Source organism: Burkholderia sp. PAMC 26561 (assembly GCF_001557535.2).
Lineage (GTDB): Bacteria > Pseudomonadota > Gammaproteobacteria > Burkholderiales > Burkholderiaceae > Caballeronia.
In genome coordinates this window covers 403699-461369 of the sequence record NZ_CP014308.1, presented here as the reverse complement: position 1 = coordinate 461369, position 57671 = coordinate 403699, and the positions used below count along the sequence as shown (strand labels likewise).

Below are 57671 nucleotides of genomic sequence, written 5' to 3'. Positions count from 1 at the left end.
TAGGTTTAGGAGACGAAATGAAAAAGGACATCTGCCTCGCGCTAGCGCTTCTCTGCGCTGCATCAGGGACATATGCGCAACCGAGTGTCGTGTTATATGGAATTATCGACGAGTCGTTAGCGTACTCTTCTAGCGAAGCGGCTTCCGCAACAGCACGTGGACAAAGAAACTTCAAGGCACTAACTGGTGAACTTAGTGGGAATCGTTGGGGCCTACGCGGAGCCGAAGATCTGGGCGGCGGCCTTACTGCGATTTTCACGCTCGAAAACGGCTTCCAGGGAACCACTGGAAAACTCGCGCAAGGCGGCCTTTTGTTCGGACGGCAGGCTTTTGTCGGTCTTTCAAGCGCCCGTCTGGGTACCTTCACAATGGGTCGGCTGTACGACTTCGGTTACGAATTTCTCGGCTCGTTCCTGGCATGGACCCAGTTCATGGGGACTTTCGGCGCCCACGTTGGCGACAACGATAACCTGTATCAGACGATACGGAGCAACAACTCGGTCAAATATCAGTCACCGACGCTTCACGGGATTACACTCGGCATACTTTATGGGTTTAGCAACCAAGCGTCTGGAAACAACGGCGCCGGCTTCGCAAATAATCGGGACTACAATGTCGCCGTCTCTTACGATGGCGGCTCGTTCAAGGCAGGCGTGAGCTACATGCGGTTAGACGATCCGTCGTCCACAAATAACACAAATCCCAACGGCACGATCGCTGCGAATCAGTACACCCTCGGCGCTTCCAGCATTTTCTACAATACCTCGCCCGTTACGCGACAAAGCATCATTGCAGTGGGCGGCACTTATGCGTTCTCGTTCTTGACCCTATCGGCCGTCTTCAGCGATTCGACTCTTGACTATCGCGACGGTACCCGGCTCCGACTGGACAACTATGAAATCAACGCGAAAAAGCTGATCACGCCCGCGTGGCTTGTTGGCGCGGGTTATACGTACACTGCTGGCTTAGCGCAAGGCGGGATGAGCATTAAGCCATTTGCGACAGGCAATCATCCTGCCTGGCAGCAGATCAATCTCGGGACCGAATATTTTCTGTCAAAGCGAACGACTCTGCATCTCGCTACCGTACTCCAGTTTGCAACACGTGACGCATCTCTTGCGGCGATTAGTTTTAACGGGGCAGTAAGTGGTAACGACTCTTATAAGCAGATTGCGGTTGTTGCTGGCATCAAGCATACATTTTAGCGTTTTGGACCTGCTGTGCTTGGTACACCATATTATTCGGCGCCTAGCGGTAGCATGTTGTCCAGCATGCAGGTGGGGACATGTATGCCGGTGGTCGTCGTGGCGCGCCGGATTGGGCCTGGTTAGTGATGTTGCGCATCTGTCGTACACTGCTAACCGGATCGATGCTGATTCGCGGCTTGCGAGCGGCGACTCACTAACCGGCATAGGCAAATTTTAGCGCAGCCTCGATGGGAATGCGGAAGTTCTGCTGTTGAATTGAGCACGTTGTAATTTGGGTGCAGGCGTTTCGGTGGGGCTTGGATGGGGCGCAGCCACCGTTTCTCCCTAATACCTTCAGGAGTATTCAAGATCCACTCAAGAGACGTTCGAAACGATGAGCCGACATCGCCTACGACATCGAAGGTCAGGGCCTGCTATTAAAGCTTGTCGCAGGCGGAAACTGCGACAGTAGAATGTTCAGGAGACTGCCCGCACAAGTTGCCGAACTATGCCATTGTTGAATATGGCAGACGGTCAAACGCACGCAGCACGGGCGATATCAACGGCGAGCTTGACATGGAGCAGATCGGGGGCGACGCCGCTTCTGTCATCAGAGACTTGAAACACGGTGTCGCTGATGTGTTCGGCCCCGCATATGTAATAGCCGGTAATCCTCGTGCCGGTGTGGACTGCGGGGCATCCGCTCTACCTCATGCTAAGAAAATCCAGAGCACTTTGATGTCGTACTAAAGGGATTGACCCAGGCTTATATTGCCCAGGACCGGGTTACCGACTTACCCCGTGCTAAGGATTGGAAATCATCTAGCGGACCACCTCCCGCGCCCTGCCGGGCGACGGGGTTAAAGTCATCTCGTTATACACAAGTGTCATAGCCGTCGCGCAAGATCTGGATAGTGATCACAGCATCCATGACTCGCTGCATGCCAATCCATAGCGTCTTCGCGCCTGGTTCGCCGTCGCTCTTGCGCCCAAGAAATCCGCCCAGTGGGCCGACCATCCGTATCATCTGGTTGAGCGTCGGCGGTTTTTTGGGACGCGCTTTCTTGCAGAGCACATGGGCGCCGTGTATCTCGTCAGCCGCAAAGAACAGCGACGCGTTCAACTCCGGACAGGTTCTGCCCACACGCATGAGCCGCGCGATACGCCACGATACGACCATGTACAGCACGAGCGCCTTTTCCACCCGCTCCATCTGTGAGAGTTGCAGTGCCTCGACACCGCAGGCGTTCTTCAGGACGTTGAAGAACATTTCTATTTCCCACCTCGCGCGGTACCAGTCAACGAGTTCGATGAGGGCATGCGCATCACCTGCTTCCCGGTTGGTCACAAGACGCCAGATAACAGGCTTCACACCCGCTGGCACATCCACTTCATACGCCTCGACGCAGGTTAGCTTGACACCGGCACGCCCGGGCAGCGTGACGCGCTGGCTACGCAGTTCCTGCCTCACTTCACGCGCCTTCTGGCCGTTACGCCCGGGCAGCACGAAGCTGATGTGGCCGAGTACCTTGCTGGCGTGCACCGTCTCCCACAAACTTGCTTCGCCCTTGAGCGCGCGATTGTGTTGCGAGCGCATCAGCCAGTCCGCCGGTTCACCCAGTTCCTGCGCACGCTGCATGAGCGCGGCGATGTCGCCTTCACGATCGGCCACATACACCAGCCGCGTGTCAGGCAGGGCCCGTGCCTGTTCGGCCACGATCTCATAGCTTTCGATCCACCGCGCACTTTCCTTAACGCCCCCACGCTTGCCGTTTGCATCGCGTGGTTCGCGCGCCTATATCCATGCGTTCATCACACCCAGCGGCTCCCGATCTGGTGTCACCGCATAGGTCGCGGGAAGATACATGCCCACCTGTGCTTCATAGCAGAGCGGGCCAGCCCCTTCGATATCCTGACCGTTAAAGTTCAGCTCTGTCGTATCGGCAATGCACAGCACCACCGGCAACTGCCCCATGCGTGCCGTGGTACGGTCCCAATGCGGCTGCATCATGTCGCGCCAGTCGATGTGCTCATTGCCCAAAAAGCGATATGCAGCGATCGTCTCTGACCAGCCTTCGCACGCGCCCGGAATGCTAGCCGTGGGCCGGCTGGCGAACCGTTTGACCAGCTCCTTCGCGCGCCGGTCTCGCCGTGGATCACCCAGATCCAGCGTCTCAAATTCCTCGTCCACCCATGCTCCTGCGTCGTCTCGGATCTTCATGCTGAAAATCCGAGAGTAAACGCGAAATCCGCACAGTTAACAACCCCCTTGCGGCTACTTTTTTACTCCCCCATCGTTGCCACAAGTGTCGGGTTGTGTATAAAGAGATGGGTTAAAGTGAGTTTGCCAAAACGGCTTTAACCGGTAGGAGGTCATCATGAACTATAGCGGCATTGACCTGCATTTGAATAACAGCGTGGTGAGCGTGATTGACGAATCGGACCGCGTGGGCGCCGAAAAGCGATTGCCGAAAGACCTGGCAAAGATTCTGGCGTTCCTAGCCCCGTGGCGAGCCGAGCTGGCAGGCGTCGTGGTCGAATCCACGTACAACTGGTACTGGCTTGTCGACGGCCTGCAGGCGGGCGGCTTCACGGTTCATCTGGCCAACACCACCGCGATCAAGAAATACGACGGGCTCAAGCACAGCGGTGACGAGACCGACGCGCGCTACCTGGCCCATCTGCTGCGCCTGGGCATCCTTCCTACCGGCACCATCCTGCCGGCGAAGCACCGTGAGCTGTGCGACATGGCTCGCAAGCGCATGCAACTAGTGCGCAGCCGCACCACCCATATCCTCGCCGTCGAGAACACAACGGCACGTCAGTTCGGCACGCGAATCACGAGCAATCAGGTCAAACAATTGGACGAGGACGCTGTCGACCAACTGCATCTGCCTAAGGACGTAGCGCTTGCGGTTCGCGCGAACGTCGCGGTCATCACAACGCTTTCCGCGCAGATCGCGATTGTGGAAAAGCGGCTTCAGGAAAAGGTAGCGCCACATGCGGACTTCGCACTCTGACCACAGTGCCCGGCATTGGCCAAACCCTTGCCACCGTGATCGTGCTGGAAACTGGGTCCATCCAACGTTTCGCCAGCGCCGGCAACTTCGCCTCCTACGCGCGGTGCGTGGACAGTCAGCGCATGAGCAACGGCAAGAAGAAGGGCGAAGGCAATACCAGGAACGGAAATTCATACCTAAGCTGGGCATTCATCGAGGCAGCCAACTTCTCGATGCACTTTAGCACGGAAGCCCGGCAGTCCACGAGCGTAAGAAAAGCAAGACCAATCCGGTAGCCATGGAGTGGATGAAGCCGGCAAAGCCGTATTGATCAAACCGCGCGTCTAACGCGATCAACTGCTCGCGCTGATCGCCCAGTTGCCGCCCTGTCTCATCGGCATGGAAGCATGCTCGGGTGCACATCACTGGGCGCGGATGTTTCAGCAGTACGGTCACACGGTGAAGCTGATGGCGCCGAAACTCGTGGCGCCGTACCGGATGTCGGGCAAGCGTGGCAAGAACGACGCAGCCGATGCCGCGGCAATCTGTAAGGCAGTGACGCGCCCCAACATGCGTTTCGTGCCACTTAAGGATGAACCAGCAGGCTACGCTCTGCCTGCATCGAACGCGTCAGGGTTTCGTCGAGGAACGGACCGCGATCTACAACCGGATACGTGGCCTGCTCTCAGAATTCGGCGTGGTGTTGTCACAGAGCCCGGAACGCCTCCGAAGAGAGCTCCCGACCTATCTGGACGCTTTGCCCGGCTGGGTCCGGCGCTGTATCAGTGATCTGCTCGAGCACGCCAGCAACATCAAAGCCCGGCTCGCCGAATACGATGGTGCAATCAGCGGAATCGCCCGAGACGATGAGCGCAGCCGACACCTTGTGCATCTCCGCGGCATTGGCCCGACCACCGCAAGCGCTTTGCTTGCGAGTCTCGGCGCCGGACACGATTTCAGAAATGGCCGCCTGGTGGCCGCCTGGTGGCCGCATGGATAGGTCTCACGCCAAGCCAGTACAGCAGCGGAGGGAAGGAACGGCTGGGCGGCATCACGAAGACGGGATGCGTACCTACGAAATCTGCTGATACTCGGAGCTCGCTCGGTGATGGCGAGTCTGGGCGACAAGCAGGACCGTTTCAGCCGCTAGGTGAGAAGTCTCGTCGAGCGTCGCGGCTACTGGCGGGCGGCTGTCGCCATCGCCGCGAAGAATGCGCGCATGGCGTGGGCGACTCTCAATTAGAGTTACTGTCAAATCTGGTGTTTGCGAGGCTCGGCATGATCAGGCGGCAAGCGGTTGCTGAGCCGGTGTGCTGTCGGTCACCGGTAGTCCGTCTTTGAAAGGAACGCCTTGGAGCAGTGAGGCGACTTTTTCGGGCGCACGAATGCGCCGCCACGATTTTTCCGCCGACTCGATCAGCTTGAATGCGAGGCCCAGGAAGGTCGCCCGCGAGACGCAATTGCGCGTGCGGGTTGTTCGATGCCGAACTGTGGCGAAGGTCGACTCAATGGGATTAGTCGTTCGCAAGTGCTGCCAGTGTTCGGCAGGAAAGTCATAGAAGGCAAGCAACTCATCACTGTCTTTTGTGAGTTTCTCCGTCGCCTTCGGATACTTGGCCGAATAAGCGTCAATGAAGCGGTTGAAGGCCGCGCGCGCTTCTTCGCGTGTGGCGGCTTGCCAGATCTCCTGCAGGCCAGCTTTGGCCCGACCATGCTGCGATTTGGGCAAAGCGTTGAGAATGTTTCCAGTCTTGTGAAACCAGCAACGCTGGTGCCGCGTTTTCGGAAACACTTCGGCCAATGCTGCCCACAGCCCCATTGCCCCATCGCCGGCCGCGAGCAGCGGACCGCTTTGTAGGCCTCGCGCTTTCAGATCCAGCAAGAGCTCGCACCAGGCGTCCTTCGACTCGCGGAACCCGTCGCCGATCGCGACGCGTTCTTTCGTTCCGTCCGGCTTCACGCCGATGATGACCAACAAGCACTGGCCATCCGAATCGTCGCTGCGCAACCCCGTGTGGATGCCATCGGCCCACCAATAGACCCAGCGGGCGTCTGACAGATCACGCTGATTCCACAGGATGTGCTCGTCGGCCCACTGAGCCTTTAGACGGCTGACCACGTTGGGCGAAAGACCGTTGGCCTCTTCGCCCAGCAGCACGCTCAGCGCTTCTCCCATGTCGCCGGTCGAGACGCCACGTAGATACAGCCAGGGCAACGCCGCTGACACGCGGGGTGACTTCCGAATGTAGGGCGGCACGATGTTCGAATTGAACTTCACGCCCGAGCCCGAGCGATCGCGAACTTTCGGCACCTTCACGGTGACCGGGCCGATTGCTGTGACGACCTCGCGCTCAGGCAGGTAGCCATTGCGAATCACAGTCCGTCTTCCATCAAGGGTCTTCACGTTGTCGTATCTTTCTAGCAATGCCGCCAATTCTGCCTCGATCGCTTGCTGGACAATCTGCCGCGCGCCCTGTTGAATCAAATCGTCAAGCCCACTGGGCCGTGCTTCCGATTTACCCGCGCTTGTTTCTTCTGTAAGCTTCTTCATTGGTGGTGGATCTCGGTTTGGCTGGTTGTTACTCTAGACAAGCAACATTCTCAGCTAAACCGCCACCGCCTTCAAATCCCTGCCTCACCCCGAACACCACTTTCGACCATAACTCTCTCAATTACGGCGAAGCCTTCAAATACGTATTGGCGACCACATGAACGAACACTACGCCCGATAGGCAAGCAGCCCGATGCATCAGAGCAACCACGAGGGAGTTGACGATTACTTTGCACTGCCAGCGGTGATGTGAAGCGGGTTGGACCCGCGCAAGGTGTGCCTGTCAGAAGAACGGGGATTACTATCCCGTCCAAAGAATGAGGTCCTTGCGCGCGTCTTTCATCAGGGTCCGGGCCAGCAGCCCAATATGACCGCTTGTAGTACAGCAGTCCTTCACCTCATGCAAGCCGAATGGCTTTGCAACATGTATGCACGCCGAGCTTCGATTTAGCTTGTGCTCAACGGGGATGCCCTTGTAGTTCTTCTGGGGGTGGCAAAGCCACCAGGGCGATAGGCAACCGACGTACGCCATTCGCTTGAGCCTGATGGGTGTCTGGCGCGATCCGTCGCAGCCATGAATCGAAGAAACGGGTGTGCTCGGCTACTGCATTCGGTCGTTTAATAAGAATCGGCTGCTCGCGCAGTCGAGGATTTTGTTTGCTCACTTGACACCAGGACCGCTGATGGGTGTCGACGATATCGCTTGTAGCAGAATGATCGTTCTGATAGTCTGACGGTATGCCTCGTTCACGCACACTCGCCAAAGACGCAATAGTCGCCGCCGCCATGGAGCATTTTTGGCACTATGGATTCGCTGGCGCTTCCATGGCGGATCTTGTGGACGCAACTGGCGCAAGTCGAGCAGCGATCTACAGCGAATTTGGCGGGAAAGATCAACTGTTTATCGCTTGCTTAGACGCGTACAGGGAGAAGATCGTTAATCCCGCCTTTGCGAGGGTTGAAGCTGAGGGAGCAATGCTAAACGCAGTTCGTACGTATTTCGAGGCGCAGATTTCACGCGGGGTAGCGAAAGGTTTGCCTGGGTCGGGATGTTTATTTGCAAACACGATGATTGAACTTGCGCCGCACGATCACCTAGCAATGGCGAAGGTTCGCGAACACAACGCCCGGCTTACCGCTGGCTTTTATCAGGTTCTGGCAAACGAAAACGCTGCTGAGGCACGACTTAGCAGCAGTGAAATCCACGCGCTCGCCGTGACCATGACGACTTCGACCCAAGGACTCTGGTCTCTCTCGCGAACGGTAGACGATGCAGCGGTATTGCATCGAATCGTTCATACACTTATCAGTTTGGTAACTGACAGGGTTAGTAAATGATGGATCAATTTCCGAAAGAAAAACGTTTCGCGACCATTCACGGAAAGCGAATGGCCTACATCGAGCATGGCGAGGGCGACCCCATCGTTTTCCTCCATGGTAATCCGACGTCGTCTTATTTGTGGCGCAATATCATGCCCTATCTTCAAGGGCGGGGAAAGTTGATCGCTCCCGATCTCATTGGCATGGGTGATTCGGATAAGCTAGAAGAGAGTGGCCCGGATCGTTACTCCTATGTCGAACACCGTCATTTTCTGTTCGCCTTACTTGAGTCGCTTAATGTAAGGGAGAAAGTAACGCTCATCTTGCACGACTGGGGTTCGGCGCTCGGATTTCATTGGGCGCACCAACACGCGTCGGCAATGAAAGGCATCGCATTTATGGAGGCTATTGTCGGACCATTTCCAACCTGGGACGACTTTCCAGAAAACGGAAGAACTCTTTTTCAACGTTTCAGATCTGACGCCGGCGACGACATGATTCTCAACGAGAACACGTTCATCGACGTGGTTCTCCGCAATTCGGTCCTGCGGGGGCTTACTGATGCAGAAATGACCGAGTATCGGCGGCCTTATCTGATGCCAGGCGAAGACCGTCGCACGATGTTGAGTTGGCCGCGGCAGCTACCGATTGAGGGGTCGCCTGCGGACGTTGTCTCTATTGTGAAAGAATACGGAACTTGGCTCGCGAGTTCAAAAGTGCCAAAGTTGTTCGTTAACGCCGAGCCGGGTGCCATGCTAACCGGTGCGTTGCGAGACTTCGTTCGAACGTGGCCATGTCTTTCCGAATTCACAGTCGCAGGTGTGCACTATGTTCAGGAAGACTCGCCGGACGAAATCGGAAATGGCATCGCGCATTGGCTTGATAAGATTGACACTAGCATTTCGTAGTCCATTCGCTTCCCACAGCGGTCATTGATAATTGGTGCGACATCGTAAATTATTTATCGGACCGCGATACTCTCAACCAGACGGTCGATTTTCTTGAAGAATTTACCGTGGGACGGTGGTCAGTTTCTCGTGGTTTGTCTGTCGAAGAACCATGCCCTCGTTAGTAATAAGCAATCTCGGACTGCCGATCGCTCAAAGAGAGTTGCGACCCTCGTGGCGCTGAACCTTTCAGTTTCAATGATTTTGAATGATCAAGGTTGAGTATTCCGCAGCGTGCTTATCCGAGGAAGGGGAGATCAATGCCTGCAGTGTTAATACATGGAGTACCCGACACGTTTCGGGTTTGGGGATCGGTACGAGCTTGCCTTTCGCGTAAAGACGTGTTTGCACTGTCACTCCCCGGTTTTGGTAGTCCACTTCCAAGAAACTTCTCAGCAACAAAAGAGGAGTACATTTCATGGATCGTTGGCCAACTGGAACGGTTCGTAGAACCTGTCGATCTCGTCGGACATGATTGGGGCTGTATGTTCGCAATGCGGATTGCATCGTTGCGACCTGATCTTATTCGATCGTGGGCAGCTGGCGGTGGACCTTTAAGCATCGGTTATGAATGGCATCCGCTTGCAAAAATTTGGCAAACGCCAGAAGAAGGTGAAGAGTGGATGAGGGCACAATGCGTTTCTGTTCTTCCCGATATCTTGGCGAAATCAGGGCTTTCAAGGGATAACGCTAAAGCAACGGTGAGCCACATCGATCACACGATGCAATCCTGCATTCTAAATCTTTACCGTTCCGCGAGACGTGTCGGCGAGGAGTGGCAGCCTGGTCTTGCAAATGTTACCGCGCCTGGCTTAGTGTTCTGGGGTGAGAGCGACTCCGCTTGTCCTGTCCGCTTTTCCGACGAGCTTGTAGCCAATACCGGGGCGCGTAGGATGCTAAAAGTGGATTCCGAGCACTGGACAATTTTAGAGAGAAGCGAGGAAGTGGCGCATGCGTTGGAAGATCACTGGGCTGCGGCTGCATCTACAGCAATTGATAATGGAGAGAAATGACTATGAATGGAATTGAACTTGATCCGAAAAGAGTGTTGGTTGCGGAGTCGCAAGTCCCAAGCGGCAAGCCCGTGACGATGATTAATCTCGTCCAGTTCAACGATCATGCGCAGTACGGCGACACTTTCGAAAAGCCGTGCTCTGGGATGGAAGCATACCTGCAACGATACGCGCCCATTTTTAATGAAGTAGCAGCATTGGAACAGATTGAAGGTATAGAGATAGTGTACCTAGGCAATGTTGCTTCGACGATCCTCGGAACCATTGATCCAATATGGGATGCCGTGGCGTTGGTACGCTATCCTACATTCAAAGCGTTCCGCAAGATAATCGAGAGTCCTCTATATCGGGAGAGAGCGGAAAAACATCGGAAAGCTGCGCTCAAAGCATGGGAATTCATCGCTACTTACCAGCCTTAAGCGAGACTCTTGATTGCTAATGCGTTTATACGCATCGCAACCCGTCGTCGACTCAACAAAGATTGCTTATAGCGACGCTCGCCCTCGATCGGCCTTGATGAGACAGGAGTATCTGCTATCAAACCCAATCTATTCTCCTAAGTAGACTGTTTAAATCATACGCTCTCCGGGCGACCAGCTTCCGCTAGCCAGGAAAGTTCAATAAGCTTAGCCCGTAAGCTCATAATTTCCTGATCATCTTGCTGTGCGTCTGAAGCCAGTGCCATCTCGGCGCTGAGAAAGAAAGAGGACCATGACCTCGGTGCGCTCGCCGCCAGTTCTAATAGCAAGCATTGAATGATCGTTGTTGCGTTATGGGGCAATGCATCGCCAAGTAATGAGTCTCGCACTTTAAAGAACTAATTCGGGTGACCGCCGGGGGGCGTTCGCGCGCTGCGGTGATCGCTCGCTCTATCAGTCAGCAACGGAAGCTTCGTTGATTTCATGCCTGCGCATAGCGGCGGTAACGAATCCATTTCGCTTCATCCGGCCAATGAAGCCGCCAAGCAACAACGCTGCTTGGGGGCCGCGTGACTTTGCAATCCCCATTGCTTGCCGAATGGTCATGAACTTTTCGTCGAGAAGACGCAATCCGCCCAGACGGTCGGCATCAGCTTTCAGTTGCTGCTTCACTCCTGCTGCAACGTCGAGCCCTTCACGAAGGAAAGTGTTCACGACTTCCGGGGACGTTGAACCACGAACGATTTCAGCCCGCTTGAGTTCTCGCGTCAGGAAAAGGTCATACGCGCTACCGGCGCCAACAGCCACGCGAATGCCGGGTTTATCGACGTCGGTCGTAGTCCGGATTAGTGAATCCGTACGGACGAGATAATTCCCTTCGATAAGAATGTAAGGTGCGGTGAATGAGATTTCTTCGCCCCGCTTCGTGTCGATGGCGAAGAATCCGACGTCGGCGTCACCAGCGGCGACGGCGGTGACGGCATCCCCCGCAGCATCGAAGCTCACGAGTTCCAAAGGAAGCGCCAGTGCGCTCGCCAGTTCGTTTGCCAAGTCGACAGAGATGCCTTTTGGCTTCCCCCAGCGTCCTTTGTCGCGAGAATTGGATTTCCAAAGTTGATGGATATGCGCAGCACACCCGACGGCGCGAACGCTTCCCTTATTGCCAGTTCTGCAGCCATAACAGCCTTCGTCCGTCGTTAGTTACTGTTCGAGAACCGACGAAGGAACGAGCACTGAACCCTCCATCAGACGGCGTGCGCTTCGGCTCATGACGGCCTTTGTCACCGTCCAGATGCCACCCTTCTGTTCAGCCTCGGCACCGACGGCAAGGCTACCCGATGGGTGGCCGAATCGCACTGCGCCAGTCGATTCGGGAACCAAGCGATTGACAAGCGTACCTGGAATTGCGGCGGCAACAGCGATAGCTACTGCGCCCGTTCCCGTCATCGCATGGTGGAGCTTGCCCATTGAGAAGATCCGAGCATTGATATCGAGGGTTGCCGGGTCAATTTGCTTACCGCTCGAGGCTAAGTAGCCGGCCGGTTTCGCGACGAAAGCCAATTTCGGCGTATGCGGGCGCAACTGTGTTGCTTCGTCGGCGGACTTTGACAGCCCCATTTGGACGGCCGCATGCGCACGAATCGCTTCTACCCGTTTTAGCAGTTCGGTATTGCTATTGATGTCGCGCTGTAATTCGTTCCCTTTCAAGCCGAGCGTCGCAGCGTCAACGAAAACGGCTGGATTACCTGCATTAATCATCGTCAATTCAACTGGGCCAACCCCGGGACGTCGAGCACGTCTACGGCATTCCCAGTAGGGAACATGCGGCTGCCGTCTTTTTCACCGTCACCGCTAGGGTCGAAAAACTCTATCTTGATTTCAGCCGCCGGGAAGGTCACACCATCAAGTTCGAAGTCGCCGTCTTCAACGACTTCGCCATTCTTCATTGGCACGTGAGCAATGATTTTTGCGCTGATGTTGGCCTGCCAGATTCGGACCGTCGCTATACCGTCGCGAGGGGCATCAACAAGCCCTTGCGAGATGGCGAATGGGCCAACAGCCGAGGTAAGGTTACCGCAGTTGCCGGACCAATCAATCATCGTCTTTTCAATGGCGACCTGTCCGAAGCGGTAATCGACATCGCAATCCGCGCGAGAAGACGGCTCGACGAGTACTACTTTACTCGTACTGGATGTTGCGCCACCCATGCCGTCAATTTGCTGACCATACGGGTCGGGACTACCGATTACGCGCATCAGTATTCGGTCTCGCACAGCTGCGTCTCTCGGTAGCCAGTCGTTGTGGAAAAAAACGCCTTTGCTCGTGCCGCCGCGCATGTACACGGCTTGAATCTTCGACTGCGCCAAGATTTTCTCCCTGGAAGTGAAGTCCCGAGACAAGTGGGATAGTGCGTTTATTTAACAACAAACGCAAGACGAGTGCAACGGTTTTGTTTTTCTAAGCCCAGCGCATTGGGCTTCCCGCCTGCATACGGGTATATTTGCAGGTATCGCTCAGTGCGTTCTACCCTTCAAGATCATGACAACTGATTTGACCAATAGTCAGCAGAAGGCGCTTCGCGAAATCGTCGCGCACGTGAGACGTGAGAGGTTGCCCGCCGGCACGCACCTACCCGAGTGGACGTTGGCCAAGCTTATTGGAACGTCCCGGTCGCCCATTCGGGTCGCGCTAAACCGCTTGGTCCAATCCGGCGTAATGCGCTACGACAAGAATCGCGGCTACTCAGTGCAAGCATCGTTTAGTGAACTTCCGACCGACGTCCTAGAACAGGTCAACTCAGTGGAGGATCCGCTATATCTCCGTCTGGCCGATGCGCACTTTCGGGGGGCTGTACCTAAGTCAGTGACGGAGGCGGACCTGACTCGTTTGCTCGAGGCGTCCCGGAGCGATATCCGTAAGGTACTGGTGCGAGCGCACAGCGAGGGCTGGGCTGAGAAGGAGGCGGGCTATGGCTGGCGCTTCTTGCCGATGATTGATTCGCTAGAAGCGTATGACGACATGTATGCTCTACGCCTGGCAATCGAGCCCGCGGGTATTCTTAATCCAAAATTCCGCCCCAATCTTGACATGCTGCATGAGCTCCGTCGCGAGCAGTTGGCCATCCTTGAAGGGGGGCACGAAGCGATGACCCCTACGGAGCGATTCGAATCCAATGCGCGTTTTCACGAGGCGATAGCCGCTTGGTCGGGCAACCGGTTTGCATTACAGACACTTCGTCGGCTCGACCAAATGCGCCGACTCGCTGAATATCGTCAGGCCCGACAGCAACTGCCGAGGCGCGCGCTCGCTCAAGAGCACATCGACATCCTTGATGCAATTGAAAGCGGCGACATGCTGGCAGCGGCCAGTTTAATGCGACAGCATGTGGACGCCGCGCGCCGCAAAAAGGCGGTCATGGAGGTTTTTGATCGTGCGGATACGCTGCAGCCGCTCGAGGTCGATGCCTAGCGGGTAAACGATAGTCGTTGACGCAGACGCCCATCCAGCCGCCTTAGGGCGGTTTTTTTTCGTCGATGCCAAATTCGATTTGCGTTTTTGCATTGACAAAGACACTTCAAAAAAATAATCTGATTGTGTTTGTGGGAGCAAATGAACAATTTCCAATTCAAATCTGAAATGCTGGGCGACTCACAGACTAAACATGTCATTGACCAAATCCATTGTTGACACCCACGCTCACGTGTTCCATAGGGGACTGATGTTTGTCCCGTCGCGCCGCTTCACGCCAAACTACGATGCCCGGCTCGATTCTTATCTGGCTCAACTCGACGCCAACGGAGTTGCGCTCGGCGTGCTAATCGCCGTCAGCGTTTTGGGCAACAATAACAACTACCTGCTGGATTGCCTGCGGTCGCATCCCGAACGCCTGCGCGGCGTGGTCTCAATTGACCCGAGCACCGACATTCGCAAGTTTGATGCGTTCGCTTCCGCTGGCGTTGTAGGAGTCCGCGTGAATCTAACCGGTGACTTCCCAGCACCGGATTTCAGGTCAGGAGCGTGGGCAGAGGCCGTCGCAGAGTGCATGAAACATGACTGGCATATCGAAATCAATGACCGGGCGGCCCGTTTGCATCAGTCGCTAACGCCGCTAATCAACGCGGGAGCGAAGGTCGTCGTCGACCATTTCGGCATGCCGGACCGACAGAAAGGCATCGATGACCCAGGGTTCGACCATTTGCTTCAGGTCGCCGACACCCGCCAGGTTTGGGTGAAGCTCTCGGGCGCCTATCGGACAAGCTTCGACATCGCACGAGATGCCGCGCCGCGGCTACTTGAAGCGTTTGGGCCAGAACGTCTGCTCTGGGCGAGCGACTGGCCTTTCACGCAGCATGAATCAACGCAGGACTATAGAACCCAGCGCGTGGCAATCAACGACTGGATTGCCGATTCGAGGGAACGTGAGGTGGTGCTTTCTGATACGCCGCGAAGCCTCTTCAAGTTCTGACCATATAGATCGCTACCCCTTACACTATAGAGAACATCATGGCCGACCAGCCCGCCGACACATTCAAGACCATTCGTTTCCTTAACACCCCGACGGAAAACGGCACAGGTATTTTTCGCTCGCGGCGTTGGCTGAGTCGGGCTTCGACAATGTCGGCCGCCTGCCGGTCGTCATCCGGATTCTGCTTGAGTCCGTGCTGCGCAACTGCGACGGGACAAAGGTTCTCGAGTCGCATATAACGGACCTCGCTAGCTGGAAGCCGGACGCGCAGCGCGTGAACGAAATTCCTTTCGTTGTTGGCCGAGTGCTGTTGCAGGACTTTACCGGTATTCCCCTCTTGACTGACCTCGCGGCAATGAGAAGTCAGGCGAAGAAGCGTAACGCGGACCCAAAGGCGGTGGAACCGCTCGTTCCCGTCCATCTGGTCGTCGACCATTCGGTGCAAACCGAGTTCTCAAATGTTCCGAACGCAATACGCCAGAACATGGAAGTCGAGTTCGCACGCAACCGCGAGCGCTACGAACTGATGAAGTGGGGAATGCAGGCGTTTGACACGTTCAAGGTCGTGCCGCCGGGAATTGGGATTTGCCACCAAATCAATCTCGAATATCTCGCTCAAGGCGTCATTGAAAAGGATGGCGTAGTCTTCCCTGATACGCTGGTCGGCACTGACTCGCACACCACCATGATAAATGGCATTGGCGTGCTGGGCTGGGGCGTGGGCGGTATCGAAGCCGAAGCTGGGATGCTTGGCCAACCGGTCTACATGCTCATGCCGGACGTGGTCGGCGTAGAACTGAGTGGCTCGCTTTCGGCTGGCGTTACGGCGACCGATGCGGTCTTGCAGGTCACCGAGACGCTGCGCGCTGCGAAGGTGGTGGGCAAACTCGTCGAGTTCTTTGGCGAAGGAGCTGCCTCCCTGAGTGCAACGGACCGCGCAACGATTGCGAACATGGCGCCGGAATACGGCGCAACGAGTGGCTTCTTTCCCGTCGATGAAAACACATTGACGTACTACCGTCAAACTGGCCGCAGCGACGAGCAGATCACGCTGATTCGAGAATACTTCGACGCACAAGGTCTTTTCGGCGCACCGAAGGCCGGAGAGGTCAACTACTCGGCCGTCGTCAAAATCAGCCTGGGCGCTATCAAGCCAAGTGTCTCCGGGCCAAAGCGTCCACAGGACCGTGTCGACCTGTCGGCGTTGGGCCAACGATTCGATGAAGTCATGGTTCAAGACAGCAAGATTGGTGGCTACGGCAAGACTGCAGCCCAGTTAAATGAGCGTTATCCGGTATCCGCCAAGCCGGCGGGAGCGCCTGGGCCTGTTGAGCGATATGAGGTTGGGCATGGCGACGTGCTGGTCGCCGCGATCACGTCCTGCACGAACACATCTAACCCAGAGTTGCTGGTCGCAGCAGGCCTGGTCGCGAAGAAGGCCCTTGAGCGCGGTCTGAAGGCAAAGCCTTGGGTGAAGACGCTCTTCACTCCCGGTTCGCGGGTCGTGACTGCATACCTTCAGGACGCTGGCCTTACGCAACCGCTGGAGCAACTGGGGTTTGGCATCGCCGCTTACGGATGCGGCGCATGTGTTGGGAACATTGGACCACTCGACCCGGCGCTTGAAGAGGTGGTCGTGTCGAAGGACCTGGTCTGTAGCGCAGTGCTGTCGGGCAACCGGAATTTCGAAGCTCGCATTCACGGGAATCTTCGCGCCAATTTCCTTGCGAGCCCGCCGCTTGTCGTCGCATTCGCGTTGGCTGGAACGACGCGTATCGACGTTACATCTGAGGCACTGGGCATCGACGGTGATGGCAAGCCTGTCATGCTCGCCGATATCTGGCCGACGAACGAGGAAATCAAGGCGCTCAGCGTTTATGCAGCGAACCCCAAACACTACAAGGAGTTGTATTCGGACTTCACCGCTGGTCACGACCTCTGGAACAACATCGCGAGCGGTGACGGAGCAGTGTATAGCTGGCCCGAGTCGACCTACGCCGCTGAGCCTGACTTCTTCAGCGATGCCGACTCGAGCCCGAAGCCGATTGCTGGCGCACGGGCGCTCGCCATTTTAGGTAATTCCATCACCACGGACCATATCAGCCCGGCTGGTTCAATCTCCAAAAAGTCGCCAGCAGGCGAATGGTTGACGGCGCGCGGCGTCGCGCAGAAGGACTTCAACACATACGGCGCCCGACGCGGACACTTTGAGGTCATGGTGCGCGGCACATTCGCAAATGTGCGCTTGAAAAACTTGATGCTGCCGGCTAAGGAGGATGGCGCTGCCGACGAAGGCCCGTTCACCGTGCACCAACCTAGCGGGCAACGCACGACGATTTTCGATGCGTCTCGGCGATATCTCGAAGCAGGCACGCCCTCCATCGTCGTCGCGGGTGAAGAATACGGAACTGGCTCCAGCCGCGACTGGGCCGCCAAGGGCACTCGTTTGCTGGGTGTCAAGGCCGTAATCGCACGGAGTTTTGAACGTATCCACCGCAGCAACCTCGCTGGGCTGGGAGTGCTCCCGCTGCAGTTCATTGGTGACGACAGCGCACAATCGCTCGGACTGGACGGCACCGAGACTTTCGACATCATCGGTCTCGAAAGCGGCGTGCGACCGCTTCAGGAGGTCACCCTGGTTATCAGGCGCGCCGATGGTTCGCAACGGAACGCGACGTTGCTCGCACGAATTGATACGCAGATTGAGGCGACCTATTTCAGCAACGGAGGCATCTTGCCCTACGTCTTGTCGAGTCTGCTTAAAAAGCCTGCAACGGAAGTCGTAGAGACTGTCTGATGCAGAGGGCGGCGTCCGTCGCCCTTGTCCTGATAAACATAAAATATATTAGGAGACTTAAATATGCTGAAGAACATAATTCCCGGAATTTTTATTCTTCCGTGCCTGACCGCGCAGGCGCAGAGCAGTGTCACCCTGTACGGTATTGTCGACGTGGGCGTGAACTATCTGAGCAATGCGCAGACCGCGCGAACAAAAACCGGCTTGAACGGGGGCAGCCAGTGGTCGGTCATGGACGGTGGGACGGGCGGCCTGCAAGGTAGTCGCTGGGGCTCAAAGGTTCGGAGGACCTGGGCGGCGGATTCAAGACCATTTTTGTTCTTGAGAATGGCTTCAACATGAACAATGGCACGTTTGGGCAGGGCGGTGCTGAGTTCGGACGTCAGGCGTGGGTGGGTTTGACCAGCAACTATGGCAGGGTCACGCTGGGGCGCCAATATGACGAGGTGGTCGACTTCTATGCACCGCTTCTGGCAGCTCCACAGTGGGGCGGTTATATGGCTGAGCATCCAAGTGACCTCGACAACGCTTCCAATACGCGCCGGATCAACAATTCAATAAAGTACACGTCGCCCACGATGTCCAGCCTTACGTTCGCAGGTCTTTATAGCCTGGGGGGCGTAGCAGGTTCCTTCGGGACGAATCGAATCTGGTCGGTGGGCGGGGGTTACGCATCGGGCCCATTCACGGTCGGCGCAGGCTACCTTAACGCACATAACCCGAACACTTCGTTCTATGGGTCGAATCCGAATGGCGGTCCTGCGACCACGAACAACCTCGGGGGTCTTGGGTCTGCTACATCGGCAGAAAGCAATCCGGTTTATGCAGGCTTTGCTTCAGCAAAAACGCTTCAGATTGCGGCCGTCGCAGCTGCCTACACGTTCGGCCCGGCAACCTTAGGGCTGGGCTACTCCAATACCCGTTTCCAAGACTTGGGCTCACCCTCCGGTCCCAATCCGCTGGGCTATAGCGGAAAAGCCGTTTTCCACAATGCCGAGGTGAACGCCAAGTGGCAGGTGAGTCCGGCGTTCCTGCTCGGGGCCGCGTTCGACTACACCAAAGGTAGTGGGGCGAATGGTCAGAGCGGGCAAAAATACGAGCTAACCAGCATCGGCGCGGACTACTTCCTCTCGAAGCGAACTGATGTGTACACCGTCGCGGTCTACGAACACGCGAGCGGCACTGATTCTCTGAACCAGCCGGCGGTCGCAACTATAACCGGCATGACCCCGTCCGCAACCAGCAAACAGGTCGCGGTTCGGGTCGGCATTCGCCATAAGTTTTGATGTGTAGTCGCATCCTCGCGGGATGCGTTTCAGTATCCAATATGTATTGGGCAAGAGACAACTCATGATTTCAGCATCGCAGGCAGACACGATTCCGACGCCGTCAGCGAACGAGGAAATGCTTCAGCAGCGTGCGGTATCGAAGACCGCCTGGCGGTTGCTTCCTGTCCTGACGCTCGCCTTCATTTTTAATTACATCGATCGGACCAGCGTGGGCTTCGCCGCGCTGACGATGAATGCAGACCTGGGCCTTTCCGCGACTGAATTTGGCTGGGGCGCCGGTATTCTGTTCGCAGGCTATTGTGTGCTCGAAGTGCCGAGCAACCTTATGCTCTATCGCTTCGGCGCCAGACGGTGGCTGGCGCGCATTATGATTACTTGGGGGCTTGCAGCCGCAGCGACTGCCTTGGCGGTAGGTCCGAAGAGTTTCTATTTCGCCCGGTTCGTATTGGGTGTCGCTGAAGCCGGCTTCTTTCCCGGCGTCACTTTCTATCTCGCCTGCTGGTTCCCAGCGAAATATCGCACCCGCATGCTTGCATGGTTCATGGTGGGCGTTCCTATTTCGTCTGTCATCAGCGGTCCGTTGTCCGGCCTGCTCTTGAACATGAACGGTACGCTCGGTCTCGCGGGTTGGCAGTGGATGTTCATTATGCAGGGATTGCCCGCGACTGTCATCGGCGTCGTGGTCTTGTTGATGCTCCGCGATAACCCGACCCAGGCAACCTGGCTGTCAAATGACGAGCGCTACGCGCTCATCGGTATGCTGGCTTCCGAGCGTCGTGAGAAAGAGCACAAGCATTTTGGCGCTGCATTGAAAGACCCACGTGTGCTGATTCTTACCGCCATTCAGTTCGGTTTCGTGATGGGCTCGTATGGCATCGGCATCTGGTTGCCGACCATTCTGAAGTCACACGGACTCACCGTATCCGCAATCAGTCTCGTCTCGTCAGTTCCCTACATCTTCGCAACACTGGCGATGTTGACATGGGCAAGACGCGTCGACCGAAGCGGGAAAAAGATTCTAAACCTCTTGCTGACATGCGTGCTCGGGGCAGCAGGGATGATCTGTGCAGCGTTGCTCCATACATTCTGGCCCGCGCTTGTCGGGATCACGGTGGCCGTGATTGGCGTGACGACAGCGCGCGCAGTGTTCTGGAGCATTCCTACCCGCTTCCTCACAGGCGCGGCAGCTGCGGGCGGTTTCGCGTTCATCAATTCCGTCGGCACGTTCGGTGGCTTCGCGGGACCGTTCATGATGGGATGGTTGAAGGACCTGACCGGCTCTTTCTCGGCGGGCATCCTTGGCATGGCCGCGATGCTGCTTATCTCGACCCTTCTCACTGGCTCGCTGATGTACTTCGTCAAGGACGAATGAATCTAGGCGGGTTGTCATCCAGCCCAGCCTTCTCACCAAACCGATAACGATGTAAAGGACACGCCGTGCCCACGAATGCTGAGATTGCGCCCGAGGCTGACGCCAAACAACTGTCGTCGAGCTCTGAGATGCCTGTGCTGAAGGAACGGGTTCCATTCTGGCCCAATGGATGGTGGACCATTCTAGAAATACGTGTCGGCATTATCCCGTTGCCGGTTTATGTGTTGCTGGTTGGTCTCATTGCGGGCTTCGCCCTGACCGGGAAAGTGCCGGGCGAGATTTCCATGGCGCTGGCCATCCTCGTGGTGGCCGGCTTCACCTGTGCGGAAATCGGCAAGCGCTTGCCCGTAATCCGGAAGATAGGGGGCGCGGCTATTTTGGCAACCTTCCTGCCATCATATTTGGCCTATCATCATTTCCTGCCCGCGCGCGTTCTTGACGTCGTTGTCAGCTTCACTAAGGTCAGCAATTTTTTGTATTTGTTCATCGCGTCCATCATAGTAGGCAGCATATTTAGCATGGACCGTACCGTGCTTGTTCGTGGGTTCACAAAGATTTTTATCCCGCTTGCAGCTGGGACAGTGGTGGCGGGGATCGTCGGTACGACAACGGGTTGGTTGCTCGGACTTGGCTTTGAGCACACGTTGCTCTTCGTCGTTATTCCAATCATGGCCGGGGGTGTCGGGGAAGGCGCAATTCCACTATCAGTGGGCTATTCCGAAATTATGCATTTGCCCCAAGGGCCGCTTTTTGCCCAAGTGCTTCCGACCGTCATGATTGGCAGCCTGACGGCCATCCTGTTTGCGGGGGCACTTAGCTTTATCGGAGAAAAGTTGCCTCATCTCACGGGTAAAGGCGTTTTACAGCGAGTGCCGGACGACCTGCCCGCCAGCGCGCCTGAAGAAACCCCTGTTATACCTGATGTTGCGACGGTCGCCGCTGGTGCGATTACGGCAATTTCGCTTTACCTCGTTGGGCTCTTGTGTCACCGTTTCTTCGGTCTCCCGGCGCCGGTGTCCATGCTTTTCGTCGCGGTTCTTATCAAACTATCTCATGCCGTGTCGCCGCAGCTTCAAAGTGGGGCGCGCATTGTCTACCAGTTCTTCTCGGTTGCGGTTACGTACCCGTTGCTGTTCGCCATCGGGACGGCTTTGACGCCCTGGAACGACCTCGTCGGCGCGATAAGCATGGCCAACGTCGCGACAATCGTCATTACGGTGTTTTCGCTAATGGCGACAGGCTTCGTTGTCGCGCGTTGGGTAAACATCTATCCAATTGAAGCTGCTATCGTAAATGCGTGTCACAGCGGACAAGGTGGTACAGGCGACGTGGCGATTCTGTCTGCATGCGACCGTATGAGTCTGATGCCTTTTGCCCAGATTGCAACCCGTATCGGGGGCGCAATAACTGTCACCATAACCCTCTTGATTCTGTCTCGACTCTTCTAAGTTGGCCAGGTTGAGGTCGGCTGAAAAAGATGGACGCCAACATCCCGTAGAATTGTGGAATGGAGGCGTCGATGAACCGAATCCCGAAGGCTGTGTACACGAAGGAATTTCGTGAAGAAGCAGTGAAGCTGGCAATGACTGACGGCGTCGGCGTGTCTGAAGCCGCGCGTCGACTGTCAATATCGATGAAGACGTTGGTGAACTGGGTACGTGCTGCGAAGGCGGCAAGCTGGAGAAGGTTGGACAGTACCAGAAGCCCCTGACGGAGATCGAGGCGGAGCTGAGTCCGGTCAAGCGGGAATTGGCCGAAGTGAGGACGGAGCGCGATTTATTGCAAAAATTCGCGACGTACTTTACGAGGGAGTCGCGGTGAAGTACGGCGTGATTGAACAGATGCAACAGCAGTATCCAGTGCCGCCGATGTGCCGGTTTATGGGCGTTTCCACCAGTGGCTACTACGCCTGGCGCAAACGGCCGCTGTCGTTGCACGCTCGGCAAGAGCCTCGGCTCGAAGCGCAGGTGCGTGCAGCTCACGAGCGTAGGCGAGAAACTTTTGGCCCGGAACGGCTACAGCGAACCTGCTGAATCAGGACTTCAAGGTGAGCGGGCCGAATCAGGCCTGGCGTGGCGACATCACATATATAGCGACCGATGAGGGATGGCTGTATCTGGCCGGCCTCAAAGATCTGTTTAGCGGAGAGGTAGTCGGCTACTCGATGAGCGAGCGCATGACAAAACAGCCGGTAATGCAGGCACTGTTTCGTGCTGTCGCGTCGCACCGACCACCGGCCGGTCTGATACAACACACGGACTGCGGCAGTCAGGGCGGATTCAACCGGTCGTCGCAACAACTAGAATATTGAACGGATTTTAGGTATGCGTCTAGGGTTTCCGCAGGCGTCTTCCAGCCGAGCGTTTTCCGGGGCCTGGCGTTCAACGTGTTAGCAACTGCTTGGAGCTCTTGAACACCTCATCGAGACAGGTCCGTGCCCTTTGGAAAGTATTATCGCAGAAGGCCATTGGTGTTTTCGTTGGTACCACGCTGCCATGGGCTGAGCGGGTCAGCGAAGAACACTTTCACGCCGGACTCTATCGTGAAGCGGGCATGATCGGACAGATCCTTGCCACGATCCCAAGTCAATGATCGCCACAACTGACCAGGCAAGTCAGCCACGGTCTTCTTGAGCGTGTTAGCCATCGTGACAGATCCATAGCCGGCAAGCGCAGGCCCATTCTTCGTACGTGGAAGTGCCCATAACCTTTCTCGCGAGGTAAGTGCACGAGCATCGTAAAGCGGCTTGATCTTTCGACCAAAGTCCCGATGGCTGATCGGTTTAAGCCGATAATTAGATCGCCTTCCCAATGACCCGGCACAGCACGATCTTGCACCTCTGCAGGCCGGCTGGAAATCATCACCCCCTCGCTGACGTGCGCCCACGCCTTAGCGCGCGCTCTCGCTCGAGGAACGCGCAACGCACGCCCGGTGCGAAGACACCCAGCAGCTCGCGTTCGAGTGCGCCGCGCCCTTGAATAAGAGGGCTTGATAAATGGCTTCGTGAGAGATGTGCATAGATTCATCGTCCGGGAAATCGGCCTTCAGTCGATTGGGATTTGCTCAGGTGACCAGCCGTGGACCCACGTTCGGTCACCGCGATGTGGTTTATTGCGCCGCTTGAACCCTGCCTGCCTGGCCCCGCAATCTCACGACCCTCCACGTAATGTACCTTGCCCTCCAACCGCTCCCGTACGTATTGGCGCAGCCGTGCATTACTCGCCAGCTTCGCGGCTTTGGTCGTTTGGCAAACCGTTCGGCCTTCCACTGCGCGACCGAAGCACGATACTCGAGATACCCACCACGTGTCGCCGCATTGCGGATGAGCTCTCGTGAAACGGCTGAAGGACTGCGTTCGATGCGGCGGGCTATCTCGCGTACACTGGCTCAACCAAACGCACTGAACCATCGGGCAGGCGCACCCTGGGCTCCCGCACTTCGAGGAAGCACTCGTGCTGGAAGAAATTGAGATGCCGCAGGCGCTTGATTTGCGTGTCGTGCACGGGATGCTCGCCGGCAACTCCGGCATAGCCAAATCGGCTGCCTGCAACGAAGTCAACGGCGATGTTGGGCTGCCGCTGAGCAGCATCGAAGTCAACACTTCGGACATACCAAGGAGCCGTGATACCGAAGGCGGATTCGAACAATTGATTCGTCATAGCAGATTGGCTTTACATGGCTGATTCCCGCATTCTGCCGCACTCACCCATAACTCATCTTACTGGGTGACCGCGCCTCAAGGGGTCGCTGCGCCGGGCTCACGCCCGCCCTTGACCCGCCAAACCACCCACTGAGAATTCAAAAGAGGCAAATTTCCAATGCTTGGCTGGCAGTCCGAGCACCCGCATCAATCTGGGTTTCCTCAGCTCGCCGAGTTTGCGCTATACTATACAAGTATATACACGTATATGCCAGAGGCATTAGCAATGGGCCGGACCACACAACGCGTAGTTTACCTGCTAAGTGTCCGTGGGCCGCGACGCACTGTTTTTGCATCTTCGGCAATTTGGCCGCTGTTGCGAAGCGGTAGCGTGAGCTTCGTAGGACGGCGCACGCGTGACCGCAGACGTGCCGACATCAGTGCGGTTTCTTAGATGGTGTGGGGGCAGTTCGTCGCAATATGTACTCGGACCGTGGAAGAGCTGATGCGCACTCAGGCCCACACGCGCTTCAGCTAACACGCTCGATATTTGGATCAGCAATTCTGATGCTGGAAGTCCCGCCATCTCGAGCCCAAAAAATGCATTGCTGTCTGCCGGGGAAAACCATCCTCGGCTAAAGGACCTGTCATGAACATCCCAAGTTATTCAACCGAAACAACGGCCCTGGTATTGGTAGATGTATTGAACGACTTTCTGGCTGAAGATGGAAAGCTCCACGGCATGATCGGTCCTATGCTCGATCAGACTAATTTGATAGAGCATCTCAAGCGACTCCTGGAAGGAGCGCGTGCCGCTGGTCTAAAGATCTTTTTCTCGCCACACGGTGTTGACGAGCATAGCTTTGACGACGTTCACCATGTGCATCCGCGTTTTCAGTTTGGCCTGGAAAACAAGGTTTTCTGGAAGGGTAGCCGTGGAGCTAACTTCTTTGAACCCCTACGCCCACAGAATGGTGAAATAATCATTAGTCAGCATCGTATGTTTGATTCGTTCGTTGGTACGGATCTGGAAAAGCAGTTGCGTAACCATGGTATCGAGAAGGTCGTCATCGCGGGGTTGACATCGCAAACCTGCGTCGAAGGAACCGGTCGCCATGCTCTTGAAACCGGCTTCCACGTCACCTTTCTGAAGGATGCGGTAGCCGACTTCACCGAACTGGCGCATCGAGCTGCTCTCGACGTTTCGTATCCGACTTTCGGCCACGAAGTGCTCACGATCGAAGAGTTTCTGAACGCTGTGACCGCCGCTTAGCCGGCGCGGCTATCTGAATTTGAGTGTGTGACAAAGTTTAGACCACGACTGAGGTGGAAATCGGTGTTCTCGCAAGTGCTAGGCGAATGGTTGGTAGCGCTGTAGCCGACAAGTTGCACGTTTTGGAATTAGGCCGGTTGCATGAACCGACGGCACGCTGTGTTGCTGGCGCAGCCGGAAGGTGGGCGGTCTCAAGTCGAAGTGCAACAGCTAGGTTAATGTTTAGATGACGTTGCTAGATCCGCTGCTTGTAGCGTCGCGGCGAATACCTCGAAGGGAGAATGAAACGCATGGGTGGCACGAGGTCGCTTGTTCAAGCTGTCGGCAATGATGTCGAGGTCTGCCTGACTATGCACGGAAAGATCGGTGCCTTTGGGTAAATACTCGCGCAACAGGCCATTGGTATTTTCACAAGTTCCGCGCTGCCACGGGCTATGTGGATTGCAAAAATAGACGTTCACGCCAGTTTGAGCGGCAAGTTCTTGATGTCGTGAGAGTTCACGCCCTTGGTCGTAAGTGAAGCTTTGACGCAAGTGTTCGGGAATCGAGTTGAGCTTGGCCGAGAAGCCGGCCAGTGCAGATTCGGCTGTGGCATCGTGCATCTTGGCCAGCAGTACCAGACGGCTTGTTCTCTCCACCAACACGCCAACTGAGGAGCGATTGCCTTCGCCTTTGATGAAGTCGCCCTCCCAGTGCCCGGGCATCACGCGATCCTCGATTTCAGGTGGGTGCACGTGAATGCTGACCATATTGGGAATTTGCCAGCGGCGATCATTACCCCGCGTGCGCGACATACGGGCGCGATGAGCACGACGCAAACAAGCAATGAGTTGGCGCCGTAATTCTCCGCCTGGGTGAGCGTAGATGGTCGTGTAAATCGTTTCGTGCGAGATCTGCAAAGTAGGATCGGTCGGAAACATACGCTTGAGAATTCCAGAGATTTGCTGAGGTGACCAACGCCACTCGAGCAGCGTGAGGACGACCCTCCAGCAGGCGCTGTGAGGCCCAAGTTTGGGCGCGGTGACCGTGTCGGTTCGTCGGGCCGAACTGAGCGCGTGCGCCGCCGCTGGGACATAACCGAGCACAGAGCTATTGCGCCTCAGTTCACGGCTGACGGTAGAGGCCGAGCGTCCGAGTATCCGGGCCATGGCCCGGATACTCGAGCCCCGTTGACGCAGGCTCGCGATCTCTAGACGTTCCTCGGCTTGCAACTGCTCATACTGATTCGCTTTGTGCATTACAACACCTTATACGCTTTGGTGTTGCGCTTCAGTTTTGAGCCCGCCGTGTAATCGACGCGCGTCTCGCTTTCGGGCAGATCTCCCTTTGCGGGTGTTTCGACCTGGTAGAGCGCCTTGAAGTATTCGAGTGCATGTGCGGCCCGCCCGCCTGGTTTCTTCATGCCCTTGAAGGCATCAACAAAGGCGCGTCGCGCGTGGGCGAGGCAGCCGAAGTGGGTCGGACCTCGACACTAGAGACGATAACATCCGCGAGGCTCGAGACATCCTTGACGCTTCCTATAAACTTTTCGCCATCGTGAGGGGAGAGCTTGATGATACTGTCGCGATGAGCGTATCTGAGCGTGGCAAACCACAATTAGCGGGAATTTGGCAAAAAGACTGCTGTGTGGATTTACCGACCCCGGCAGTGTTCATCGCCAAGCTAACAAGAATGAAAAGCACCAAGCGACCCCGATGACAGGCCATGAGCGCTGGCCGTGTCTGATGTTTCCAACGTCCTGTTGTAGAGACGGCACAGGGCGGGGCGCACCCCCGCGCACGCGCACGGATACTGGGGTGCAAAACAATCTCCGTCGAGCTAGTCAATCCCAGCGGATCGGCGCACTTAAGTTGCCAAAGTACGGGGCTTCACAACATCGCCGAGACATACCAATAGATTATTGCCCTTCTACTAACATCAGATTACATTCAGCCCATAGTACGGGTACCTCGCAGAGCCTTGCAGATAATGTTCACATCGCCACCGAAGAGCTTTCAGCTCAATAAAGAGACAACGTGCCAGATTCGTCTGGATAGGCGTCGGGATGAATCTGGGCAATCGGCCTGACGTAAGCCTTTCGTACCCACCTGCTGTTTCTGGTGGCCTGCAGTATTGCCAGATCAATCTTAGATTGCGCGATAAACGCATCGAGTAATATTTTACTGAGGATTTGCATGACACCGGGACAACCTTCCGACACCAGTGAAAGCACGGAACAGCAGACACTAACGAGTCGTCGCAGGCTAATTGCAGGCGTTGGTTTGCTTGGAGCAGCACTTGCGACACTTGGCGAAAGGGCCTGGTCGCAGGATCAAGTGCATGGGAGTTATAGCAACGCGGCCATCGCACTTCCTACTGGTCCGGCTGTTGATAACCAAGATGCAGAAATCAAAGCCGTCAAGATCGCTCGTGCGATGAGGGCCGGCCCATATGAAATTACTAAGGATGCCACGATTGCCGAGATGGACCGCCAAGGCAGCTTAACAACTGTCCTACGTAAAGGAACGAACGAGTGGGTCTGTACTCCCGGCAATGAGAACCGAGTTGGCGATCCCCCGATGTGCGTAGATCGTATCGGTATGCAGTGGTTTAACGACGTTATAGCGGGAAAACCTCGTCCGTCCAATACGACCCCCGGCCTTTGCTACATGCTTTGCGGTGCGACTCAGCATAGCAACACCAATGCACTCGACCAAACAAGTCCTGCGATCCCAATCGGCCCGCATTGGATGATACTTTGGCCGTTCGATTCGACGCACTGTGGACTGCCGACCAATGTACGGGACGCCGGCGCATGGATAATGTTTCCAGGGACCCCTTACGCGTATCTACACGTCTGTGGATCTCCGTGGGTCGGGAACACCTATTTGCCGGGAGATCAGGCAATTTGGACGATGCAGTATGAGAAAACTTCGGGATAGGGTGCTGACCCTCCTACCGCTTGACAATCGTCTCCGTCACGTGCGATAGGTTTTTTTGGCGGCTTGCAAGGCGACTTGATTCAGTGCCTTAGTAATCGTTGATGCCGAAAGCTGCTAGGTCATCGTTTTGGTCGTACGCTCTTCGAAGTCCTCGGCAGGCGGACACAATGTCCCGTGCAATGCGGTGTCACTGTCCGCCTCGCCCCCGACTTTTTCGATTACGGTGACTGGAAGCTCCCTCATACAATCGCAGCGTCGCAATCAAGAGAAAAAATAAGTTGCTAACCTGCCCTGAGGTCGGCTTAAAAATATGCGCCACGAGCGTCTGCTCAGCGTGGGCGATTGGCATGCTGCTCCGCCGACGATTTTCCCGGTATATCACAAGTCTAAGATGCGACGGAAGGTACCGATTGGGCAGAACGGGATGCTGGTTAGTCGTGCTGAACTGGCTGACCGTATCGGCGCCTGCTTTGCGCTCAGCCTCGGGTTTGTGCTTTGGTTTTCCCATTCGTGTTCGTTGTGCGAGCACCGCTGGGATTGGCGTCTACTGAGACTGTAGCCGTCCGTCCAGGTATCAATGCGAGATCTGAAGGCACCTGATCGATGCGGACGCGTACGGGGAAACGCTGAGCAAGGCGAACCCAGGAGAATGTAGGCGCAACTGAGGGAAGCAAATTCGCTGTCTGAGAGCGCTGGTCGTCGGCAATGCCCGCTGAAATACTCTCAACGTGGCCGACGAGCACCCGATCGTCACCCATCAGTTCAACCCGTGCCGCACTGCCAACGTGTATGTGGCGTAGTTTTGTCTCCTCAAAATACCCTTCGACGCGGAGTGAGTCTTTATCGATCAAGGCGAGCGCTTGTGTACCTGAGCCGATGAAGTCACCGGGATGCAAGTCCAGGTTGGTTACGATCCCGTTGACGCTTGCCCGAACTGCGGTGCGAGATACGTTGAGCGCGGCTGTGCTTCGGGAAGCGATAGCCTGATCGACGCTGGCCAGAGCGGTTTGAACCCTAGCGGTATTCTGCTCATGCGTCTCTACCGACACTAGGTCCCCGAGCGCCAGATCCCGCTTTGCTTCTCGTCGTGCCTGGTTCAACGTCGCCCGGGCGCTTTCAATTGCGGCGTCATCGGCTGCGAGCGCATCGCTGTAGCGCGGTCGGTCGACCACAAACAAGAGTTGACCGATCTTGACTTCCTCGTTGTCGTGGATTGCTACGAGGGTTACCAGACCGCCCACGTCAGGCGCAACGCGCACTATGTCGGCGCGAACGTGTCCGTCGCGCGTCCATGGTTGAGTTTCGTAGCGTTGCCATATTGCGACTGCTGCAACCACCGCAGTGATCACTAACGCCAAAGTGAATAGCCATCGGGACAAGGCGGCAAGCATTCGCTTCATATACTTAACTCCTGCAAACCTGAGCTGCATGCAACGACGAGGCCCATGACGATTATAAGAAGAGCAAGATCCACCAAGGGCCGATAGGCGAAAAAACGGTATAGCTTCAAAATTGAAATTAACGCTGACAAGAACGCAAAAACAACAAGCGATATGATGCCTAGAAATACAAGCACGGGCAGGTACACCCCGCCAAGAGACACCTCCCCGATCATAATTGCGCCTCGCCTATCGTCGCGCTTGGGAAGAGATTACAACGTAAGCTAGTGATCAGCGTGGCGGCGGCCCGCCGGCGCGCCAAGTCCGGATCGCCACCAACGTCGTGAACCAAGCTGTCCAGCATTGCCAGCAGCTCGGGTTTCGGCTGGGCGCCCATATCTCGAGCGCGCTCGGAATAGAAGTCAGCTATTGCCTTTAATACTTCTCCCATAGTCGCCCGCCGACTGAGTGGGGACTGATCCATCAAAATCCGCAGCTCGCCCGCGACTAAACCAATGCGCAAGTCCTGTAATGCGTCGACCACTGAACTATCTGGCTCTCCCGGCTGCGCAGTAGACCGCGTGGCGACCATGCTAATGCGATCAAGCATACGGCTCACCCATGGAGCAAGTTCATTAAATCGTCCTTCAGTGCGCCCAATCACGTCACGAAATCCAGCTTGGCGTAGGCGCCGAACAGCCTCTTGGTCGCCAAACGTTCTAAAGATAGAAAGCGTCACAATTGCGAATGCAGTGCCGACATTTTGAGCAATTGCACCATTGATGAAACCGGGGAAGTCGCGGCTGTATGTGGCATTCAATCCGACCGTATTGATTAGGCCGATCAAGGCGCCGAGAGCGAGCAATGAGATCGGTGGGCGTGCTAGCGCGCTTCCTAGAAACAAAAGCGACGGTGCGAGTACGGCTGCGAGCATGACAAAATCGGTCACACGTGGGAACACCACATACCCATAGGCTGTCGCGAGGCAGCTCCCGGCTATTGATCCTATGAGAAATTTCTTCGCTGCCGCGGTCGGGTTATCCGTGGGTCCGAAGAGGGCACAGGTCACGCCGGCGATGAGTGCGGCCACTGCGCCGTCGACCCATTCAGTCGCGATCCAAAAAGTGCATGCAAGTAGAACCGTTATAGCGGCACCTACCGCCGACCTTGTCGCGGCTCCTACGTCAGTGTGGAACGACCGGCTACCTGCGGTTTCGATCAACCCGGCGGTTATTCCCTGATCGTCAGATTTGACGTTATAAATCGAATTCGACAAAAGGAAAGCGTTGCGATGTGCCTCTATTAGCTCAATCAATCTGACAGTCAGATTGACAGTGACCATGTCTCTCCACTGCCAAGAGTTCTCGACGCTGGGTTCCAGGCGTCGTGCTTGTTCGATTAACGCGCCTGCCTGTGCGCCGAACGAGGCGTTTTCGCGATCGGATAGCCATTCGATCACGCGTTCAAGTAGACCCGCAAATCCGGCGGGAAGACCACTTTGATCTCTTAACAGAACGTCGATTCTGTCTTCGACGGCACGGACTACCCCAACCATAAGAGACAACTGTTGCTGCAGCGCGCGAATCACGTCGACGCGAGGCACAGACCTACCCATGTCGTATGGCAGATGGTACGACAGCTGCTGAAGCTCGTTGATGTCAAGTACTACACGTTGGCGCTCGCGCCGAAAGGTTTGACTCCGTTCACCGGATAGCGCCCTAATAGTCCACGCTTTCGTGTTGTTTCTAATTTCGCGGACGCGAACCTTCAGCTGCCTCGTTACCGTCGAGGGAAAAATGAAAGCGTGGACGAACCCCGCCACGACGATGCCAATCACGATCTCTTGCACTCGCAAAATAGCGGTGTTGAAAATTACCCCTGGGGCATTGACACTCGGGAAGCCGATGATACTAGTGGTATAGCCAGCCAAAAGGAAAGTGTAAGCCCGTGGTGTGCGGTCCAGAGCGGAGGCAAACATGCACACGCCTAGCCAAGTTGCCATTGCTAGACTTAATACCACCGGTTGGTTGACGAAATTGGGAACAAGCACAACCGCTGCGGCCCCTCCCAAGATCGTTCCGGCAAGACGGTACGCTGATTTAGAAAGGACGGCGCCTGCGAATGGCTGAGAGACAAGATATACCGTCGTTATAGCCCAGAAAGGACGCGCTAGTCCGATCTCGAGCGCGATCCAATACGCGAGAATTGCTGCTACAAAACTACGCAGCGAGAATAGCGTGGGTCCGAGATCTGCATTTTTCATGGTTTATCAGTGTACATGCATCTAATTTTGAAAACCTTAGCGATGTGCACTCGTCGTGTTGTCAACAGGATGCGTAGTTCGTTCGTACAGCTCCCGCGTTGGGGCGTTATTGGACGGCGACGAGAATCCATTATTCGACTAGGTCTAGTCCAGTATCCTCGGGAAATGGATGTGCCGGTACATCAAAAGTTGTCTTTTTAGAGCAACTCTTTCAATAATTTTTTTGGCATTCATACAATCATCATGGCGTTATGAGTGAGTGAGGCTGAATACCGAGCTTTTTTAGAAAAGCCCACTTACAACGAAAGCAAACCCAGCGAGCCTGCAGCTAGCTGAGTCGTCTGGGCGTTGCCCTTCTCAGATGCGCAACACGACTGAGTCTCGCATCGTCGACCAATATAGTTACGCTCCAGCCGTATTGAACACGATGCGGGCCGGCAGTGGTCCGTATAACTAGATATTGGTTCGATGCCGGTATCAGGGACTGTCAGACGCAATCGTCAATTAGGTCCACGTTGTTCGGGGTGAACGATCGCGGGCCCGCTTGAGTCGACGCTGTATTCCCGCTCGCGCTCCCGCTCCCACCCACCGCCTAGCGCGAGGAACAGGTTCGCTTGATCGATCGCCACCTGTCCTTCGGAGGCTGCGACCTGCGCGCGAGTCCCGGTTAGCGTGCGAGTCGCATCTAGGTCGGAAATGAATGACTGCCGGCCGCCGACATACGACCGGTGCGTTTCGTCGGCCGACTCTGTAGCTGACTTAAGCGCGGCACGTAAAGCTTCGGCTCGGGTATAGTCGGCAACGTAGGTGGCTAGAGTCGTCTCCGTTTCGCGTAAAGCATTTAAGACGACGCCGTCAAAATGCGCGAGCGCCGCTGTGCTCGTATCTTCCGCCTCATGCACGCGACCGCGGGCACCGTTGGTAGGGAAGGTCCAACTGATGAGAGGGCCGAAGCTCCAATGATTGGTCGATAACATCCCTAAGTCTTCGAGTACACCGGTTGTCCCAGCCGACGCTCCGAAAATTACGGTCGGATAAAGCGCACCGGTGGCTACGCCGACCCGCGCCGTCGAAGCCGCAAGTTGCCGCTCTGCCTCACGTACATCCGGGCGACGCATAAGCAATGTGGCTCCGTCGCCTACTGGCAGTGCTTGCTTTATCTGGGGGACCGCGTTGCACGTGAGCACAGCAGGCGGCAGATCCGACGGAGCACGCGCAAGCAACATCGCGAGTTGGTACTGCGCCATTTTGCGGCGACCTGTATAGCTGGGGATTTCCGCCGCCAGGGACTGGAGCTGGGTCTGTCCGTTCGTCACATCCGGTCGATTGCCGCGTCCGGCATTGCGCAGTCGGCGCGAGACGTCGACGCGCTGCCTCTGCAGTGCAAGCGATTGCTCCGCGATGGCCAGTTGTTCCGCCGCCAAGCAATTTTCGATGTAAGCGCGTACGACGTCGGCCACGACGGTAATACGCGTGAGGTCCTCAGCCGCCTGAGTTGCTTCGCCGTCGGCATTCGCGGCCTCTACGCCACGGCGCAGCTTGCCAAATAGATCGAACTCATAGGAAATCTTGATGCCGACATCTCCTTCGTTTGCCACCGGCACCTTGCTGAAGATCAGGTACTGCTCGCCAGACTCTTGCGCTCGCTCGAATGCTGCGGACGCGCTACCAGAAAATCCCCCTTGGGCCTCCGCGACGCGAAGTGCTTCTTGATATCTTGCAAGATTAGCGGCGGCGACACGCAAGTCGGTGTTCGAATTCAGTGCATCACTGACGAGTTGTTCAAGAAGCGGATCGTCGTATAGATGCCACCAGTCGGAGGGGACCTGCTCTTGCGCGATATGCTGTCCGTCGACATCTGGAAGCGACGCGTGGGCGAAAGGGGCGTTGAGGACGGCGGATTTTGGTAGCGAATAGTTCGGTCCAACGGTGCAGCCGCATGCGACCAGCAACAGTGCTACCAATGACAGATCAGGGAGTATGCTCAAGCGCTTCATATATGGTGCTCGTAAGAAGTCTTTCTCGAACGCGAAATGCGTTTCCAAGGGCGCCTTCGCGCATGACCACGGTAGCTAAATCACATACACTGCTGAAGGAGCCGGTTCGGCGCGGGGCACATCTTCCCACATCTCCCACCTCCGGCGTAGCGTGCCGATTAAGAAATCAACAACGGTGAAGATCGCACATGATGGCGGTCCCACCGGCGAATATCCAAGGAAGATGCTCGGTAGACCGACCTTAAGACCCCCGCGCACTACAGCCGTGTCTGCCGGCTCAAAATTCGCTTCACCGGGGCGGCAAGTTCTTCCAAAAAGTATTAGCCGCGTCCAGGCCTATACTCAGGAAATTGTCCATGGCGGCCTTGTTCAGATTTCCGTTCGAGTCTCTAGTGTACGAGTCCATAAGGTCGTTGAACACGTGGCTTCCACTCGCAATGCTGTTGCTAACCCCCGTAACAAATTCGCTAAGCGATACCTGCCCATCTTTAGACGTGTCGAAGGTTTGGAAGAGTTGCTTCGCAGCGTCAGCCGATACGCCGACTCGTGCAAGCTGAGACTGGAACTGATCAGGTGACAGCGAACCGTCGTTGTTCTTGTCTCCTTGCGAGAACATCTGGGGAGCCCATGCCACGGCCAAAGGCATCGATTGCATTGTCTGACTCTCGGCTGCTCCGGTGGTAGTGTTGGTGGCCGTTATCGTCTGCTGGGAAATGAACCCTTGAAGGGTGGATGTATCCGGAGAATCCGATGAAGTGGAAGTTTTATTTTGCGCAGAATTGGCGTACCCCTGATAAGCCGACGTCAGACTGTTCAAGGAGGAGATAGACATGGCGGATCCTTTTAATATGAGTGATCTTTGGAGTGCAGGAGGTTGCTGCACGCCGTGCAGGCACCCAATCTGGATTACGGATCGTTTCCATATAACTTTAGGGTTTGCGTTGCGGATTATCGAGTTTCGCAGTCTGCGCGAAAGTGGCTCTCGGAAAGCCACAGTGCAGGAACGGTGCCGACGCGTAGCAAGCCACGCACGGCGTTGACCTCGTCAAGAGGCGCTTGGGCGCGCTTGCCAGCCCCTAGCTGCGAGAACGACGCTGCCAAACCCGTCGCGCTAGGATAGTTTTTGCAGGTCCTCGATTCCACTACAATACGGCCTCACTATCCCGAATAGAAGCAATCAATTTATGGAGCAAAATGGGACACTCGCAGGCTGACAAAATTGCTACTCACAAACGTATTGTCGAAACGGCGGCGAAGCGATTTCGCGAATTTGGGTTGGAGGGTGTCAGTGTCGCCGACGTGATGAGCGATGTGGGCCTTACGGTGGGCGGCTTCTACAAACACTTCCGGTCGCGAGACGATATGATTTGCGAAGCATTGTCTGAGGCGCTCAGAGATATTGGGCCTTGGAAGGCAGCTATTGCAACCGACCCGCAGCAGGCGATGCTCGGCTATGTGTCCGAACGGCACAGGGACAATATCTCGGCATGCTGTCCGATCGCGGCGCTGGTCAACGATGTAAGCCGCGGTACGGTGCAGACTCGCGAAATCTATACAGGCCAGGTACGTCGCGTCTTTGATCTCCTGGAAAAGTCGATCGCCAAGGAACACCATTCCGACAGACGTCCTCAGGCTATGCTCGCCTTTAGCGCGTGCGTCGGTGCAATCGCCCTCTCCCGGGCGGTGTCAGACCCAGAGCTTTCGAAGCAGATCCTCGACGGGGTCGCGCGCCAGTTGGTTGAACTGTTCGAACCTCGGCCGAAGATAAAATAGTGCTTGTTTCTGCCGTTCGACCCGTTAAGGATTTCGCGTAAACGCGTATATGCAGGTATTTGAACGTGCACCACCGTTACCTCGCTTGGGCGGGTAAGGAGACCGCTGGCGTCGACATTTTCCGATTTAACTCGCTGGCAAAATCGTCGAGCATTGGGACACGCTGAAGCCGGTTCCTGAATCGTCCGACAAAACAAATGCAATGTTCTAGAAGCGAGATGCTAAGTTCGCCGTCTGGCGGGGAGTGATCGCTAACTGCTCGCTGCCCGACGGTGCGTCGGCGTCACCGCGCACGATGGCGGCGAGACAAACGAAGCGATTGGCCAGCGCCGCCGACAGCGAATTGCCACCAAATTGTGGCGTCTGCACAAAAATAACACGATAGCCCCAATCTGGAATCTGAGATGAATATGTGCGTATACTCCACCTTGAAAACGATTTTACTTGAGAGGTGCAGATGGAATTGCCGCAATGCAGCTGTTCGTCGCTACGTAGCGCGACACGGGCGCTTTCACTTGCGTTTGACGATGCATTGCGGCCGAGCGGGCTACGTGTGACGCAATTTGCGATCTTGTCAGGTTTAGCTGTGATCGGGGAGCTTCCATTAAGCACACTTGCTGATTTGATGGTGATGGACAGAACGACGCTTGGAAGGAATCTCAAACCGCTACAACGCGATGAGTTGGTAGACATAAACATCGGCACCGATCGTCGTGAGCGACTCGTAAGTATCACCCCGGGTGGACGCAAGACGTTCATGCGCGCCATGCCTCTCTGGGAGGACGTGCAGCGGCGCTTTGAAAAAAAGGTTGGCAAGCGTGAAGCAAAAGAGCTTCGTGACAAAATGGTCACGCTTGTGAATGTTGGTCGCCAGCTTGCGGAAGAAAACCAGAAAGCGGGCTAAGTATTCCCGTGCGTTCGGCCGTCGGCGCGAATTATTTGCTCTTCGACCTTTTCCATAGCCCGTATTGGCCCTGGCGATCCCGATGTTCTGGTCGAAGGCGGCTGCTACGTAGCCACAGGACATACTTTTGAAGATTACTTTTCCGCACAGACGGGTTTGAAGATGGACTTCACGCAGGTATGTCCTTGGAGATACTGGATGCGCTCCTATTAATTTGCAAGCGGCAGCCCTGCCGGGCGGGCTCACGACGGATATTTCCGTTATCTGTACGACGCGCTACGGTCGGGCCCACTGCAATCCCTTGACCGAATGGCGGGACAGTTTGCTGCGCGCCGCCCCTGTATTAGATCTGCGGGCGTAGTTCTTTCGCGTGCCATAGCATTATCCATGCGGCGATCTCGGGTAAGCGCGCCGCGATGCACTGTGATTCAACGCCCTCGCCATCATAGAGCGCTGTTCCCTCCCAAACGAGCAGCAGCGTGTCGGCGAGTTCCTGGCTCGGTAGATCGCAGGTCGTTTGACAATTTCAAAAGCAATGAGCGAAACACCGCCCTGTGAGTAGCATATTTTTGTCTCACCGGATGGCCAGCGTCCCCGTAGTAGCGGGAAATAATGCTTAATGCGCGTCCCGCGTAACCGGCGCGAAGCATGCGGCGCGAGAGATCGCGGAACAGTTCGCGAATGTTCTTAGCGGGGTCGTCATCCATCGGCTCGAGTGCATCAACCCATTGCTGCTCCTCCCTTGCTCGCAGCCACCTCGCACAATCGAGCACAAAGGCTTCACGTGAACCGAACAGACGGTACACGCTCATCTTGTTCAGTCGCGAAGCTTGCGCCAGATGTTCAATAGTGACAACGTTTAAGCCGTAACGACAAAAAAGCTCTGCAGCAACCTCCAGAAGCGCGCCACGCGCAAAGTGCGGCGGGACCCTGGCACGTCGCTCCTTCTTCTCTTTTACCAAATTCAAAAACACGCCCTGCATGTCTTCGCTCCGCTTTCAGCCGTTTTGAGGCTCAGCCCGTGCAGTCGGATGAAAGTCAAAACCTCAACTTATTCCACTGTCTTCGGAACCCATTCGCATCACTCCATAGGTTGAACCAGATGACCGGCTGTTGGGGCATCCGGCGCACTAGCCCTCGCAGGCCTTTGAAACAGAACAAATGTCAGCATGCCGGTAACAGCAGCGACGATAGCCGCTACCAGGCATGCGAGACCAAATCCTGCGGCGAAGGATGTTGACGCAGCTGAGAGGAGATGAACACGGATTGAATCAGGCAGGTTGGTGAATGCCCCCACCAGGTCACCCGACGCGATGCGAGGCGCGGCCTCGGCGGCACTTTTCGGATCGAGGCCAAGTGCCGAAGCCGCTGTAAGAAAGTGCCTGGTAGCCGACGACGAGAGTGCCGCTCCGAGGCCGGCAACGGCAAGCAGAAGCCCGGTGAAGCGCGTTGTCGATGTCAAGCCAGACGCCATCCCCGAGCGCTGCGGAGGCACGGCGCCCTGCATTGCCTTCGAAGTCTCGCTGTTCAGCAGGCCTGCGCCAGCTCCGAGCGCGACCATGCCCAACGCAAAGACACCGTAGCTCGCGTCGATTCGGCTGAACAGGAAGAGGGACAGGTCACCAACGAAGGTTGTGGCCAAACCCAGAGTCAGGAGTGCCCGGCTTGAGTAACGTGCTGACAGACTTGCGCCTAGCCGGGGTGTAAAGAACATCGGCAGCGCAAACGGAAGCATTGCCAAGCCTGCTTTCGCTGGCGTAAAGCCATACGAATTCTGCAGAGCTAAAGGCAGATAAAAGATCATTACCTGCGCTGCGCCCGCATATCCCAGCATTGCGAAGGCCGTTCCGAGGAACGTCGGTTGTTTGAACAGCGTGAAATCGATCATCGGCCGTTCCTGCCGCACTTCAATGGCAACAAACGCGACAAATAGAACAACCGACGCGAGGAGTCGCCAAGCAATTGCGAAGGAAGTCCAACCAAGGCTGTTACCATCAATTAGCCCCCAAATTAATAGAAACAAACTGGTGCTGAACGTAGCTATTCCGCCCAGATCAAGACGTTTCGCTTCGTGATCGCGAGACTCTTTGAAAACCTTCGCGGTTGCAACGAGGAAGACTATTCCGACTGGCAGGTTGAGCAAGAATGCCCATCGCCATCCGAAGAAGTCGGTGATGACGCCTCCAGCAATCGGGCCGCTCGTAATCGCGATACCGAGGCATGCTCCCCAGAAGCCATAGGCTCGGGCTCTGTCCGCGCCTGAAAATGTCTTGTTTATAACGGCCATCGAAGCCGTTAGCAGTAGGCTGGCACCCACTCCCTGCAACGCACGCGCCAAGTTCAACATGAGCGAAGAGGTTGCAAATCCGCAGAGGGCTGACGCGACGGTGAAAATCGCCAGACCAATCAAGGTGGCCCGCTTCCGGCCATGCCGGTCGGCGAACGAGCCGGCCGCTAGCAGAAGCGCCGAGAAGGTCAGTACATACGCGCTGACGACCCATTCAATATCAGTGAACGTTGCGCCGAGCGACCGCGCGATGGCGGGCAGCGATACGGCAACAATATTTGAGTCCAGCATGATGAGAGACGAAACAGCAGACGCGACCAGCAGAATCAGGAATTTTCCTGGTTCGTACCCGCGCTTAGCGTCTCCCTGGCTTCCTTGGGGCATAGCAAACTCCTATTTTCCTGTTGCCCTACGGCGTTGGGTGCCGTGCGCGGTTGAGCTGTCGGCCGTGACCCGAAGGAGCGCCATGCGAAGAGCTCCAGCTTCCTCGACACCAAATCTGTTCTCAAATTGTTCTTGTGCTGCTTGCCACATCACCTGAGCTTCTGAGATCTTCCTGCGTCCGTCTGGAGTCAGTACGATCCGTTTGATTCGACGATCCGCTCGATCCGCCGCCGACGTGATAAACCCATCCCGCTCAAGCGGACGAAGATTCTTTCCCAAGGTTGATCGATCCATTGCAAGGGCGTCCGCCAGTTCTCCCATTGTTGGCGCAGTGCCGGCACCTCGGTCGATCTCTGCAAGAACTGATAGCTGCGTTGAGCGCAGCCCGGACGGTCCGAGAAATTCGTCATACGCCTGCGACAGACGTCGAGAAGCCTTTCGGAGCGCGGTGTTGTTGCACCGGTGGAGTTCGATCAAAACAACAGCCGCTGACATGAATGCACCTAATTAAGGGGATATACCCGTATTTACGAAGAGAGGATATACACGTATCACGACCGTGTCAACGCTGCTGCCGTTTCCGAAGTACTCGCCATCGGAGCTTCCAAGCTCAAAGGTACTGGGGCTCGGTTGCGCGGCATATTGAAGGGGCAGCATCGAGCGAACCACAACTCGCGACTGGTCGAGCGGTTGCTTCGTGACATTGGAATCGACTTTTCGCAGGGTTTTCTGCGACATCGACCGGTTCCGCTTGACCAACTACTAAGGTAAGCGGACAAGTGATAGCCAAATCAAGCGGGGCAGCATGCAGCCCGACCCAACAGCGGTCAAGTTCTGTCGGCTGCTAGGCCGAGATAGCGGTTTTCGTAGGAAAATTGCACGCACATCGTGCGTGTACCGACAGGCGACCATACCTATAGACAACTTGAGTTGGAATCCAACCCTTGTAAAGTCAAGTTGATTACAAAGAATATAGTTGAGGGACCACCTGCCAAGATCCCGCACGATGATGCCTTGGGATTTAAAGCCGGATGGCGCGGGCATCGTGATGCATACAGGAGCTGCGGCAGCTTGGCGCGTTCGGGCGGCAGTCTTCAGCGCCAGCAAGCTCTTTCTTCTGGCGGCAACCACGTACGCTTGCTAACGAAACATCAGCATTTATTGCAGCCTTCGATTCCGTTGATTGGACGTCATCCTGCAAGGCTTTTGCATGTCCGGTCGCGTTCAAAAGCGCCGTAGAATAAGAGATCATAATGATTGACTTGCTAGAGTTGGCGCTAAGCGCGCATGGAGGCCTTTCGCGCTGGCAGCATTTAACTGACACAAACGCTGTCATGTCGACGACCGGATCGCTGTGGGCGAAGAAGCGGCGATCCGACGACTTGATCCACTTGGCCATCGCTGCAGCGACGCGTGACCAGCACGTGATTATCAAGCCGTTTCCCGCAACTGATTGTCACGCTTTATTCGAGCCGGAATACGTGAGTATCGAAACAATCGGAGATATCCTTCTTGATCACCGCGAGAGCCCGCGCGCTGGGATCGCAAAGCGCGGTGATGACGAAAAATGGGACGATCTCGACGTCGCGTATTTTCTTGGATACTTGCTTTGGACATATCTGACATTGCCATTCCATTATGCGTCTCCAGGATTCGTTTCCGAGGAATTATCGCAGTGGAAAGAGAAGGGGGAGACATGGCGCCGATTGAAGATCAAGTTTCCTTCCGATTTCGCAGCGCATTCACGTAGCCAGATTGCTTACTTTGGTAACGACGGCTTGATTCGCCGCCTTGACTATTCGATTGACGTGCTTGGTGCGATACCGTGCGTTGACTATGCGTCAGACTATCGGGAGTTCAACGGCATCATGCTACCCACAGTGCACGAAGTTCATAGCCATCTACCAAATGACAAAGACGGCGAAGTCCTGCTTTCGGTGCAGATCGCCACTGTCTCGTACTTCTAGGCATCATCTGCGCCGGCTTTCGCAAAACGCTGTAGCGGCAAACTTTGCTTTGGGAGAAATCTTCATGTCCCAGCTTCAAATGGTTGATCGCATCGAGATTAGAGTCCTTGTTGACAATGTCACCGACAGTCTTTCGTCAACACCACACTCCGTGACACGGGAGTGGTCGTTACTGGAAAGCAGGGGAATGCGACTGATTGGTGGGGGTGCACTCTGCTGCGCAAATCATGGGCTGTCTCTCCTTGTAACCGCCTACAGCGGTGAAAAAGAAAGGACCCTATTGTTTGACGGCGGCCCGGTGGATTACGCCGTTGAGCGCAATGGCATCCGGATGGGGGTGGATTTCGGTGCAGTCGAAGCGATAGTTTTGTCGCATGGGCATTGGGACCATGCGGGGGGGCTGCCACGTGCTCTGGAGCTCATATCGCAGGGAAACGACGGTACTCCAGTTCCGCTCTACCTGCATCCGGGAATGTTCGAGCTGAGAGGGGTACGTCGCCCCGACGGCAGTGTGATGCCGATGGCTCCTGTCCCGCTGCCGCAGGAATGGGCAAGGCTGGGTGCTGTCCCGATTGTGACTACGGTCGAACAATTATGCCTCGATAACACATTCTTTATCAGCGGGGAAATCCCTCGGGTCACGGCCTTCGAGGTTGGCTTTCCAGGGCATGTGCGACAACCATCCGGGAGTGAAACTTGGGACGCAGATCCACTTCTGGTTGATGAACGGTTTCTCGCTTGTCACGTTCGCGACAAGGGTTTGATACTGTTTAGCGCCTGCTCTCATGCTGGAATCGTGAACGTCTTGCGTCAAGCAACTGAAGTTTTCCCAAACGTCAAAATACACGCGGTGATAGGCGGCCTACATCTTTCAGGCCCGAACGAAGCCATCATTTCGGAAACTGTTCGCGATATGGGTGCGTTTAATGTTGATGTCTTCGTTCCCGCGCACTGCACCGGTTGGCGTGCCGTCAACGCAATGGTGAGGGAGTATGGTGAAAGCGCTGTGATGCCTTGCGCTGTCGGAAAGATGTATGTTTTTTGAGCGGAGCCCAGGGCTTGGCGCAGCGCATAGGTGAGCGCTAAGTATTTAGTGTTTGCCAGATCTACCCTCATTCACTGGTTGTCTTGAGTGCCATGCTGACGCAACGCATGTGCGATTAAACTGCGCTTCCAATTAGACAGATCAGGGCGCACGCGCGCGGTGCACATGCCGAAAACCAAAGGGCACTAGGCAGGAAATTCGTGCCTTGCGATATAAGACTCCCGGGCGTCATTTCTCCTGGCCTGACGGGGTGCCGCTTCGAATCGAGGCAATTTACCCGTCTGCTATAGTTTTAGGCATGGCTAATGACTCGTACGCAAACGCTTATGCAGATGACGACCGGCGTCCGGTCGGATCTCTCAACGCGAGGGGAAGCGCACGGAAATTCCGGCCACCGTCGAACGGTGCGCGGCTTGGCAGAACGCACTTATCGCAGCGTGGCACAGCATCCGATTTGAGTCCTTACATAAATTTTCCCGCAGTATTGGGAAACTCGTCGCGCAGCATCTCTTCGGGATTCAGAATGTCGTCGTCGTGCATCACACAAACTGCAGAGGGACAAGCTACACCGCCGATGGCATTATTGGTGCTCACAAGCATAAGCATGGGGTCTACATTGGCAATCTCTACGATAGCGACAGTGTCTGCATAACCGACTTGAAGCCGCACTTGCACATGATGTCAAGCTGATTCGCGAACACTTGGGCACGCCAAAGCATGCCGACATTTACGGTCTTCGATATGACTCGGACAACGGGTCTTTGATGGGCGTCATAAACGATATGCGCAAGGCTTAAGCGCAACCTCATGGCGATCAGCTATTAAGATCATGGCGAAAATGCCTGCTTCAAATCTGAGGTGGTTCGTTCACGTCTCGGGTTGGATGCGGACTGACGCGGGCGACCACGCGAGGCGCTCGTTGACGCGAAAAATTATGGCGTTTAGTGACACACAACCTTTATGCGAGAAGGGGCACGGCGCAATGCCGTGCCCAACGATTTCGACGCGAAGTAATCACGGTCGCGAAGCGGTAGGTCGCCGAGGCAGGTTGGCCAAGGTTCTCGATATTTGAAAAGTCCGCCTCGCGGCGGTGCTCCCGTCTCTGCACAAGCCACTCGTGGCAGGGGAGGTCGGCGCAATGCGCGGCCCGTCAAGCTAATAAGTGTCCTGCGCAATTGATGCGAGCGGCCCGCACAGTTGCCTTCTTTTATCGCCTGATTTATAACGGCTCTAATTCAACAGCGCAATTGATTTGTAAATAAGCGCATATACGCCTATTTGTCAAAATTTTTTTATCCATCTTGACTAATAGGTGTATATAAACGCATTATCGACTAAGCTTAGAGGGCAGGGGTGCGCTAACGAGTCGTCAAAAATATTCGCGAATCGTTTTCACACGCGAAAGTACTGCGGGACGCGCCCGCCTGGCAGGGACGGATCGGGCATCTTAATGCACAAGGGGTGATGCAAGGTTCGCTAGAAGTGCCGCTGAAGGTGGCATGCTTGCGTATGTGAGTTGCGGAAGATGGTTGATGTCAGGTGACGGCCAGTTGTTCTCGCCAGATCAACGGCGCCGCGGGATCGGTTTCCCCTGCCTATTTGGTGGCGCCGGGGCATTGCGAGGCTCGAACGCATCGTCGCCAGATGCCAAAAACTGAAATGGCTTCGGCCGCCGCCACGTAGGGTGGATCAGGGTCACTGTCGCTGATTACAGCATCGTCGCGGGCATAGGCCCTTCCGGACCTAACTCAATAAGCCAGGAAAGTATCTCAAAATGGATCGTTGTGCAGTCATATTCGAACGGTTTTCTTTCGGGCGGTGCGAAATTTCGGTCGCACAGCGCCAGATCAGGTATTGCGGCGAAGTTATTGCCGTTGGTGACCGGTCGTTCGAGATTCTGCTTACACTTGCGAAAGCACGTGGAACGATTGTAAGCAAGGGCGAACTGATGGCGACTGTCTGGCCACAGCGCGTTGTTGAGGCAAACACTCTCGAATCCCATGTGTCGTCCCTGCGCAAAGTGCTTGGCACGGAGCGTGTTGCGATCCGTACCATCGCAGGCAGGGGTTACCAGTTCGTTGCTGATATCGTCGGTGAAGCAGAAAATCGGTCTTCAGGCCGCGAAACCGGCCTACCGGCCAGGCTATCCCCGCTCGTTGGGAGGGAAGCGGCCATAGCGACTCTTACGCAAATGGTGGAGTCGGACCGCCTCGTCACATTGCTCGGCACGGGTGGGATCGGGAAAACGCGCCTTGCAATCGAAACAGCAAGGTGCCTTGCAAGCTCGTTTCCCGACCGGGTTTGTCTGGCGGAACTTGCCAACCTTTCGTCGGGCGACCATGTTGCAATGTGCGTCGCAACTGCCCTTGGATTTCCGCCTGCGGACAGTCAAATACTTGAGGACCGGGTGGCTTCCGTCCTGAGTGACAAGAAAATTCTGCTGGTGATCGACAACTGTGAGCACATCATTGAAGCCGTAGCTAGAACTGTGGAGACTGTACTTAGGGCCTCGCCATTACTTCACATTATTGCAACATCGCGAGAGGTCCTCCGCGTGGAGGGTGAAAGAATTTATCAAGTACCCGCGCTTGTAGTTCCCCTGCTGGATAGCGACACCGTGCAAGATGTCTCAAGGCACAGCGCGGTACAGCTTCTCGATAAGCGTCTACGCGCTGCCGGCTTCGTTGGGAATGACGATATTGAAACGGCTAGATACAAAGCTCGAATCTGCCGGCGTCTCGACGGTCTTCCGCTAGCGATCGAACTCGCGGCCGCGCATGCGCAGGTTCTGGGTATAAAGTGCGTCGCTGAGCGACTGGAAGATAGGTTTGAATTGTTCAACCGGGGAAGCCGAGCGGTCTCTGCACGACATCAAACACTACGCGGCGCGTTGGATTGGAGCTACGACCTTCTCACAGATTCCGAACAGCAGATATTTGCGAGACTCAGCGTATTCGCCGGCGCGTTCTCAATCGAAACCGCCCAAGCCATTGCTTCCGACGAGGAAATGTCCCCGAACACCGTCCTCGAGGGAGTCGTGAATCTTGTGTCGAAGTCACTACTGACAGCTCAGACTTCGGGCGCCGTCATGAGTTACCGGATGCTTGAGACGACTCGCAGTTACGCAGCCGAGAGGCTCGTAGATGCTGGCGGGCTTTCGTTGACGGCGCGCCGACATGCGGAACACTTCCTCTCCGAATTTGAACGCGAAGAGTTAAATTGGGATCGCTCTGACTCGGGTCAGCTGCTGCCACGTTTTCGTGAATACCTTGACGACCTACGTTTCGCACTGCGTTGGAGCTTTTCGGACCAGGGGGACGTGGCGCTTGGAATTGCGATCGCCACGGCTGCTGTCCCGTACTGGATGAAAATTGGGCATGTTGCAGAGTGTCAGTTGAACGTTGAGAACGCTATGGCGCAGATGAACGCGAATCGCATCGCGGATGTCCAGCGAAAAATGAAGTTGCATCTCGCCCTCGGAGGGGTATTTGTATTCGCGTGTGCTGCCGAGAACGCGCGCGCGCATTTTGAAACTGCTTCGGAACTGGCGACAAAAGTGGGAGATACGGCCTTTAATCTTAAAGTTCTTTCCGGATTATGGGCGTGCACCTACCTACGCGGACCATTCGGTCTCTCACTACAGTACGCAAGACAATTCGAGGAGACTTGCCGGACTTGCGATGTGCGGGATGATGTAATTACCAGTCATCGCATGCTCGGGTCAGCATACTTCTGTGTTGGAGATATGAAGCGGGCTCGGGAGCATGTAGAGTCCTATCTTGCAAATGCTTCGTCGATCTCGTATGCATCGACTCTCGGTTTCCTTCTGGACGGCCAAGTCGGAGCGGAATGCGTTCTGGCGCACACACTTTGGATGCAAGGCTTCCCGGGCGCCGCAAGTGAAGCTATGCATCGAGCACTCGAGCGCGCGGATAGAGTCGGTGATGCCTTGAGTTGCTGGTTTGCTCGCCTGATGTGCTCTTGCCCGCTCACATTACTGATGGGTGGACCATCTGAGCTTCGCAGGCAGGTTGACGATCTTTCGAACATTGCGCGTGTACACGGCATGGCGTCGTGGGATGCGCACGTAGATGTTTGGGAGGGTATTGTCACCTCCGCCGAAGGTGATGCAGGAGCGTTTGATCGACTAATTGCTCCAGCGTTCGCGAAGTTCTCGGCATGGCAATTCAATGCAAGCCTTACTGGACTGTTCAGTGAGTTGTGCAGGCAGTTGGTGTTGAACGGTAGGTTGAGCGTGGCAGAGAAGTTTGTCTCAGAAGCGATCGCCCACGCTGAGCGCGTCGAAGATGGCTGCTCCTTGCCCGAATTGCATCGGCTTCGGGGTGAACTGGAAATTCACGCTGGCCGAGGTGGGTCAGAGCTGGTGGCCGAAGAGGCGTTTTCGCTTTCGTACGAGTTGGCGGAAGATGGTGGTCTACTGGCGTGGGGACTTCGCGCTGCGCTTAGTCTGGGGAAATTGCGGCAGAATCAGCAACGATACAAGGAGGCACACGACGTCGTCGAACACGTTCGGTGCCGCTTTACCGAGGCGTCCGATACAATCGACTTAATCGCCGCAGACAGGTTTCTTTCTGAGACTCGGAAAGCTGCGATGCGTTGCTGTAGTCCAGACTTGCCGGTGAGACTCTTGCCCGGTGCTTGACCGGCGTTTCAGGGCCTGCGTCTCGCTTCGGCCCCCAAGCAAGCGAGCCCGACTGAGATACTGACCGGCACGTTGAGTCCAGGAATCGGAGCCATGCGTTCGCCGTCAATTCTCGACAGTTACCTTTGGAAAGCGGGGAATGCAACCCGTTCCCCGAGCAATCCAGAATGCATTGCATGCCGCTTCTGTCGCGCTCGACAATATTGCGACACGCGAGGACGGTCGTCGTCAGAAAGGCGGTAGCCAGCTGCGATCCAGGATTTAACAAGAGGCTCTTACGGCCGGTCATCAACAATGCCGGTGCTTTTGAGTTCGCCGGCATTGAGGTGGATGCTGGCGCAGACTAGATCTGCGAAGGAGGCGACACACATCTTTCGCATGATTCTGCTGCGATGTACCTTAACCGTGATGATGCTGATCCCAAGAGCATCAGCAATCTGTTTGTTTCTCTTGCCGTTCGTCAGCATCACCATTACCTGATGCTCGCGGGGAGTCAATGTAGCGTGGCGTCGCCGCAAAGCACCGAGCACGGATACGACCCCGTTCGTCGGCCGATTCACATGGACCGCTCGATTTACTGCTGAGATTAGCGCGTCAAAATCGACCGGCTTTAGCAAGAGGTTTGCAGCACCCGACTTCATCACCTTGACTGCGGTGCGGACGTCGGCGGTACTCATGAGATGGATCACAGGAAGATCGACAGATAGAGAAACGAGCCGTTTCTGCTCTCCGTTAGCGCATGCACTTAGAAATGAGGAATCCAGTATCAGGCAACACGCGGCTCCGCATTTCGCCGCTGCAAAAAACTCGCTGACAGAGTTGAACTCCGTCATGCTGTATCCGCTCGCCTGTAATGCATCTTCGATTGCTTCTCTGGTTTTTTTATCTTCATTCAACAGGGCAATCACTGTACTGGGTTCAGATTCGCCAGCATGGCTGTTTGGGCTGGACGCGGTCAAGTCGCGAATCGACGAAGTGGTAAAGGTCGCTACTGAAATCTCCGCGCGCGCGGAATTGAAATGTGGTGCGACCATTTACCTTCTCCTCGTGCGAAGCAAGCTAGTGCCTGTCATCAGGTTGAGTTGCAGATATGCTGGAGCGAATATTCTCAAGACATTTGTCAAAAGCACGCGACTTCAGCACTGTTTGGATCTATCTGAGCGTGCAGCCTGAATAAGATAGAGCCGTGATTACATCTGCACATTTTCAATTAAAAGAACTTGGTATTAGCCGGCAAACGGCGGTCCCAAGGCGTTACGCCGCTATGTCTGCGCTATCTTCAAAAACCGCGTCATCCTGGCTATCCAGAAGCCCGAGCACACCCGCGATCTTGACGAGGTCAGCAAATGTCGTTGCACCCATCTTTCTCATAGCGCTCCCTCGGTGCATCTTGATAGTGATCACGCTAAGGCCCAGCGCATAGGCGACCTGTTTGTTTAACGATCCTTTAACGACAGCCGTCATGATTTGACGCTCTCTTTGTGTCAATGTGTTGAAGCGTTCTGCAAATTGCGTGGTGGCAGCTGTTTTTCCCTGCTGTTTCCCGTCCAGAGAAAAGGCATTGTTGACGGCATCAAACAGCTCCGCTTCGGTTGGCATCAAGGGCAATACGTCTACGGCACCGGCGAGCATCACCTGTACCGCGAATGCTACGTCGTGATTCGCTGTGATGAAGATGACAGGCATTTTGTTGCTCGACGACTGCACGATCTCCTGCGCAATTGTCCCGTCCATTCCAGCGACGCATCGACCAACAATCAGGCACGCACGATGAGCTGACCGGGGCTCGTTGGACAGTTCCGAGTAATCCTTCAACTTGACGACGCGGATACCGGCCGAACAGAGCGACGCTCGCAGAAACTCAAAAACGAGTGGTTTTTCGACAAGTAGAAACACAGTGCCTAGCTCGTCAGCAGAAGAAGTTTGCGCACTGCACCCATCTTGAACGACTGGAGCGTCGCCCACGTTGACGCTATAGGGCTGACCACTATCTTGACCAAGCTGACCGCCTGCCTCGAGCTGTTCGGCAGCGCCATCAAATTGAGCTAGCGGTTTCGTCCGGAGGAGGCGTGGCGGCCGGTCAGCGGGCATAGGATCGCCGTCGTCCCGTTTGACGAAATGGCGCTTCGTGAATGAGTCCATGAGCACTCCTTCGGCGCCATGTAGTCAAAAACGATCAATCGATGTTCGCGATTGGTCGCTCGTTTTTTGTTGTGCCGAGCACTGCGCGTATTGCACGTCTGGGTGCGTCAAGCGAGGTTAGCGCTTGAAGCGAGATCGCCGGCTGCATTCGATGAGGGCATTGGCGTCATAACATCGTAGCGGATTAGATACTTGCGCACCCTAGTTGAAAACTGCAAAGTTCTGGAACGTTCTGATGCACGGTGAATCAGTGTGTCGTGCTGGATCTATCAAGGTCAGTGAGTAACTGACGGTAGCGCTTGCCGGGGCCACACATTGCGACACGGACTGCTAGACTAGGACTCTGCAGATTGCGAATGCGACGTGGAGGTAGGTTATTGAGCCGGTATCATCGCCTCGCGGGCGCTTCACCACAGAGTTCGTCTGAGCGTCGGAGCGAGATTTCTGGGCTCGGGACCGGTCGTAAGGCGCGCTACGGCGATCCATTCCGCTGGCGCGCACGTCAAAGTCCGAGAAGGCCACGGTATCCCAGACGAGTTCGTCATCGCCGCGTGAAAGCGCGTGGAACGCAGTTTCCCCTCCCAAGGACGTTCGGCGGTGTGCCATCCATAGTGCTGTGCGTTCCTGGCTTCCAGTAACGCTCTTACGGACATGCGTGAGCCTAGTGTGCTGTTCCGCCGTTAACTGAACTATGTTTGCGTAGGATGTTGGTATCAACGGAACTGGAAATACCAACATGCCAATGGGACGACCGAAGGTGGGGTGACGTTGAACGAAGCCGAACAATCGCAGCTTGCTTCGATGGCGCGCTCGCGCTCGATTCCGGCTGCATTGGTTACGCGGGCACGCATTGTTCTGGCTGCGGTCGCTGGTCGAACCAAATAGCGAGATTGTGCGGCGCTTGCAACTCATGCGCGCCACGGTCGATAAATGGCGCGCCCGGTTCCTTGAACAACGCATCAACGTTCTGTACGACGAAGTGCGGCCCGGCAAGCCCCGCACGATCGATGACGAGCGGGTGGTCGAGTTGATCCACCGGACGTTGCATACCAAGCCTGCCGACGGCTCCATGCATTGGAGCGTACGCACCTTTGCCGCGGAGACGACAATCTCTGCGACTAGCGTCCATCGATTTTTCAAATTGCTGCGCCTCCAGCCGCACTGCAGCGAGAGCTTTAAACTGTCCATCAATCCGTTCTTCATCGAGAAACTGCGCGACGTGGTCGGCCTGTACCTGAGCCCCCAGAGAACGCACTGGTGCTGTGCGCAGACGAGAAAAGCCAATGCCAAGCGCTTGAACGCACGCAGCCCATGCTGCCGATGGGCCTCGGTCACGTTGAGGGCGTCACGCATGACTATGTCCGTCACGGCACCACCACGCTGTTTGCGGCCCTGAATGTGCTCAACGGCGCGGTACTGGTCGCCTGCAAGCCGCGTCACCGGAACCATGAGTTTCTGTCGTTCCTGCGCGAGATTGACAAGGCGGCGCCCGAAGGTCTCGACGTGCACTGCATCGTCGACAACTACGGTGCCCACAAGCATCCCACGGTCAAGGCATGGCTGGCTGCGCGGCCTCGGTGGCACATGCATTTCTCCCCACTTATAGTCCGTGGCTTAACCAGGCGGAATGCTTCTTCGCGTTGATCACCGGCAAGGCCATACGTCGCGGTTCGTTCGGCTCGGTCAAGCAACTCATTAAGCGTATTGACGAAGTCGTGTCCCACTACAACGAGAATTGCGAACCTTTTACGTGGACCGCTTCCACTGACTCCGTCCTCGCAAAGCTACAAAGACTTTGTACGAGCATCAGCGGAACGGAACACTAGGTTGTCTTTGGCTTAGCTGCTGAAACATCCAGAGCACGATTTTCATGTGCATCACCTTGATTTTGATCAGTCAAATTCACACCAATCAACGGGATAGTCTCGACGTCTATCACGCTGTAGTTTAGGTGATCGTACAGCGGGCGCGACCGGTTGTTTTCACTGCCGTCGCAGTGGTGTTTGCATTTGCACCCTCTCACACAGTTCTCCTTTTGGGATCAATGGCGTACACGCTGATTCGCGGAACTGCGGCCGGAACCGTCATCATCGAGATGTTTTTGCCGTCGCTGTATGCGATCTGATTCCGAGTCAGCGCGCCGACCAATGAGACGGACGCAGGTGCGCCGCCCTTGCCCCATTTCTGAGCGCTTCGCTTGACGGACGCACGGTCTTGCGCGCGACCGCGCGTCCGAAGATGCATCCGGCGCCGCTGCCGGTTCGTTGTCCTTGACCCGACCGCGTTGTTGCAAAGCGGGAAGGCATCTGACAGTTGGCTTTTGCAGTTGTTATTGTCGCGGCGCACCGTTGCGAGTCGGGCATGTTAGCGTCGGTGCAAAACCGCCATTAAACGGCGGCGAGAATGCGCTTTATGGCGCGACCGAGGTCGCGCCCAGCACCAGTTTTTTGTCCCTTCGCGGGGTCAAGGATTCGCTTCGCCAAGCTGCGCTTGCCCTTGACCCCGCTACGAGACATTTTGCTCGGGAGTTGCTCAAAAACCGTTCCCGGAAAACTCATGCCCCCGTTTAATGGCGGATTTCGACCGCCGTTCACAGGGCAAAAGCTCATCTCTCGCCGAAGGATTAAACCCGGATGCTACCGCTCGTGGTCCGTATCTCGCGCAGTCACAAGTATCTGTCAGAAGCATGCAGATGCCACTGCCGACGCGTTCACTACTGTCTTCGCGCGCAACCCATAGGGGCAACCGACGCATCGACCCGTTCGATATCTTGCGCCTCTCCAACAGCAGGCAAACTCCATGGAACCAGACCTAGGTCTGATTGTCTGCTATAGCCCTCTGCGCTATAAACAATCTGACATTGATCTTTGGATGGGGACACGGGCTTAAGGGTCGGGGGAGGAATTTGTGAGCAACGCAACAATGCATTCGGTCTGGTTCTTGTTATTCGACGAATCCTTGCTCCTCGACCTGTGCGGACCGCTGCAGGACCTCTCTATGGCTAATCAGGAGCTCATGTGCGCCGGGCTGGCTCCTTATTACCAGACGACCTTGTTAGGAAAGGAAGTTAGGTCCTATTTCAATTCCGCCCGTGTAGAACCAGACGCTCAGGCTCTGCAGAAAACGCTATATCCGCCTGCTGGCAATCCAGACGCCTTCAATACCTCCAGGACTGGTCATTTGAGTCGTTGGCTACCGGCGTATGCACGGCAAATTGCACGGCTGGCTTCGGTTCCTGCCGGTGCGTTCTTTCTCGCGAAGACGGGGGCTCTCGCCAAAAGACGAGTCAATGATAATTCGGCTACGTGCCACAAAGTCGCGATTGCCATTCCCGCGGTTAGGTCCGGAACATTCGTAGTTCATGTCAGAGACGTGGCCGATAGGATACCGGCTGGATTAACGGCTGGAATTGACAAGTCTGTGGCCACGGTCGAGGCGGACCTAGGCCGGGCGATTGCGACGAATCTTGCGAATAAAGCGATTGCGCCTTGCGAACCTGCCATCGAGCGATTTCAGGGCAGCAAAACCCGACGCGGTCAGTTGGTCGGCGATCCTCGAATTAGGTATCTTTGTGTGTTCATTTTAGCAAACCTCAATTCTGATCTCTCTGTGCCCGCACTCGCAGAGAGAATGAACATGAGTCGCCGGACTTTCGCGCGGTTTTTCGTTACGAACACGGGCCTTACGCCGGCCCGAGCGATCGAACAAATGCGTATCGAGAGTGCATGCGATTTCATCGAAGGTTCAGACCGCCCCATCAAATGGATTGCTTACACATGCGGCTTCGGGTCATCGGAAATGATGCGAAGAGCATTCGTACGAAATCTGCGCATATCTCCAAGTGAGTTTCGAAGGCGATTGACAGTCGACCAAGAAGACCATTTGATACGCCGGCAAAAAACAAAACCGAATCATGACCTAAACAGGAGTGCCAACGGCAAGTCAACCGGCGAGACGCTGCCGACAATACCGAATGTGCAATGCCGTAACGCACGGAGATGATCATGAACTTTCGTCAAGGAATGGGAACAGCTGTCATAACTGGCGCGTCATCAGGTATCGGCGCAATTTACGCGGACCGTATGGCGGGCCGTGGGTACGACGTTGTGCTCGTTGCGCGCAACGAGCGACGTCTTGGCGAGGTCGCTGACCGTGTGGGTATGGCACACGGAAGATCGGTAACAGCCGTTATAGCCGACCTTAACAATCAAGCTGACCTGCATCTTCTGGAAGCGCGAATCCGGACTGAGAAGAGCATCACGATGCTCGTGAACTGTGCCGGCTTTGGAGCTGTTTCATCCCTGGTCGATTCGGATGTTGACCACATGGAAGACATGATCTTGTTGAACATCCGCGCCCTGACGCGATTGACGCATGCGGTTGCGCCCGCCTTCGTGGCTCGAGGTACGGGGACCATAATCAATATAGCGTCCATTCTGGCCATTCAGCCAGCGATCCTGAATAGCGTATATGGTGCGACCAAAGCGTACGTCCTTGCCTTCACGCAGGCCCTACATCATGAACTTTCCGCGAGGGGCGTGCGCATCCACATCGTTCTACCCGGCCCAACGGTGACAGACTTCTGGCGGGTAGCCGGAATGGCCCATACGAGCTTGCCTGACGACTGGATGATGACGGCGGAGGACGTAGTAGACGCCTCACTGGACGGGCTCGACCGAGGGGAAATTGTGACTCTACCATCGCTACAAGACCCGGCCGACTGGTGCTCGTTCGATGCGGACCGTCACATATTTTTTCAAAAGCTTCTGCATTCGACGCCCGCGCCTCGTTATCGGAGCTCAAGCACAGGCGCTGCGCGCGCAATAACGGACGCGTAGCCTACGCGCTTCGCGGCGCCACGCATTTGAAGTTGCTTCCTCAAAGGAATACCTGATGTCGACATCTTTGGAGCTTTACGGCGCCAAGACCGGTAATTGCTTGCGGGTCTCAATTGCACTCGAAGAGGCATCGCTGTCCTACAAAATCCGACCCATGGACCTCGCTGGAGGACAGCAACGTGCGGAGGAACACCTCTCGCTGAATCCGGCAGGGAAGGTCCCGGTCCTGGTCGAGCGTCGGGCATGCGGCAGCCGCTTCGTGCTCACACAGTCCAATGCAATTCTTCTCTATATTGCACAGAAATCGTGCTCGTGCCTGTTGCCCGATGATCCGCAAAATCGTGGGCGCGCGTACGAAAGATTCTTTTACTTCGTGACAGACGTCATCGCGCCTAACCATGCGTCATTCGCTCTTCGGGACCGCTCAAGTTCGCAGGCGGCCTCCCTGCTGAACGAACGTGCAATCGCCGCATTGAAATTCGCAGATACCTTCGTTAGACGTTCCCGATACATGGCCGGCGATCAATTCTCCATCGCGGATATTTGCGCGCTCACGATAACGGGCTCGCTTAGTTCTGGCCTAGATTGGCGCGCCGTCCCGAACTTGCAGCGCTGGTTCTATGATGTAGCCGAGCGCCCGTCAGTCCAACGCGGTCTGAAAGCCTTCGATGGCATTTAAAGCAACACATTCCTTGTCTTTGCGGATCGGCTCGACCGTTTTAGGGTCGGCCTTCTCGTCGTTGATCCGCAAAACAAATTTGTCAGGCCAGCAGGAGCGACATGGAGTTGGTCGGCGAGAGTGATACCGACAACGGGACGGGTCTCTTACGTTGAATAATTGTTCAAGGAATCAAGGAGCAGGGCCTACCAATAACCGTATCGCCGCACTACTACTATGCAACAACCATCCATCGTTGGACATTCGGCGGAGCGCTTGAAAAGGTGATGCATAGCATCCGGATGTTCGACCAAAAGGGGCCAAACACACCGAAAGAATCTGAAGGATCCGGGGCGGACTTTTCTCGACTAATACAATCAGAGCGAAGAACAGCGTGCCCGGTACAGCCTGTTCAACCTCGTGAAGGCGCTCGCGAACATCGGCTATGCCAGCGGCGCGACCGGCTGTGAGGACCACACCGATTTGTACAAGAGGCCGTGAAGTTGATTGACCTGCATGGTGCGGGATTTGATCAGCAGTAAGCGCATCGATGCAAAACCAAGGTCGCTTGCTGCTCGACCGTCTTTGGCGCTACATAGCGCTTCCCGCGTTGCTGCGCGGCCATACAAATCGCTCGCGCGTCGGCTGCATCAGTTTCGTTGGTTTGAACGAACGGGCGAGCAAACTTCGCGTGCGGCAACTTGACCTCGTGGGCTAACGTGCTGTCTTCCGGGCGCACTAATGCGCACTGCCACACGCTTCCAAGGCTACACGACCCGCTATTCGCTGACCGAGAAACTCGATCAGCTGCTGCCTCGTAAACTGCCGGTTAACGATTTCCCCAGTGTCGCTTTCAGCCCAATTCATTTGAAAGACGCGTTTCGAAATGTCCAGCCCGTAGGTCGAGGTATCCATGACGATTACTCCCTTTCGAGTGGTAGCGGTAGCAACACTCTGCCACATTGACTCCGTTCGGCTTTGCGCTGTCATCACTCGGGATACTTTCTGGCGCTTATGTGTCGAATTCCCCGTAGGGGGCGGCGTTCACCCCAGCTATCCATCAACTAGCAAAATCTGGCGCACCCCTTGTGGATGACCGAGCGAACGGCCAGCGAATTGAGCCGACCAACGCATCCGGCATCGTGCGTCTTTTGTTGCCAACGCCGGCGCTAAAGGTCAAGTGCACCTTGACGCCTGGGTTGGGAGGCTCGTATCTGTCTCTTGCTTCGATAACACTTCAATTGCAAATCAAGCAGGGCCTCCCTCGCATTTAGTGCGGTCGTCCTACAGCAGCATGCCAAGGGGAAGCAAAGGCCCAATCGGCAACAATTCGAACTTGAGAAGGTTTGCCTTCACCAGAGGAAGTTCGCCTAGGATCTTCCCGGCCGCCTCTGCTGTGTCGACGTTCATCAGGAAAATGACACCCGCCTCTTTCTCACGCAGCCAAAACTGTTCCATCTTGTCCTCGAGATAGATTTTCAGCGTCGCCGGCACTTCCTTCGGCAGAATTTCCAGGCGTTGCTCGGGCGTTAGAGGAGTGAGCGTACCCACGGCCATCACTTTCATGTTTTTCTCCAGAATGGGGCGCGCAGTCTACAGGTTGCGCAAGAACGTCGGGCATGCACCGCATTCGTGGCTCGAACGAGAAGGAAGTCGTACGGACCGAAAAACCATCTCCTCGAACTACGCGACGGGTTCACGCTGGGATGCGGGCCACATGAGACTCATTTGGTCCAAAAACCAGGCAACCAGAATGCCGCATAACTTGAGGAAGCGAACTTGTCCTTTGGTATGTCTATCGATTTAAAATCTTCAGTTGCGCTGTTCGCCCATGTCGGTGGGCGAACGCGGTATCGGGCCGGTCGGTTGCCTCATCCGTCGACAACGGAACACCTTTTCAAATGCGGCCTCGATAATTGTTTACATGGAAACCGGCAGCCTGATTGTGCCGGCGTTGGGAAGCATGCCAGAGGACACGCTACCTCTGGCATTGGGCGACGAACGAGCAATCAGTCCGAGACCAACGCGCTTAACGTCAACTAATTGCCCGGTGTGGCCCGATTCATTCTATCGTGGTTTCTTGATCCGCGGCCTTCTCGGTGCGTTTCAAAGGCTCGCGATGCACTGAGGCGTGGCCACACCTAAGGATGACTTGTTGTTGCACGGAATACTTGTCACAGTCGGTCGCTGGCGTTTCTACCTGAAAAGACGAGGCCATTTCAAACTCATTTGGTTTGTAGCAAGATCATGAGGTGAGCGAGAGCTCGGCGTCAGGACTTCCCGAACTTTTCATCCGCTCGACACGCGTTCGCTCCGGGTACGACCTGCATGGCCGCCGGATCTGAACGACATCAGTTACATATCTAACGGAGTTCCGCGCCAAAATCGCATGGTTTAAATCGTTGGATTAACAATGGAGTGCAAGATGACATCTCATGAGCACGAGCACACCAAGGCGCCGTCAGATATCGAACTGCGGGTGAGAGCTCTCGAATCGTTGTTGGTCGAAAAGCAGCTCGTTGATCCAGCTGCGCTTGACGAAATCGTGGACGCATATCAGCACAAAATCGGGCCTCGGAACGGCGCCGCCGTCGTGGCCCGAGCTTGGGCGGATCCTGAATATAAGGCTCGACTGTTGAGCGACAGTAACGCGGCGATTCTTGAGCTGGGCTATTCCGGAGTTCAGGGCGAAGACATGGTGGTGGTCGAGAACACGCCGACAGTGCATAACGTACTAGTATGCACATTGTGTTCATGCTATCCATGGCCGACGTTGGGGCTGCCGCCTGTCTGGTACAAGGCCGCACCTTATCGCTCGCGGGTCGTCATCGACCCGAGGGGTGTGCTGAGTGAATTGGGTCTCGACGTACCTGACAGCAAAGAAGTGCGCGTGTGGGACAGTAGCGCCGAAGTTCGCTATATGGTCTTACCGGAGCGGCCACCGGGGACTGATGGCTGGATCGAGGAGCAGTTGATCGAACTCGTCACGCGCGACTCGATGATTGGGACTGGTTGAGGTCGGCTGAAAAAAGTGGACGCCAACATTCCGTAGAATTGAGGAATGGAGGCACTGATGAAGCGAATCCCGAAGGCTGTGTACACGAAGGAATTTCGTGAAGAAGCAGTAAAACTGGCAATGACTGACGGAGTGGGCGTGTCTGAAGCTGCCCGTCGATTG

The 57671-nt window shown here is 55.7% G+C and carries 34 protein-coding genes and 12 pseudogenes (1 of these 46 running past the window's edge); 27 read left to right on the top strand and 19 right to left on the bottom strand.

From position 1 onward, the window contains the following. Positions 1–17 precede the first annotated feature (17 nt). The gene (locus AXG89_RS25020; protein ID WP_062173554.1) at positions 18–1205 is read left to right on the top strand and encodes a porin; all 1188 of its coding nucleotides are present in this window, start codon (positions 18–20) and stop codon (positions 1203–1205) included. An 856-nt stretch (positions 1206–2061) separates the two neighbouring features. Here AXG89_RS25020 and AXG89_RS25010 read toward each other — a convergent pair. After that, positions 2062–3408, bottom strand: a pseudogene (locus tag AXG89_RS25010) (IS4 family transposase). A gap of 157 nt (positions 3409–3565) precedes the next feature. On the opposite strand from AXG89_RS25010, the pseudogene AXG89_RS25005 reads away from it, so the two are divergent. Both AXG89_RS25005 and AXG89_RS25000 read left to right on the top strand, forming a co-directional pair. Then, positions 3566–4481 (top strand): annotated as a pseudogene (locus AXG89_RS25005) (IS110 family transposase); the annotation flags it as partial. 8 nt (positions 4482–4489) lie between these two features. Next, positions 4490–5429 (top strand): annotated as a pseudogene (locus AXG89_RS25000) (IS110 family transposase). Positions 5430–5468: 39 nt separating this feature from the next. On the opposite strand, the gene AXG89_RS24995 reads toward AXG89_RS25000, so the two are convergent. Then, positions 5469–6737 (bottom strand): IS256 family transposase, encoded by a 1269-nt coding sequence (locus AXG89_RS24995; RefSeq protein ID WP_062173550.1) that lies wholly within the window; start codon positions 6735–6737, stop codon positions 5469–5471. A gap of 738 nt (positions 6738–7475) precedes the next feature. Between AXG89_RS24995 and AXG89_RS24985 the strand changes: the two genes are divergently transcribed. The 4 genes from AXG89_RS24985 (at position 7476) to AXG89_RS24970 (ending at position 10436) form a co-directional block, all read left to right on the top strand. After that, positions 7476–8075: a TetR/AcrR family transcriptional regulator gene (locus AXG89_RS24985; protein WP_062174171.1), complete on the top strand. Its 600-nt coding sequence runs from the start codon at positions 7476–7478 to the stop codon at positions 8073–8075. Next, positions 8072–8965, top strand: coding sequence for a haloalkane dehalogenase (locus tag AXG89_RS24980; RefSeq protein WP_119024701.1), 894 nt, complete (start codon positions 8072–8074; stop codon positions 8963–8965). The genes AXG89_RS24985 and AXG89_RS24980 overlap by 4 nt, the downstream gene beginning before the upstream one ends. A 299-nt stretch (positions 8966–9264) precedes the next feature. After that, positions 9265–10017: an alpha/beta fold hydrolase gene (locus AXG89_RS24975; protein WP_062173543.1), complete on the top strand. Its 753-nt coding sequence runs from the start codon at positions 9265–9267 to the stop codon at positions 10015–10017. A 2-nt stretch (positions 10018–10019) separates the two neighbouring features. Then, the gene (locus AXG89_RS24970; RefSeq protein ID WP_062173541.1) at positions 10020–10436 is read left to right on the top strand and encodes a hypothetical protein; all 417 of its coding nucleotides are present in this window, start codon (positions 10020–10022) and stop codon (positions 10434–10436) included. Between the two features lie 453 nt (positions 10437–10889). Here the strand turns inward: AXG89_RS24970 and AXG89_RS24965 are convergent. Together AXG89_RS24965 and prpF are read right to left on the bottom strand one after the other, a co-directional pair. Then, positions 10890–11614 (bottom strand): annotated as a pseudogene (locus AXG89_RS24965) (ABC transporter substrate-binding protein). 22 nt (positions 11615–11636) lie between these two features. Further along, positions 11637–12802: pseudogene (gene prpF, locus AXG89_RS24960) on the bottom strand (2-methylaconitate cis-trans isomerase PrpF). A 172-nt stretch (positions 12803–12974) separates the two neighbouring features. On the opposite strand from prpF, the gene AXG89_RS24955 reads away from it, so the two are divergent. The 7 genes and pseudogenes from AXG89_RS24955 to AXG89_RS24925 form a co-directional block, all read left to right on the top strand. Next, complete coding sequence (locus AXG89_RS24955) at positions 12975–13904, top strand: GntR family transcriptional regulator (RefSeq protein ID WP_062173538.1); 930 nt, start codon at positions 12975–12977, stop codon at positions 13902–13904. Positions 13905–14097: 193 nt separating this feature from the next. Next, positions 14098–14901, top strand: coding sequence for an amidohydrolase family protein (locus tag AXG89_RS24950; RefSeq protein WP_062173536.1), 804 nt, complete (start codon positions 14098–14100; stop codon positions 14899–14901). Between the two features lie 91 nt (positions 14902–14992). Beyond that, positions 14993–17698, top strand: a pseudogene (acnA, locus tag AXG89_RS24945) (aconitate hydratase AcnA); the annotation flags it as partial. Positions 17699–17761: 63 nt separating this feature from the next. After that, positions 17762–18984, top strand: a pseudogene (locus AXG89_RS24940) (porin). Between the two features lie 64 nt (positions 18985–19048). Next, positions 19049–20359 (top strand): MFS transporter, encoded by a 1311-nt coding sequence (locus AXG89_RS24935; RefSeq protein WP_062174099.1) that lies wholly within the window; start codon positions 19049–19051, stop codon positions 20357–20359. 128 nt (positions 20360–20487) lie between these two features. Further along, positions 20488–21807, top strand: coding sequence for a 2-hydroxycarboxylate transporter family protein (locus AXG89_RS24930; RefSeq protein ID WP_062174097.1), 1320 nt, complete (start codon positions 20488–20490; stop codon positions 21805–21807). Positions 21808–21878: 71 nt separating this feature from the next. Continuing rightward, a pseudogene (locus tag AXG89_RS24925) lies at positions 21879–22631 on the top strand (transposase); the annotation flags it as partial. Between the two features lie 7 nt (positions 22632–22638). On the opposite strand, the pseudogene AXG89_RS24920 reads toward AXG89_RS24925, so the two are convergent. Together AXG89_RS24920 and AXG89_RS43225 are read right to left on the bottom strand one after the other, a co-directional pair. Further along, positions 22639–23740, bottom strand: a pseudogene (locus tag AXG89_RS24920) (IS30 family transposase); the annotation flags it as partial. Further along, a pseudogene (locus tag AXG89_RS43225) lies at positions 23734–24018 on the bottom strand (ISL3 family transposase); the annotation flags it as partial. The pseudogenes AXG89_RS43225 and AXG89_RS24920, both read right to left, overlap by 7 nt. Positions 24019–24648: 630 nt before the next feature. Here AXG89_RS43225 and AXG89_RS24910 point away from each other — a divergent pair. Continuing rightward, positions 24649–25272, top strand: a complete 624-nt coding sequence (locus AXG89_RS24910; protein WP_062173532.1) for an isochorismatase family cysteine hydrolase — start codon at positions 24649–24651, stop codon at positions 25270–25272. Positions 25273–25487: 215 nt separating this feature from the next. Here AXG89_RS24910 and AXG89_RS24905 read toward each other — a convergent pair whose 3' ends face one another. The 7 genes and pseudogenes from AXG89_RS24905 to AXG89_RS24870 form a co-directional block, all read right to left on the bottom strand. Then, complete coding sequence (locus AXG89_RS24905) at positions 25488–26510, bottom strand: IS30 family transposase (RefSeq protein WP_062173530.1); 1023 nt, start codon at positions 26508–26510, stop codon at positions 25488–25490. 47 nt (positions 26511–26557) lie between these two features. Next, a pseudogene (locus AXG89_RS24900) lies at positions 26558–26737 on the bottom strand (IS66 family transposase); the annotation flags it as partial. Positions 26738–28669: 1932 nt separating this feature from the next. Further along, on the bottom strand, positions 28670–29593 hold the full coding sequence (locus AXG89_RS24890) for an HlyD family efflux transporter periplasmic adaptor subunit (protein ID WP_062173526.1): 924 nt from the start codon (positions 29591–29593) through the stop codon (positions 28670–28672). Next, positions 29590–29808 carry a DUF1656 domain-containing protein gene (locus tag AXG89_RS24885; protein WP_062173524.1) on the bottom strand — a complete coding sequence of 73 codons (219 nt, stop codon included), beginning with the start codon at positions 29806–29808 and terminating at the stop codon, positions 29590–29592. Before AXG89_RS24885 ends, AXG89_RS24890 begins: the two co-directional genes overlap by 4 nt. Beyond that, positions 29805–31835 (bottom strand): FUSC family protein, encoded by a 2031-nt coding sequence (locus AXG89_RS24880; protein ID WP_062173522.1) that lies wholly within the window; start codon positions 31833–31835, stop codon positions 29805–29807. Before AXG89_RS24880 ends, AXG89_RS24885 begins: the two co-directional genes overlap by 4 nt. A gap of 500 nt (positions 31836–32335) precedes the next feature. Next, positions 32336–33832: an efflux transporter outer membrane subunit gene (locus AXG89_RS24875; RefSeq protein WP_062173520.1), complete on the bottom strand. Its 1497-nt coding sequence runs from the start codon at positions 33830–33832 to the stop codon at positions 32336–32338. A 289-nt stretch (positions 33833–34121) separates the two neighbouring features. After that, a complete protein-coding gene (locus tag AXG89_RS24870; protein WP_062173518.1) occupies positions 34122–34664 on the bottom strand; it encodes an EF-hand domain-containing protein in 543 nt (180 codons plus the stop codon). Between the two features lie 362 nt (positions 34665–35026). Between AXG89_RS24870 and AXG89_RS24865 the strand changes: the two genes are divergently transcribed. Both AXG89_RS24865 and AXG89_RS24860 read left to right on the top strand, forming a co-directional pair. Next, on the top strand, positions 35027–35605 hold the full coding sequence (locus tag AXG89_RS24865) for a TetR/AcrR family transcriptional regulator (RefSeq protein WP_062173516.1): 579 nt from the start codon (positions 35027–35029) through the stop codon (positions 35603–35605). A gap of 457 nt (positions 35606–36062) precedes the next feature. Further along, positions 36063–36509 (top strand): MarR family winged helix-turn-helix transcriptional regulator, encoded by a 447-nt coding sequence (locus tag AXG89_RS24860; protein WP_062173514.1) that lies wholly within the window; start codon positions 36063–36065, stop codon positions 36507–36509. A gap of 443 nt (positions 36510–36952) precedes the next feature. On the opposite strand, the gene AXG89_RS24855 is transcribed toward AXG89_RS24860, so the two are convergent. The 3 genes from AXG89_RS24855 to AXG89_RS24845 all read right to left on the bottom strand — a co-directional run bounded on the left by AXG89_RS24855 (position 36953) and on the right by AXG89_RS24845 (position 39675). Beyond that, a complete protein-coding gene (locus tag AXG89_RS24855; protein WP_062173512.1) occupies positions 36953–37492 on the bottom strand; it encodes a TetR/AcrR family transcriptional regulator in 540 nt (179 codons plus the stop codon). Positions 37493–37590: 98 nt separating this feature from the next. Continuing rightward, positions 37591–39180 carry an MFS transporter gene (locus AXG89_RS24850; RefSeq protein WP_062173510.1) on the bottom strand — a complete coding sequence of 530 codons (1590 nt, stop codon included), beginning with the start codon at positions 39178–39180 and terminating at the stop codon, positions 37591–37593. Positions 39181–39189: 9 nt separating this feature from the next. After that, complete coding sequence (locus AXG89_RS24845; RefSeq protein WP_082771606.1) at positions 39190–39675, bottom strand: MarR family winged helix-turn-helix transcriptional regulator; 486 nt, start codon at positions 39673–39675, stop codon at positions 39190–39192. 758 nt (positions 39676–40433) lie between these two features. On the opposite strand from AXG89_RS24845, the gene AXG89_RS24840 reads away from it, so the two are divergent. From AXG89_RS24840 to AXG89_RS24825, 3 genes are all read left to right on the top strand, one after another. After that, positions 40434–41147: a hypothetical protein gene (locus AXG89_RS24840; RefSeq protein WP_069638438.1), complete on the top strand. Its 714-nt coding sequence runs from the start codon at positions 40434–40436 to the stop codon at positions 41145–41147. 64 nt (positions 41148–41211) lie between these two features. Next, positions 41212–42192, top strand: coding sequence for an MBL fold metallo-hydrolase (locus AXG89_RS24835; RefSeq protein WP_062173503.1), 981 nt, complete (start codon positions 41212–41214; stop codon positions 42190–42192). A gap of 1774 nt (positions 42193–43966) precedes the next feature. Continuing rightward, a complete protein-coding gene (locus AXG89_RS24825) occupies positions 43967–46855 on the top strand; it encodes an ATP-binding protein (protein WP_062173499.1) in 2889 nt (962 codons plus the stop codon). A 275-nt stretch (positions 46856–47130) separates the two neighbouring features. On the opposite strand, the gene AXG89_RS24820 is transcribed toward AXG89_RS24825, so the two are convergent. Next, positions 47131–47889, bottom strand: a complete 759-nt coding sequence (locus tag AXG89_RS24820; protein ID WP_062173498.1) for a response regulator transcription factor — start codon at positions 47887–47889, stop codon at positions 47131–47133. 220 nt (positions 47890–48109) lie between these two features. Then, complete coding sequence (locus AXG89_RS24815) at positions 48110–48997, bottom strand: response regulator transcription factor (RefSeq protein ID WP_062173496.1); 888 nt, start codon at positions 48995–48997, stop codon at positions 48110–48112. Between the two features lie 736 nt (positions 48998–49733). Here AXG89_RS24815 and AXG89_RS24805 point away from each other — a divergent pair. The 5 genes and pseudogenes from AXG89_RS24805 to AXG89_RS42320 all read left to right on the top strand — a co-directional run bounded on the left by AXG89_RS24805 (position 49734) and on the right by AXG89_RS42320 (position 55211). Then, positions 49734–50823: pseudogene (locus AXG89_RS24805) on the top strand (IS630 family transposase). A gap of 1081 nt (positions 50824–51904) precedes the next feature. Then, positions 51905–52999 carry a GlxA family transcriptional regulator gene (locus tag AXG89_RS24795; RefSeq protein WP_144029392.1) on the top strand — a complete coding sequence of 365 codons (1095 nt, stop codon included), beginning with the start codon at positions 51905–51907 and terminating at the stop codon, positions 52997–52999. A gap of 2 nt (positions 53000–53001) precedes the next feature. After that, positions 53002–53835 (top strand): SDR family NAD(P)-dependent oxidoreductase, encoded by an 834-nt coding sequence (locus AXG89_RS24790; protein ID WP_062173491.1) that lies wholly within the window; start codon positions 53002–53004, stop codon positions 53833–53835. A gap of 55 nt (positions 53836–53890) precedes the next feature. Next, positions 53891–54514 (top strand): glutathione S-transferase family protein, encoded by a 624-nt coding sequence (locus AXG89_RS24785; RefSeq protein ID WP_062173490.1) that lies wholly within the window; start codon positions 53891–53893, stop codon positions 54512–54514. Between the two features lie 529 nt (positions 54515–55043). Next, positions 55044–55211: a hypothetical protein gene (locus tag AXG89_RS42320; protein ID WP_162916122.1), complete on the top strand. Its 168-nt coding sequence runs from the start codon at positions 55044–55046 to the stop codon at positions 55209–55211. Positions 55212–55777: 566 nt separating this feature from the next. Here AXG89_RS42320 and AXG89_RS24775 read toward each other — a convergent pair. Then, positions 55778–56059, bottom strand: a complete 282-nt coding sequence (locus AXG89_RS24775) for a hypothetical protein (protein ID WP_062173488.1) — start codon at positions 56057–56059, stop codon at positions 55778–55780. 859 nt (positions 56060–56918) lie between these two features. On the opposite strand from AXG89_RS24775, the gene nthA reads away from it, so the two are divergent. Together nthA and AXG89_RS24765 are read left to right on the top strand one after the other, a co-directional pair. After that, complete coding sequence (gene nthA / locus AXG89_RS24770; RefSeq protein WP_062173486.1) at positions 56919–57509, top strand: nitrile hydratase subunit alpha; 591 nt, start codon at positions 56919–56921, stop codon at positions 57507–57509. Positions 57510–57566: 57 nt separating this feature from the next. Then, positions 57567–57671, top strand: a protein-coding gene (locus AXG89_RS24765; RefSeq protein ID WP_119024672.1) for an IS3 family transposase; it runs 1070 nt beyond the window's last position. Within the gene, positions 57567–57671 belong to an annotated coding region that runs on past the window's edge; the region does not span the whole gene.

What these genes read in the sequence shown, in the direction of transcription:
- AXG89_RS25020 (WP_062173554.1), top strand. Translation starts at nt 18, where the DNA reads ATGAAAAAGGACATCTGCCTCGCGCTAGCGCTTCTCTGCGCTGCATCA.
- AXG89_RS24995 (WP_062173550.1), bottom strand. Translation starts at nt 6,737, where the DNA reads ATGAAGAAGCTTACAGAAGAAACAAGCGCGGGTAAATCGGAAGCACGG.
- AXG89_RS24985 (WP_062174171.1), top strand. Translation starts at nt 7,476, where the DNA reads ATGCCTCGTTCACGCACACTCGCCAAAGACGCAATAGTCGCCGCCGCC.
- AXG89_RS24980 (WP_119024701.1), top strand. Translation starts at nt 8,072, where the DNA reads ATGATGGATCAATTTCCGAAAGAAAAACGTTTCGCGACCATTCACGGA.
- AXG89_RS24975 (WP_062173543.1), top strand. Translation starts at nt 9,265, where the DNA reads ATGCCTGCAGTGTTAATACATGGAGTACCCGACACGTTTCGGGTTTGG.
- AXG89_RS24970 (WP_062173541.1), top strand. Translation starts at nt 10,020, where the DNA reads ATGAATGGAATTGAACTTGATCCGAAAAGAGTGTTGGTTGCGGAGTCG.
- AXG89_RS24955 (WP_062173538.1), top strand. Translation starts at nt 12,975, where the DNA reads ATGACAACTGATTTGACCAATAGTCAGCAGAAGGCGCTTCGCGAAATC.
- AXG89_RS24950 (WP_062173536.1), top strand. Translation starts at nt 14,098, where the DNA reads ATGTCATTGACCAAATCCATTGTTGACACCCACGCTCACGTGTTCCAT.
- AXG89_RS24935 (WP_062174099.1), top strand. Translation starts at nt 19,049, where the DNA reads ATGATTTCAGCATCGCAGGCAGACACGATTCCGACGCCGTCAGCGAAC.
- AXG89_RS24930 (WP_062174097.1), top strand. Translation starts at nt 20,488, where the DNA reads ATGCCTGTGCTGAAGGAACGGGTTCCATTCTGGCCCAATGGATGGTGG.
- AXG89_RS24910 (WP_062173532.1), top strand. Translation starts at nt 24,649, where the DNA reads ATGAACATCCCAAGTTATTCAACCGAAACAACGGCCCTGGTATTGGTA.
- AXG89_RS24905 (WP_062173530.1), bottom strand. Translation starts at nt 26,510, where the DNA reads ATGCACAAAGCGAATCAGTATGAGCAGTTGCAAGCCGAGGAACGTCTA.
- AXG89_RS24890 (WP_062173526.1), bottom strand. Translation starts at nt 29,593, where the DNA reads ATGAAGCGAATGCTTGCCGCCTTGTCCCGATGGCTATTCACTTTGGCG.
- AXG89_RS24885 (WP_062173524.1), bottom strand. Translation starts at nt 29,808, where the DNA reads ATGATCGGGGAGGTGTCTCTTGGCGGGGTGTACCTGCCCGTGCTTGTA.
- AXG89_RS24880 (WP_062173522.1), bottom strand. Translation starts at nt 31,835, where the DNA reads ATGAAAAATGCAGATCTCGGACCCACGCTATTCTCGCTGCGTAGTTTT.
- AXG89_RS24875 (WP_062173520.1), bottom strand. Translation starts at nt 33,832, where the DNA reads ATGAAGCGCTTGAGCATACTCCCTGATCTGTCATTGGTAGCACTGTTG.
- AXG89_RS24870 (WP_062173518.1), bottom strand. Translation starts at nt 34,664, where the DNA reads ATGTCTATCTCCTCCTTGAACAGTCTGACGTCGGCTTATCAGGGGTAC.
- AXG89_RS24865 (WP_062173516.1), top strand. Translation starts at nt 35,027, where the DNA reads ATGGGACACTCGCAGGCTGACAAAATTGCTACTCACAAACGTATTGTC.
- AXG89_RS24860 (WP_062173514.1), top strand. Translation starts at nt 36,063, where the DNA reads ATGGAATTGCCGCAATGCAGCTGTTCGTCGCTACGTAGCGCGACACGG.
- AXG89_RS24855 (WP_062173512.1), bottom strand. Translation starts at nt 37,492, where the DNA reads ATGCAGGGCGTGTTTTTGAATTTGGTAAAAGAGAAGAAGGAGCGACGT.
- AXG89_RS24850 (WP_062173510.1), bottom strand. Translation starts at nt 39,180, where the DNA reads ATGCCCCAAGGAAGCCAGGGAGACGCTAAGCGCGGGTACGAACCAGGA.
- AXG89_RS24845 (WP_082771606.1), bottom strand. Translation starts at nt 39,675, where the DNA reads ATGTCAGCGGCTGTTGTTTTGATCGAACTCCACCGGTGCAACAACACC.
- AXG89_RS24840 (WP_069638438.1), top strand. Translation starts at nt 40,434, where the DNA reads ATGATTGACTTGCTAGAGTTGGCGCTAAGCGCGCATGGAGGCCTTTCG.
- AXG89_RS24835 (WP_062173503.1), top strand. Translation starts at nt 41,212, where the DNA reads ATGTCCCAGCTTCAAATGGTTGATCGCATCGAGATTAGAGTCCTTGTT.
- AXG89_RS24825 (WP_062173499.1), top strand. Translation starts at nt 43,967, where the DNA reads ATGGATCGTTGTGCAGTCATATTCGAACGGTTTTCTTTCGGGCGGTGC.
- AXG89_RS24820 (WP_062173498.1), bottom strand. Translation starts at nt 47,889, where the DNA reads ATGGTCGCACCACATTTCAATTCCGCGCGCGCGGAGATTTCAGTAGCG.
- AXG89_RS24815 (WP_062173496.1), bottom strand. Translation starts at nt 48,997, where the DNA reads ATGGACTCATTCACGAAGCGCCATTTCGTCAAACGGGACGACGGCGAT.
- AXG89_RS24790 (WP_062173491.1), top strand. Translation starts at nt 53,002, where the DNA reads ATGAACTTTCGTCAAGGAATGGGAACAGCTGTCATAACTGGCGCGTCA.
- AXG89_RS24785 (WP_062173490.1), top strand. Translation starts at nt 53,891, where the DNA reads ATGTCGACATCTTTGGAGCTTTACGGCGCCAAGACCGGTAATTGCTTG.
- AXG89_RS42320 (WP_162916122.1), top strand. Translation starts at nt 55,044, where the DNA reads ATGCAAAACCAAGGTCGCTTGCTGCTCGACCGTCTTTGGCGCTACATA.
- AXG89_RS24775 (WP_062173488.1), bottom strand. Translation starts at nt 56,059, where the DNA reads ATGAAAGTGATGGCCGTGGGTACGCTCACTCCTCTAACGCCCGAGCAA.
- nthA (WP_062173486.1), top strand. Translation starts at nt 56,919, where the DNA reads ATGACATCTCATGAGCACGAGCACACCAAGGCGCCGTCAGATATCGAA.